At 62.9% G+C, this 56,000-nt stretch carries 54 protein-coding genes (1 of these 54 running past the window's edge); 25 read left to right on the top strand and 29 right to left on the bottom strand.

Annotated elements, in window-relative coordinates; translation table 11 throughout:
* The 4 genes from E2583_RS12630 to guaB form a co-directional block, all read right to left on the bottom strand.
* Window positions 1-496: gamma-glutamyl-gamma-aminobutyrate hydrolase family protein (locus E2583_RS12630; protein ID WP_291596221.1), on the bottom strand; the 496-nt coding region annotated here is incomplete at its 3' end.
* Between the two features lie 32 nt (window positions 497-528).
* Window positions 529-969 (bottom strand): type II toxin-antitoxin system VapC family toxin, encoded by a 441-nt coding sequence (locus E2583_RS12635; RefSeq protein ID WP_291596222.1) that lies wholly within the window; start codon window positions 967-969, stop codon window positions 529-531.
* On the bottom strand, window positions 966-1,238 hold the full coding sequence (locus tag E2583_RS12640; RefSeq protein ID WP_291596223.1) for a type II toxin-antitoxin system Phd/YefM family antitoxin: 273 nt from the start codon (window positions 1,236-1,238) through the stop codon (window positions 966-968). The genes E2583_RS12635 and E2583_RS12640 overlap by 4 nt, the downstream gene beginning before the upstream one ends.
* A gap of 95 nt (window positions 1,239-1,333) precedes the next feature.
* Entirely contained in the window at window positions 1,334-2,809 is a 1,476-nt protein-coding gene (guaB, locus tag E2583_RS12645; RefSeq protein WP_291596224.1) for an IMP dehydrogenase, read from the bottom strand.
* 97 nt (window positions 2,810-2,906) lie between these two features.
* Between guaB and E2583_RS12650 the strand changes: the two genes are divergently transcribed.
* Window positions 2,907-3,416, top strand: coding sequence for a DUF4124 domain-containing protein (locus E2583_RS12650; RefSeq protein ID WP_291596225.1), 510 nt, complete (start codon window positions 2,907-2,909; stop codon window positions 3,414-3,416).
* Window positions 3,417-3,486: 70 nt separating this feature from the next.
* Here the strand turns inward: E2583_RS12650 and E2583_RS12655 are convergent, their stop codons facing one another.
* Both E2583_RS12655 and E2583_RS12660 read right to left on the bottom strand, forming a co-directional pair.
* A complete protein-coding gene (locus E2583_RS12655; RefSeq protein WP_291596227.1) occupies window positions 3,487-3,849 on the bottom strand; it encodes an RnfH family protein in 363 nt (120 codons plus the stop codon).
* Window positions 3,842-4,294 (bottom strand): type II toxin-antitoxin system RatA family toxin, encoded by a 453-nt coding sequence (locus E2583_RS12660; RefSeq protein ID WP_291596229.1) that lies wholly within the window; start codon window positions 4,292-4,294, stop codon window positions 3,842-3,844. The genes E2583_RS12655 and E2583_RS12660 overlap by 8 nt, the downstream gene beginning before the upstream one ends.
* A gap of 159 nt (window positions 4,295-4,453) precedes the next feature.
* Between E2583_RS12660 and smpB the strand changes: the two genes are divergently transcribed.
* Together smpB and E2583_RS12670 are read left to right on the top strand one after the other, a co-directional pair.
* On the top strand, window positions 4,454-4,927 hold the full coding sequence (gene smpB / locus E2583_RS12665; protein WP_291596232.1) for an SsrA-binding protein SmpB: 474 nt from the start codon (window positions 4,454-4,456) through the stop codon (window positions 4,925-4,927).
* Window positions 4,928-5,037: 110 nt separating this feature from the next.
* Window positions 5,038-5,436 carry a DUF4259 domain-containing protein gene (locus tag E2583_RS12670; protein WP_291596234.1) on the top strand — a complete coding sequence of 133 codons (399 nt, stop codon included), beginning with the start codon at window positions 5,038-5,040 and terminating at the stop codon, window positions 5,434-5,436.
* A 37-nt stretch (window positions 5,437-5,473) separates the two neighbouring features.
* Here the strand turns inward: E2583_RS12670 and E2583_RS12675 are convergent, their stop codons facing one another.
* A complete protein-coding gene (locus E2583_RS12675; protein WP_291596236.1) occupies window positions 5,474-5,767 on the bottom strand; it encodes a hypothetical protein in 294 nt (97 codons plus the stop codon).
* 210 nt (window positions 5,768-5,977) lie between these two features.
* Between E2583_RS12675 and alaS the strand changes: the two genes are divergently transcribed.
* Window positions 5,978-8,602, top strand: coding sequence for an alanine--tRNA ligase (alaS, locus tag E2583_RS12680; protein WP_291596238.1), 2,625 nt, complete (start codon window positions 5,978-5,980; stop codon window positions 8,600-8,602).
* A 247-nt stretch (window positions 8,603-8,849) separates the two neighbouring features.
* On the opposite strand, the gene trmB is transcribed toward alaS, so the two are convergent.
* The 4 genes from trmB to E2583_RS12700 form a co-directional block, all read right to left on the bottom strand.
* Window positions 8,850-9,584, bottom strand: coding sequence for a tRNA (guanosine(46)-N7)-methyltransferase TrmB (gene trmB, locus E2583_RS12685; RefSeq protein ID WP_291596419.1), 735 nt, complete (start codon window positions 9,582-9,584; stop codon window positions 8,850-8,852).
* A 29-nt stretch (window positions 9,585-9,613) separates the two neighbouring features.
* Window positions 9,614-10,672 (bottom strand): tRNA glutamyl-Q(34) synthetase GluQRS, encoded by a 1,059-nt coding sequence (gene gluQRS / locus E2583_RS12690; RefSeq protein WP_291596239.1) that lies wholly within the window; start codon window positions 10,670-10,672, stop codon window positions 9,614-9,616.
* A 41-nt stretch (window positions 10,673-10,713) separates the two neighbouring features.
* The gene (locus E2583_RS12695) at window positions 10,714-11,829 is read right to left on the bottom strand and encodes an FAD-dependent oxidoreductase (RefSeq protein WP_291596241.1); all 1,116 of its coding nucleotides are present in this window, start codon (window positions 11,827-11,829) and stop codon (window positions 10,714-10,716) included.
* A gap of 133 nt (window positions 11,830-11,962) precedes the next feature.
* Window positions 11,963-12,901 (bottom strand): LysR family transcriptional regulator, encoded by a 939-nt coding sequence (locus tag E2583_RS12700; RefSeq protein ID WP_291596243.1) that lies wholly within the window; start codon window positions 12,899-12,901, stop codon window positions 11,963-11,965.
* Between the two features lie 121 nt (window positions 12,902-13,022).
* Here E2583_RS12700 and E2583_RS12705 point away from each other — a divergent pair, with 121 nt between their 5' ends.
* The 3 genes from E2583_RS12705 (at window position 13,023) to E2583_RS12715 (ending at window position 14,932) form a co-directional block, all read left to right on the top strand.
* Window positions 13,023-13,724: a pirin family protein gene (locus E2583_RS12705; protein ID WP_291596245.1), complete on the top strand. Its 702-nt coding sequence runs from the start codon at window positions 13,023-13,025 to the stop codon at window positions 13,722-13,724.
* Between the two features lie 74 nt (window positions 13,725-13,798).
* Window positions 13,799-14,206: a DoxX family protein gene (locus tag E2583_RS12710; protein ID WP_291596247.1), complete on the top strand. Its 408-nt coding sequence runs from the start codon at window positions 13,799-13,801 to the stop codon at window positions 14,204-14,206.
* Window positions 14,207-14,377: 171 nt separating this feature from the next.
* Window positions 14,378-14,932, top strand: coding sequence for a flavodoxin family protein (locus E2583_RS12715; RefSeq protein WP_291596249.1), 555 nt, complete (start codon window positions 14,378-14,380; stop codon window positions 14,930-14,932).
* Between the two features lie 135 nt (window positions 14,933-15,067).
* Here E2583_RS12715 and E2583_RS12720 read toward each other — a convergent pair whose 3' ends face one another.
* The 7 genes from E2583_RS12720 to E2583_RS12750 all read right to left on the bottom strand — a co-directional run bounded on the left by E2583_RS12720 (window position 15,068) and on the right by E2583_RS12750 (window position 24,439).
* On the bottom strand, window positions 15,068-15,841 hold the full coding sequence (locus E2583_RS12720) for a sulfurtransferase (protein ID WP_291596252.1): 774 nt from the start codon (window positions 15,839-15,841) through the stop codon (window positions 15,068-15,070).
* 52 nt (window positions 15,842-15,893) lie between these two features.
* Window positions 15,894-16,700: a MinD/ParA family protein gene (locus E2583_RS12725; RefSeq protein ID WP_034399414.1), complete on the bottom strand. Its 807-nt coding sequence runs from the start codon at window positions 16,698-16,700 to the stop codon at window positions 15,894-15,896.
* Between the two features lie 49 nt (window positions 16,701-16,749).
* Complete coding sequence (locus E2583_RS12730) at window positions 16,750-17,544, bottom strand: GGDEF domain-containing protein (RefSeq protein ID WP_291596256.1); 795 nt, start codon at window positions 17,542-17,544, stop codon at window positions 16,750-16,752.
* 40 nt (window positions 17,545-17,584) lie between these two features.
* Window positions 17,585-19,309, bottom strand: coding sequence for a SulP family inorganic anion transporter (locus E2583_RS12735; RefSeq protein ID WP_291596258.1), 1,725 nt, complete (start codon window positions 19,307-19,309; stop codon window positions 17,585-17,587).
* Window positions 19,310-19,778: 469 nt separating this feature from the next.
* Window positions 19,779-21,155, bottom strand: coding sequence for a DUF1329 domain-containing protein (locus E2583_RS12740; protein ID WP_291596259.1), 1,377 nt, complete (start codon window positions 21,153-21,155; stop codon window positions 19,779-19,781).
* Window positions 21,156-21,331: 176 nt separating this feature from the next.
* Entirely contained in the window at window positions 21,332-22,807 is a 1,476-nt protein-coding gene (locus E2583_RS12745; RefSeq protein WP_291596261.1) for an amino acid permease, read from the bottom strand.
* 741 nt (window positions 22,808-23,548) lie between these two features.
* Entirely contained in the window at window positions 23,549-24,439 is an 891-nt protein-coding gene (locus E2583_RS12750; protein WP_291596263.1) for a LysR family transcriptional regulator, read from the bottom strand.
* A gap of 198 nt (window positions 24,440-24,637) precedes the next feature.
* Between E2583_RS12750 and E2583_RS12755 the strand changes: the two genes are divergently transcribed.
* On the top strand, window positions 24,638-26,104 hold the full coding sequence (locus E2583_RS12755) for an MFS transporter (protein WP_291596265.1): 1,467 nt from the start codon (window positions 24,638-24,640) through the stop codon (window positions 26,102-26,104).
* A gap of 81 nt (window positions 26,105-26,185) precedes the next feature.
* Here the strand turns inward: E2583_RS12755 and E2583_RS12760 are convergent, their stop codons facing one another.
* The 4 genes from E2583_RS12760 to E2583_RS12775 all read right to left on the bottom strand — a co-directional run bounded on the left by E2583_RS12760 (window position 26,186) and on the right by E2583_RS12775 (window position 31,210).
* Window positions 26,186-26,980 (bottom strand): ABC transporter ATP-binding protein, encoded by a 795-nt coding sequence (locus E2583_RS12760; RefSeq protein WP_291596267.1) that lies wholly within the window; start codon window positions 26,978-26,980, stop codon window positions 26,186-26,188.
* Between the two features lie 23 nt (window positions 26,981-27,003).
* On the bottom strand, window positions 27,004-27,888 hold the full coding sequence (locus tag E2583_RS12765; RefSeq protein WP_291596269.1) for an ABC transporter permease: 885 nt from the start codon (window positions 27,886-27,888) through the stop codon (window positions 27,004-27,006).
* Between the two features lie 113 nt (window positions 27,889-28,001).
* Window positions 28,002-28,970 carry an ABC transporter substrate-binding protein gene (locus E2583_RS12770; protein WP_291596272.1) on the bottom strand — a complete coding sequence of 323 codons (969 nt, stop codon included), beginning with the start codon at window positions 28,968-28,970 and terminating at the stop codon, window positions 28,002-28,004.
* A gap of 536 nt (window positions 28,971-29,506) precedes the next feature.
* Entirely contained in the window at window positions 29,507-31,210 is a 1,704-nt protein-coding gene (locus E2583_RS12775) for an electron transfer flavoprotein-ubiquinone oxidoreductase (RefSeq protein WP_291596274.1), read from the bottom strand.
* A gap of 261 nt (window positions 31,211-31,471) precedes the next feature.
* Between E2583_RS12775 and E2583_RS12780 the strand changes: the two genes are divergently transcribed.
* The 8 genes from E2583_RS12780 (at window position 31,472) to E2583_RS12815 (ending at window position 40,488) form a co-directional block, all read left to right on the top strand.
* Complete coding sequence (locus E2583_RS12780) at window positions 31,472-31,894, top strand: thioesterase family protein (RefSeq protein ID WP_291596276.1); 423 nt, start codon at window positions 31,472-31,474, stop codon at window positions 31,892-31,894.
* A gap of 309 nt (window positions 31,895-32,203) precedes the next feature.
* A complete protein-coding gene (locus tag E2583_RS12785) occupies window positions 32,204-33,493 on the top strand; it encodes a dicarboxylate/amino acid:cation symporter (protein WP_291596277.1) in 1,290 nt (429 codons plus the stop codon).
* A complete protein-coding gene (locus E2583_RS12790; RefSeq protein ID WP_291596278.1) occupies window positions 33,445-35,424 on the top strand; it encodes an ATP-binding protein in 1,980 nt (659 codons plus the stop codon). The genes E2583_RS12785 and E2583_RS12790 overlap by 49 nt, the downstream gene beginning before the upstream one ends.
* A gap of 13 nt (window positions 35,425-35,437) precedes the next feature.
* Entirely contained in the window at window positions 35,438-36,760 is a 1,323-nt protein-coding gene (locus tag E2583_RS12795; RefSeq protein ID WP_291596279.1) for a sigma-54 dependent transcriptional regulator, read from the top strand.
* A 94-nt stretch (window positions 36,761-36,854) separates the two neighbouring features.
* Window positions 36,855-37,967 carry a saccharopine dehydrogenase NADP-binding domain-containing protein gene (locus E2583_RS12800; protein WP_291596281.1) on the top strand — a complete coding sequence of 371 codons (1,113 nt, stop codon included), beginning with the start codon at window positions 36,855-36,857 and terminating at the stop codon, window positions 37,965-37,967.
* Entirely contained in the window at window positions 37,964-38,509 is a 546-nt protein-coding gene (locus E2583_RS12805; protein ID WP_291596283.1) for a DUF4166 domain-containing protein, read from the top strand. Before E2583_RS12800 ends, E2583_RS12805 begins: the two co-directional genes overlap by 4 nt.
* The gene (locus E2583_RS12810) at window positions 38,506-38,895 is read left to right on the top strand and encodes a thiol-disulfide oxidoreductase DCC family protein (RefSeq protein WP_291596284.1); all 390 of its coding nucleotides are present in this window, start codon (window positions 38,506-38,508) and stop codon (window positions 38,893-38,895) included. The genes E2583_RS12805 and E2583_RS12810 overlap by 4 nt, the downstream gene beginning before the upstream one ends.
* Before the next feature lie 114 nt (window positions 38,896-39,009).
* Window positions 39,010-40,488 (top strand): RtcB family protein, encoded by a 1,479-nt coding sequence (locus E2583_RS12815; RefSeq protein WP_367158595.1) that lies wholly within the window; start codon window positions 39,010-39,012, stop codon window positions 40,486-40,488.
* 159 nt (window positions 40,489-40,647) lie between these two features.
* Here the strand turns inward: E2583_RS12815 and E2583_RS12820 are convergent, their stop codons facing one another.
* From E2583_RS12820 to E2583_RS12840, 5 genes are all read right to left on the bottom strand, one after another.
* Window positions 40,648-41,235, bottom strand: a complete 588-nt coding sequence (locus E2583_RS12820; protein ID WP_291596288.1) for an SRPBCC family protein — start codon at window positions 41,233-41,235, stop codon at window positions 40,648-40,650.
* On the bottom strand, window positions 41,232-41,969 hold the full coding sequence (locus E2583_RS12825) for a YceI family protein (RefSeq protein ID WP_291596290.1): 738 nt from the start codon (window positions 41,967-41,969) through the stop codon (window positions 41,232-41,234). The genes E2583_RS12820 and E2583_RS12825 overlap by 4 nt, the downstream gene beginning before the upstream one ends.
* Window positions 41,966-42,526 carry a YceI family protein gene (locus tag E2583_RS12830; RefSeq protein ID WP_291596293.1) on the bottom strand — a complete coding sequence of 187 codons (561 nt, stop codon included), beginning with the start codon at window positions 42,524-42,526 and terminating at the stop codon, window positions 41,966-41,968. Before E2583_RS12830 ends, E2583_RS12825 begins: the two co-directional genes overlap by 4 nt.
* Window positions 42,527-42,651: 125 nt before the next feature.
* Entirely contained in the window at window positions 42,652-43,233 is a 582-nt protein-coding gene (locus E2583_RS12835) for a peroxidase-related enzyme (RefSeq protein ID WP_291596294.1), read from the bottom strand.
* Between the two features lie 143 nt (window positions 43,234-43,376).
* Window positions 43,377-44,024 (bottom strand): LysE family transporter, encoded by a 648-nt coding sequence (locus E2583_RS12840; protein WP_291596296.1) that lies wholly within the window; start codon window positions 44,022-44,024, stop codon window positions 43,377-43,379.
* A 116-nt stretch (window positions 44,025-44,140) separates the two neighbouring features.
* On the opposite strand from E2583_RS12840, the gene E2583_RS12845 reads away from it, so the two are divergent.
* The 3 genes from E2583_RS12845 to E2583_RS12855 all read left to right on the top strand — a co-directional run bounded on the left by E2583_RS12845 (window position 44,141) and on the right by E2583_RS12855 (window position 45,926).
* Window positions 44,141-45,100, top strand: coding sequence for a LysR substrate-binding domain-containing protein (locus E2583_RS12845; protein ID WP_291596297.1), 960 nt, complete (start codon window positions 44,141-44,143; stop codon window positions 45,098-45,100).
* Between the two features lie 89 nt (window positions 45,101-45,189).
* On the top strand, window positions 45,190-45,681 hold the full coding sequence (locus E2583_RS12850; RefSeq protein WP_291596299.1) for a DUF6882 domain-containing protein: 492 nt from the start codon (window positions 45,190-45,192) through the stop codon (window positions 45,679-45,681).
* Between the two features lie 95 nt (window positions 45,682-45,776).
* Entirely contained in the window at window positions 45,777-45,926 is a 150-nt protein-coding gene (locus E2583_RS12855; protein WP_291596301.1) for a hypothetical protein, read from the top strand.
* A gap of 57 nt (window positions 45,927-45,983) precedes the next feature.
* Here E2583_RS12855 and E2583_RS12860 read toward each other — a convergent pair whose 3' ends face one another.
* On the bottom strand, window positions 45,984-46,580 hold the full coding sequence (locus E2583_RS12860; protein ID WP_291596302.1) for a YigZ family protein: 597 nt from the start codon (window positions 46,578-46,580) through the stop codon (window positions 45,984-45,986).
* Between the two features lie 189 nt (window positions 46,581-46,769).
* On the opposite strand from E2583_RS12860, the gene E2583_RS12865 reads away from it, so the two are divergent.
* The 6 genes from E2583_RS12865 to E2583_RS12890 all read left to right on the top strand — a co-directional run bounded on the left by E2583_RS12865 (window position 46,770) and on the right by E2583_RS12890 (window position 53,472).
* Window positions 46,770-46,937 carry a hypothetical protein gene (locus tag E2583_RS12865; protein WP_291596304.1) on the top strand — a complete coding sequence of 56 codons (168 nt, stop codon included), beginning with the start codon at window positions 46,770-46,772 and terminating at the stop codon, window positions 46,935-46,937.
* 102 nt (window positions 46,938-47,039) lie between these two features.
* Complete coding sequence (locus E2583_RS12870; RefSeq protein ID WP_291596306.1) at window positions 47,040-47,924, top strand: helix-turn-helix transcriptional regulator; 885 nt, start codon at window positions 47,040-47,042, stop codon at window positions 47,922-47,924.
* A 186-nt stretch (window positions 47,925-48,110) separates the two neighbouring features.
* Entirely contained in the window at window positions 48,111-49,808 is a 1,698-nt protein-coding gene (locus E2583_RS12875) for an FAD-dependent monooxygenase (protein ID WP_291596308.1), read from the top strand.
* Window positions 49,809-49,820: 12 nt separating this feature from the next.
* A complete protein-coding gene (locus E2583_RS12880) occupies window positions 49,821-50,009 on the top strand; it encodes a DUF2783 domain-containing protein (protein ID WP_291596310.1) in 189 nt (62 codons plus the stop codon).
* A gap of 211 nt (window positions 50,010-50,220) precedes the next feature.
* On the top strand, window positions 50,221-50,760 hold the full coding sequence (locus tag E2583_RS12885; RefSeq protein WP_291596312.1) for a PepSY domain-containing protein: 540 nt from the start codon (window positions 50,221-50,223) through the stop codon (window positions 50,758-50,760).
* A 237-nt stretch (window positions 50,761-50,997) separates the two neighbouring features.
* Complete coding sequence (locus tag E2583_RS12890; protein ID WP_291596314.1) at window positions 50,998-53,472, top strand: YgiQ family radical SAM protein; 2,475 nt, start codon at window positions 50,998-51,000, stop codon at window positions 53,470-53,472.
* 78 nt (window positions 53,473-53,550) lie between these two features.
* Here E2583_RS12890 and E2583_RS12895 read toward each other — a convergent pair whose 3' ends face one another.
* Window positions 53,551-56,000: the 3' portion of an EAL domain-containing protein gene (locus tag E2583_RS12895; RefSeq protein WP_291596315.1), read on the bottom strand. The gene runs 25 nt beyond the window's last position; 2,450 of the gene's 2,475 nt are visible here — the last part of the coding sequence; the start codon falls outside the window, past its right edge; the stop codon is at window positions 53,551-53,553.

Here is a 56,000-nt window from a genome sequence, read left to right on the forward strand (position 1 = left end):
CGGCGATGGGGCAGGAGGGCGTGGAGGCCATGACCTTGAAGCCGGGAGGCAGTTCGGTGACCTTGTCGCCGTGGCTCATCCAGACCTTGAGCATGCCATGGCCTTCGGCCGTGGCGAAGTCTTCGATGCCTTGCAGCAGCTTGGTGTGGCCATGGGCGCGCACTTCGGCGTAACCGAATTCACGGGTGCTGGAGCCTTCGACCTTGCCGCCCAGCTGGGTCGCCATGGTCTGCATGCCGTAGCAAATACCCAGCACGGGCAGGTTCAGCTCGAACACGGCGTCGGGAGCGCGGTCATCCACCTCGTAGACGGAGGCATGGCTGCCCGACAGGATGATGCCCTTGAGCTTGCCGTCAGCGGCAAATTCACGAACCCAGTCGCTGCTCACATCGCAGGGGTGGACTTCGCAGTAGACATTGGCTTCGCGCACGCGGCGGGCAATCAACTGCGTGACCTGGGAGCCGAAGTCCAGAATAAGAATCTTGTCGTGTTGCATGGTGATCAAGGGCAAGAGGGTGGCAAAAAGGATCAGAAATCTTCGGGAGCCCAGACGGTGACGCCGCTTTTGCGGGCGGCCGCCATCTGGGCTGCATCGAATGTGGCCAGCGGCAGGCGCAGCGATTGCGCCAGCCACAGGTAGGCGGCATCGTAGGTAGGCAGCCCCGTGTCCAGCGCCACATCCAGCACGGCCTTGTGCTGGGCAGGCGCCAGATCGTGCAGCTCCACACGATGGCGGATGGCTTCCAGCACGCCCCACAAGCCTTCGACCGAAGTCTGTGGGATTCGGCCGCTATTCACGCCTGATGCAATCAGGTTGCCGCATTCCCATTGCCAGAGGTTGGGAGCCTGCGGGTCGACCTCGTCGCGTCGGATGCGCGTGTACAGGCGCCGGGTGTGTTCGCTGGCATTGTCAGGCAGCAGCCAGGCGGAGGTGACGGAGGCGTCGAGCACAAAGGCGGTGGCGCTCATGCCTGGCTCCTTCCTGCGTGGCGCAGGGCAATGACGCTGTCTGCTGCGCCAGTGCCGGGGGTCTGTGCTTTCACGGTCTGCTGCAGCGCCAAAATCTGCTCCAGCTCGCGGGCAATCTGCTCGTCGGTGATCACGGGCTTGCGGCGCATGGGCAGCATGCGTACAACCTCTTTGCCGTGGCGTGTGATGCGCACCTCTTCTCCTTGCTCGACCATTTCGACCAGGGCAGAAAAGCGGCTTTTGGCTTCGTAGATACCGATAGATTGCATGGCGGAAAACAAAAATCTGGCGAGAACCAGTAGTTCAGGCCAGATTCTAACATTCTGACCATATTTTTCAATCTGGCCAGACTTCAGGGGCTTGCTCAGTCGGCGCGGTAGTTGGGCGCTTCCTTGGTGATCTGCACGTCGTGCACATGAGATTCACGGATGCCGGCTGCGGTGATTTCCACAAATTCGGCCTTCTCGTTCATCTCGGTGATGGTGGCGCAACCGCAGTAGCCCATGGAGGCGCGCACGCCGCCAGCCATCTGATAGACGATGGAGACCATGGAGCCCTTGTAGGGCACGCGGCCTTCGATGCCTTCGGGAACCAGCTTGTCGGCATTGGGGTTGCCGGTGGACGATTCCTGGAAGTAGCGGTCGGCCGAGCCTTGCTGCATGGCACCGATGGAGCCCATGCCGCGGTAGCTCTTGTACGAGCGGCCCTGGTACAGAATCACTTCGCCGGGCGCTTCTTCGGTGCCGGCAAACATGCCGCCCATCATGATGGTGGAGGCACCTGCGGCCAGGGCCTTGGAGATGTCGCCGGAGAAGCGGATGCCGCCGTCGCCGATCAGAGGCACGCCTGTGCCCTTCAGGGCGTCGGCCACATTGGAGATGGCCATGATCTGGGGAACGCCCACACCGGCCACGATGCGGGTGGTGCAGATGGAGCCGGGGCCGATGCCGACCTTGACCGCGTCCGCGCCGGCTTCCACCAGTGCGAGAGCGGCAGCGCCGGTGGCAATGTTGCCGCCGATCACGTCCACCTGGGGGTAGTTCTGCTTGACCCAGCGAACGCGATCAATCACGCCCTTGGAGTGACCGTGGGCCGTGTCCACCACGATGGCATCCACGCCGGCCTTGACCAGCAGTTCCACACGCTCTTCGGTGCCGGCACCCACGCCGACGGCAGCCGCCACGCGCAGGCGGCCCGATGCGTCACGTGCGGCATTGGGGAAGGTGGTTTGCTTGGTGATGTCCTTGACGGTGATCAGGCCCTTCAGTTCGAAGGCGTCGTTCACCACCAGAATACGTTCGAGCTTGTGCTTGTTCAGCAAAGCCTTGGCTTCGGCGGGGCTGGTGCCGTCTTTTTCGTTCACGGTGATCAGCTTCTCGCGGGGCGTCATGATCTGGCTGACCTTGACGTCGTAGCGGGTCTCGAAGCGCAGATCGCGGCTGGTCACGATGCCGACGACCTTGCCGCCGTCGCACACGGGGAAGCCCGAAATGCCGCGCTCTTCCGACAGCTGCAGCACTTGCAGCACGGTGTGTTCGGGGGTGATGACCACGGGGTCGTGTACCACACCGGATTCGTGGCGCTTGACCTTGGACACTTCAGCAGCCTGCTGCTCGGCTGTCATGTTCTTGTGGATCACGCCGATACCGCCTTCTTGTGCAATGGCGATGGCCAGACGCGCTTCGGTCACCGTGTCCATGGCGGCAGACACCAGGGGCAGGTTCAAGCGGATATTGCGGGTGAATTGGGTGGCGAGAGAAACGTCCTTGGGCAGGACTTCGGAGTAGGCGGGAACGAGCAGGACGTCGTCAAAGGTCAGTGCTTTTCCGAGAAGGCGCATGTGGTGGCTCCAAAAGAAAGATTGTACCTGCGAGTTGCCGCACAATGTGGGCTCGTGAGCCAGAATCCCCAACGCTTGTCCAAGACTTATTGACTCCATGCACGCCATCAAGTTCGCTTTGTTTGCAGCCATTGCCTGTTGCTCGGTACCCGCAATCGCCCAGTGGCAATGGACGGATGCTCAGGGGCGCAAGGTGTTCAGCGACCGGGCGCCGCCTGCGGATATCCCTGCCAAGGACATCTTGCGTCGCCCCGGTGGTGCGAAGTCGGCGGCACCCGCAGTGGCGCCGGAAGCCGGCGCGGCCGTTGCCAAGCCTTCCGCAGAAAAAGGGGTGGACAAGGGGCTGGAAGAGCAGAAGCGCAAGCAGCAGGAGCAGGAGAGCGCCAGGGCCCAGGCCGACAAGCTGCAAAAGGAAAAGCAGCGCCAGGACAACTGCAATCGCGCCAAGCAGGCCAAGGCAACCCTTGCCTCGGGCCGCATGCTGTCCCATGTGAATGCCAGCGGCGAGCGCGGCTTCATGGACGAGGCCACACGCGATGCCGAGATCAAGCGGGCCGATGCCGTGATCGCTTCCGATTGCGGACCCATGGCAGAGCCGGCGCAATAGTCGCCCCGCTGTTTGCCGGAGTCTCCATGGAAAAGCGCCTTCAGAAGGCGCTTTTTGGGGGGGCCGTCGGCTAGTATCCCGCCTTGGCTCCGTCTCTTCTGCGTTGGAAAAGTCCGGCGCTGCGCGCGCCCTGGCGGGCAAAGCGTTCGCGTCGGGCGACCTTGGGGTCCACGGTCAGCGGGCGGTAGAGCTCCAGGCGATCTCCATGCAGGAGCACCTGATCCGGTGTCGCTGCCTTGCCCCAGACGCCGTACATGCCGGGCGTGAGTTCGACCAGTTTCAGGTCTGCGAGGGCGGGTGACAGGGCGGCAGCGTTCAGGGCCTGCCGAACCGTGCTTCCGGCTGGCAGTCGCAGCGATGCTTCCTGCACGACGGCGCATCGGGGCGAGATGCAGATCGTGATGTCGATCTGCGCGGCGGCTGCATCAGCCATAGATCTGCTCGGCACGTTTGATGAAGGCATCGACCATGGAGCCAGCGATGCGGTCAAAGACGGGACCGATGATGGCGGCAACGGCACCGTTTTCGAAGCCGTAATCGAGCTGCAGCTCGACCTTGCAGGCGCGTTGCGTGCCGTCACCCACGGGGTGAAAGCGCCAGTGCCCCTCCAGGCGCGAAAAAGGTCCCTTGACCAGACGCATGCTGACCTGCTGGCCACCGTTGTCCATGGTAGTGTTCGTGTTGCGTGTCACGAAAGACTTGCGCAGTCCGCTGAACGCAATGCCCACCTCGGCGGTCATTCCGGTGTCGTCCTGCTCCAGTATCTTGGCATGATCGCACCAGGGCAGGAAGTCGGCATAGTGGGCCACGTCCGTCACGAGGGCAAACATTTCTTCGGGGCTGTACCAGATCAGGACGGACTTGTTGACGTTTTTCATGAACAAAGAGCAATCAGCAGGGCGCAAGAGCAGGGAATTGGTCAAGGCCAATCAACCCAGGGGCGCGATGCGAAACTAAAATCATCGCTCAGAGGCGAGACGGCAATCCAGTATTGTAGGGAGAGCTTTCATCTCCGGTCCGCCTGCAACTAATATTCCATGGCCAAGAAACCAGAAACATCGTCGCGCATTGCCGACAATAAAAAAGCAGCTTTCAACTATTTCTTCGAGGAGCGCCACGAAGCCGGCATGGTGCTGCACGGCTGGGAGGTCAAGGCCTTGCGCAGCGGCAAGGTGCAGCTTACCGACGGCTATGTGCTGATCAAGGACGGCGAGCTGTTCCTGCTGGGCTGCCAGATCAACCCGCTCAAGACGGCTTCCACGCACGTCAGCCCCGACTCGGCACGAATCAAGAAGCTGCTCTTGAAAAAGGACGAAATCAAGCGCCTGGTCGGCAAGGTCGAGCAAAAGGGCTATACCCTGGTGCCCATCAATCTGCACTGGAAAAACGGTTACGTGAAATGCGAGATCGCTCTGGCCAAGGGCAAGGCCGAGCATGACAAGCGTGACGTGATCAAGGACCGCGAAGGCAAGCGCGAGGTGGAGCGTGCCATGAAAAACCGCAATCGTTGACCTGGCGTGCCTGGCGCCTGCATCGATGGTCCGAACTGACACGGTATTGACATCAGGGCCCGCTATGTTGGGCCTTGCTTTACTGGCTTATCGCTGCAAGGAGTTGGGTCATGGGAACTTGGTCGCACGGCAATTTCGACAACGACACCGCATTGGACTGGCTGGCCGACATCACGGGACAGCTGCTCGATGAAATTGCCGAGGCGCTGGACTCGCCGGAGGCGTTGCTGGCGGGCGAGCCGGAGTCCGATCTGGTTCCCTGTCGCATCGAGCTGCTGTGCGCCATGGCCGAGGGCGGCATGCATCCGCTGTGGCCCGATGTGCAGACGCTGGAGCACTGGAAAGCCACTTATCTGCAGGCTTGGGAAGAGAGCATTGATGAGCTGGAGCCGGACGAAGGCTACAAGCAGGAGCGTCGCATCGTGATCGTCGAGACCTTCGATCGCATGATCGCGCTGGCCGCTGCAGACGAGGAAGAGGGCGCCGACGAAGACTGGGGCGAAGAGTAGGCCCTGCTGCTCGGCCGGCGTGCCTGGGGCCGGTGCGTCAGGGGTTTTCGCCGTAGCGGGTCTTGAAGTCGAATTCGAGGCGCTCGCAGTCTTCGGGGGACCTGAACTCCTGGGTCTTGCGCTCGGCCTCGGGCTTGGCCGTCTGCTTCCAGCAGATCTTGATGGTTTCAGCCTCCGTCCAGCGTTGCTTGCTGAGCGGATCGTCCATGAACTGGCCGACGAGCATGAGCGTGCCAAAGATGAGCACGGGCAGTGCGATGAGCCAGACCACCAGGCGGTTTTTGGCAGGGGCATCGGGTTTGAAAGTCTCGGTTTTTGGGGTATCGCTCATAGTGGCTGCCGATTATCCGCAAGCCGGTGATGAAGACATTAATGCAACGCATGAAAATTCGTGATCGCTGTTATCGGCACAAGGCCGCGCGGGTATGTAGTCGCAAACCTATAATGTTCGGCTGATTTGCCTGTCTGCGCAGCTCCTGAAAAAGCAGCGCCGGGCCGTACTGATCGCAGGCGTCATGCAGGCGTCTTCATACCAAACACCATGAGTACACCCACTTTTTCCGTTGCGGACATCCGCAAGACGTTCCTGGATTTCTACGCTTCCAAGGGCCATACCGTTGTTGCGTCCAGCTCGCTGGTTCCCGGCAACGACCCCACGCTGATGTTCACCAACTCCGGCATGGTGCAGTTCAAGGATGTGTTCCTGGGCACGGACAAGCGCCCCTACAACCGTGCAACATCGGTGCAGGCCTGCCTGCGCGCCGGAGGCAAGCACAACGATCTGGAAAACGTGGGCTATACCGCCCGCCACCACACTTTCTTCGAAATGCTGGGCAACTGGTCCTTCGGCGACTACTTCAAGAAGGAGTCCATCGAGTGGGGCTGGGAGCTGCTGACCCAGGTCTTCGGTCTGCCCGCCGAGAAGCTGCTGGCCACGGTCTATCACGAAGACGACGAGGCCTATGACATCTGGAAGAACGTCATCGGCCTGCCTGCAGAACGCATCATCCGCATCGGCGACAACAAGGGCGGCAAGTACAAGAGCGACAACTTCTGGATGATGGCCGACACCGGCCCTTGCGGCCCCTGCTCGGAAATCTTCTACGACCACGGCGAGCACATTGCCGGTGGCCCTCCCGGAAGCCCGGGCGAAGACGGCGACCGCTTCATCGAGATCTGGAACCATGTGTTCATGCAGTTCGACATGAAGGAAGACGGCTCCGTGGTGAAGCTGCCCGCGCCCTGCGTGGACACCGGCATGGGCCTGGAGCGCCTGGCGGCCATCCTGCAGCATGTGCACAGCAACTACGAGATCGACCTGTTCCAGGCGCTGATCAAGGCGGCCGGTCGCGAAACTCGCACGGAAGATCTGGGTAATCCTTCGCTGAAGGTGATTGCCGACCATATCCGCGCCACTTCCTTCCTGGTGTCCGACGGCGTGATTCCTTCCAACGAAGGCCGCGGCTATGTGCAGCGCCGCATCATTCGCCGCGCCATCCGCCACGGCTACAAGCTGGGCCAGAAGACTCCCTTCTTTCACAAGCTGGTGGCCGACCTGGTGGTGCAGATGGGCGATGCCTATCCCAAGCTCAAGGAGCAGGAAGCCCATATCACCAGCGTGCTCAAGGCCGAGGAAGAGCGCTTCTTCGAGACCCTGGCCCACGGCATGGAGATTCTGGACAGCGCGCTGGCCGGCGACGTCAAGGTCCTGCCCGGCGATGTGGCCTTCAAGCTGCACGACACTTATGGCTTCCCGCTGGACCTGTCCAACGACGTGGCGCGCGAGCGTGGCGTGACGGTGGACGAGGTCGGCTTCAATGCCGCAATGCGGCACCAGAAGGAAACGGCCCGCGCAGCCGGCAAGTTCAAGATGGATCGCGCGCTGGAATACACCGGCCAGGGCAACACCTTCGTGGGCTATGACAAGCTGGCGGAAGCTGCAAAGATCGTAGCGCTTTACGCTGACGGCGTATCTGTTTCCGAGCTGCAAGCTGGTCAAAACGGCGTGGTTGTGCTGGACACCACTCCTTTTTATGCTGAATCCGGCGGCCAGGTCGGCGACCAGGGCGTGATTGCCGCGGGCGGCAACCGCTTCGCCGTGGAAGACACGCTCAAGATCAAGGCTGATGTCTTCGGTCACCATGGCGTGCTGGAAGCGGGCAGCCTCAAGGTGGGCGATGCCGTGCAGGCGCAGGTGGATTCCGCCGTGCGCGCCGCGACCATGCGCAACCACTCGGTCACCCACATCATGCACAAGGCCCTGCGCGAGGTGCTGGGCACACATGTGCAGCAAAAGGGTTCGCTGGTCAACGCGGAACGCACCCGCTTCGACTTTGCGCATAACGCCCCGGTCACGGCCGAGCAGATCCGCGAGATCGAAGCCCGCGTCAATGCCGAGGTGCTGGCCAACACGGCCACCGATGCACGCGTGATGGACATCGAAAGCGCCCAGAAGACCGGTGCCATGATGCTGTTCGGCGAGAAGTACGGCGAAACCGTGCGCGTGCTGGACATCGGCTCCAGCCGTGAGCTTTGCGGCGGCACCCACGTCGGCCGCACCGGCGACATCGGCCTGTTCAAGGTGGTGGGTGAATCCGGCGTGGCCGCCGGCGTGCGCCGTATCGAAGGCATTACCGGCGAGAACGCGCTGGCCTATCTGCAGTCGCTGGAATCCACCGTCGAGCAGGCTGCAGCCGCCTTCAAGGCACCCACGGCCGAGCTGGGTCACCGCATCGGTGGTGCGCTGGAGCAGATCAAGGCGCTGGAAAAGGAAATTGCCGCCCTGAAGGGCAAGCTGGCTTCCAGCCAGGGCGACGAGCTGGCCACGCAGGCCGCCGACCTCAATGGCGTCAAGGTGCTGGCAGCCAGGCTCGAGGGGGCCGATGCCAAGACCTTGCGCGACACCATGGACAAGCTCAAGGACAAGCTGGGCGCAGCCGTGATCGTGCTGGCTGCCGTGGATGGCGACAAGGTGCAACTGGCCGCAGGCGTGACCAAGGCCGAAACCGCCAAGGTCAAGGCCGGCGAGCTGGTGAACTTTGTGGCCCAGCAGGTGGGCGGCAAGGGCGGCGGCAAGCCCGACATGGCCATGGCCGGGGGCACCGATGCCACGGCCGTGCCCGCAGCGCTGGCCAGCGTGCAGGCCTGGGTGGCCGAGCGCCTCTGAGCCGAGCGCCTTTAAGGCGAGCGTCAAAAAGGCAGCCAAGGCTGCCTTGACCCAAAACAAAACGCTCCTCAATGAGGAGCGTTTTTTTATTGGTGGAGCGAACCCTTGGAAACGGGCTAACCCAAGTCGGGGACACCGAGGAAGGGCCGCCCCGCACCGAGGGTGTCGTCCCCCTTTCCTTGGCGCGAAGCGCGTAGAGGAAAGGGGGCGCCCGGCTAGGGGGAAGGCGCAAAGCGCCTCAGGGGGGTTACTTCTTCTTGAACACCAGGTCCCAGACGCCGTGACCGAGGCGGATGCCGCGGTTTTCGAACTTGGTCAGCGGACGGTACTCAGGCTTTTCGGCGTAGTTCTCGGCCGTGTTCTGCAGCATGGGCTCTGCGTTCAGCACTTCCAGAATCTGCACCGCATACGGCTCCCAGTCGGTGGCACAGTGAATATAGCCACCAGGCCTGATGCGAGCGGCCAGCTTGGCGATCAGTGGACTCTGGATCAGTCGGCGCTTGTTGTGCTTTTTCTTGTGCCAGGGGTCGGGGAAGAAGATGTGCACGCCGTCGATCGAGGCTTCGGGCAGCATGTTGTCGATGACTTCCACGGCATCGTGTTGCAGGATGCGGATGTTTTCGATCTCCTGCTCGCCAATGCGCTTGAGCAGCGCTCCCACGCCGGGCTCGTGCACTTCGCAGCACAGGAAATTGTCGTCGGGGCGCACGCGGGCGATATGCGCCGTGGCTTCACCCATGCCGAAGCCGATCTCCAGAATCAGCTTGCCGTCGCGACCGTAGGCGGCTGCGGCGTCCAGCGGGGCCTTCTGGTAGGGCAGCAGGAAGCGCGGACCCAGCTCCTCGAAAGCCTTGGCCTGGCCCGTGGTGGTGCGGCCGGCGCGGCGCACATAGCTTTTGATGGTCTTGGGATAGGCCACGCCTTCGGGCGCCTGGCCTTGGGATGCTGCGGATACGTCAGCGGCTGGCACGTTGTCGGCCATATCGGTGGTAGGTGTTGGATTTGAAGAAGTCACGGGGCGATATTGTAGGTTTGGCGCCAGCACCGGACCCAGAAGTCCAGCGCCAAAGGCAAGGCGCATGCGGGGCTTTCGTTGCCGCCTGATGGGGATGCGGGCGCTTGTGGCAGGCCCAGCTGCAGCGCTGCCGCAGACAGCACGGCCAGCGGCTGGCTGACATCCACAGCGGGCGCACCATGCTGTTTGGAGAGCTTCTCTCCACTTTCCATGCGAACCAGCGGCGTGTGCAGATAGCGCGGCTGGGGCAGGCCCAGTGCGCGTTGCAGCAAGAGCTGTCGTGGTGTGTTGTCGCTCAGGTCTTCACCGCGCACCACATCGGTAATGCCTTGCTCGGCGTCGTCGACGACCACCGCCAGCTGATAGGCCCAGAGCCCGTCCGCGCGCCGCAGCACAAAGTCGCCCACGCCGGTGATCACGTTCTGCTGCTGCGCACCCAGACGCCGATCCTGCCAGTGAAGCACGGGGTGTCGGCTCTCCAGGCAATGTTCCCTGAATGCGATGCCCTGCGTGGCGGTTTGCGCAGGGGGGAGAGGGGTTGCTGGTGCTCTGTCCTGCAACTCGTGCACCTGCTGCTCCAGCGCGAAGCGCCAGGCCCTGGCGGGTTTTCCTTGCAGGCCATGGCGGCAGGTGCCGGGATAGGGGCGCTCTACATGCCGCTCGTGACCGCGCCCCTGAGCCTGCCAGACAGCGTCGATGTCCTTGCGCGTGCAGCCGCAGGCATAGGCCATTTTTTGGGTCTGCAGCTGTTGAAGCGCTTGCTCATAGAGTGTGTGGCGCTGGGACTGCCAGACCACGGGCCGGTCGGAATGCAGGCCGCAGGCGGCCAGCTGACGCAGGATCTCCCGGTCGGCGCCGCTCTGGCAGCGTGGCGGATCGATATCCTCGATGCGTACCAGCCAAAGCCCCCCATGGGCGCGTGCATCCAGCCAGCTGGCCAGCGCTGCCACCAGCGATCCGGCGTGCAGCGGTCCAGTGGGAGAGGGCGCAAAGCGCCCGATATAGGACTTCGCACAGGGGGAAGTGCGGGAGGGACGTGAGAGGGCCGAAGTCATGAGGGACGCCATCTTACGCCCTTGCCCGGCGCGAAGCAGACTCAGGCCAGAGCCAGGCCCATTTCAAGTCCCGAGACAAAAGCATCCTCCACGCGCAGGCCCAGGCACCAGTCGCCGCACAGGCCCAGACCGACGGAAGGATCATGGCTGAAGGGCCTGCCCAGAGGTGCCAGCGTCTGCGCATGCTGCCAGAGATACACGCTGGCATGGCGCGGTGCGACACGGATGCCAGTGATTTCGCCAAAGGCCTTTTGCAGTTTGGAGAGCACGCGCGTGGCATCGTCATGGCGGTGTTCGTTGGACCACAGCGGATTGGCGTGGATCGTCCAGCGCTCGGTCTGTGCGCGGCCGGGCTTGGAGGACTCGCGGGCCACCCATGCAACGCGCTCATGCGTGCTGCGCGCCGCGTTCCACTGCGGGCCCAGCGTGGTCAGGCCGGCCTGCGCCGCCATGGGATAGGACAGTGTCATGGCCCAGCAGGGAGCCATCTCCACGGGGGCCAGGGTCCTGGCCAGGGCTGCTCCCTGCGGTGCGGTCTGCAGCAGCTGCGCGGCCACGGGGGCCGGCACTGCCAGCACCACGGCGTCGAAGTCGGCTGCAATCTGCGGACCATGGTCCTCGGTGTCCAGCATCAAGGACCACTGATGGCGGCTGTGGCGGCTACCGCTGGCAATGTGGTGGCTCATGGCGCGCAGGGACTGTCCCAGGTGCAGGCGCCCGGCCTCCCACAACGGGGCTGCCCACGCCAGAGGCAGAGACTGCATGTCCGGCATGCCGACCCAGTGCGTCTCGCGCACTGGTGTGTGCTTGTCGACTCTGCGGCCCTGGGCGTTGCGGGTCTGCACGCTGTTCAGACTCCAGGCGCGCAGGCTGCCGGGTGTGGTGTCCAGTGCCTGCTTGAAACGGGGGTCGCGCACGGTGAAGAACTGGGCTCCGATGTCAAAGCTGCCATAGGGGCCGCTGACCGAGCGCATGCGCCCGCCGGCCTGGGTCAGCCGCTCATAGACATGGACGTCGTGCCCGGCCTGCATCAGTGTACGGGCGCAGGCCAGACCTGCCATCCCTGCGCCGATGACGGCGATGCGCCTGGCTGCGGGGGGCTGGGAGGGAGAAGAAGCGGAGGCAGTTGCGGACGCGCGAGTGCGGGAAGCATTCATGAAAAAGCCTTTTCAACACCGTTTGACTTCTAGCGTAGCAGCTATCCAAAAGATAGCAAGTGCTGCTTTTGCTGAATTGTTGCAGCGCAACTCACTCTACACCTGCCGGATGTCCGCTGTGATCGGCCGCAGCTTATTGGCGGTGATGGTTTTCCATGAGCGCCTTGCGCGTGGCGGGTCTCTCAAGCTGCGTCAGCCACCATTGCAGTGCCCGCCCGGGCGTCCTGTGTGCCGGGCCGGGCCAGGCATAGTGCAGGCGCAGGTTGCGGCTGGCGCGCCGTACCTGGCGTGTGACCAGCAGGCCGGCGTCCAGATAGGCCTGCACCATGCCTCGCGGCAGGAAGCCGGCACCAATGCCGCGTATCTGCGCTTCCAGCTTGGCCTGCATGCTGTCCACGGTCAGCACGTCCTGCCCGTTGACCAGACCGAAGCTGGTGTTGCTGCGCACGCCCGAATCGGCGACTGCCACCATGCGGTGCTGCAGCAGCTGCTCGTCGGACAGCGGCTCCTCGAACCTGGCCAGCGGATGGTGTGGCGCGACGGCGAAGACGAATTCCATCTCCCCGATCTCGCGGGTCTGCAGCTCCGAGACATTGCTGGTATTGACCGCCACGCCGATGGCCAGGTCAGCCTGGCCGCTGGTCAGCACTTCCAGCGTGCCGTTGAGAATGCCGTCGCGCAGCTTGAGCGTGGTCGGCGGCTTCAGTGCGTAGAAGGCTTCGACCAGCTCGAACACCGGCGTGCGGGCCACGGCGCCGTCGATCACGAGGGTCAGCTGCGGTTCCCAGCCGGTGGCCACACGCTTGACGCGGTGCGCCACGGCATCGATCTCCTGCAGCAGCCGGGCGCCCTCGTGCAGCAAGGCCTGGCCGGCTTCCGTGGCCTGGGCGTGGCGCGAGCTGCGGTCAAACAGCAGCACGTCGAGCGCATCTTCTATCTGGCGAACGCGGTAGGTCAGCGCACTGGGCACCAGACCGAGGGAGCGTGCCGCAGCGGCAAAGCTGCCGGTTTCGGCTATGGCCTGCAGCATGGCCAGGCTGTCGGGGGTGAGCACATCGCGGGAGCTGGGCATGGTGGGATCGAATATTCAAACAGTTTGAATGATGCCATCAACGCCGTTCAGCCACAGCCTGCCAGCCGACTTCTACAGTAGAGCCCATAGAGACAGTGACTTGAACGAAAGGAAGCACACCATGATGACTCTGCGCAAATCCCAGGAACGCGGCTACGCCGACCACGGCTGGCTCAAGTCCTATCACAGCTTTTCGTTTGCCGATTACTACGACCCGCGCCACATGGGGTTTGGCAATCTGCGCGTGATCAACGAAGACCGCATCGCGCCGGGCACAGGCTTTGGCGCCCACGGCCACCGCGATATGGAAATCATCAGCTATGTGCTCGAAGGCGCGCTCTCGCACAAGGACAGCATGGGCAATGAAACCCCCATCCTGCCCGGCGAAGTGCAGCGCATGAGCGCAGGCTCGGGTGTGGTGCACAGCGAGCAGAACTACGCCCAGGACCAGACCACGCATTTTCTGCAGATCTGGCTGCTGCCGGCGCGCACCGGCATCGAGCCCGGCTATGCACAAAAGACCTTCAGCGAAGCGCAAAAGCGCGGTCGCCTGTGCCTGGTGGCCTCGCCTGATGGAGCCGAGGGTTCGGTGAGCATGAACGCCGATGCGCGCTTGTTCGCCGGCCTCTTCGACGCAGGGGAGGTTGCGGAGGTGGCCCTGCCAGCCGGTCGCAAGACCTATGTGCACCTGGTGCGCGGCGAGCTGGACGTGAATGGACAAAAGCTGACAGGCGGCGACGCTGCACTTATTGAAAATGAGGAGCGCCTGTGCCTTGCAAATGGCCGGGCTGCGGAAGTTCTGGTGTTTGATCTGGAGCCTTGAGTCTGGCGATTTCAAGGGTTGTGATGACGGATATGAGCCAACGCGACCCTGGGTCGCAACGACTGGAGTTTTAAATGTTGAATCAATTCAGAAATCCTCTGGACCTGCTGGGGCGGGTGCTTATCGCCCTGCTGTTCCTGCCGGCGGGCCTCCAGAAAATCAGCGGCTTTGCCGGCACGGTGGGTTATGCCGCATCGGTGGGCATGCCCATGCCCCAGGTCGCCGTGGCGGTGGGCCTGGTGATCGAGCTCGTTGCAGGCCTGGCGATCTTGCTGGGCTGGCAGACGCGCTGGGCGGCCCTGATCCTGGGCTTTTTCACCCTTGTCGCCAGCTTTTTCTTCCACAACTTCTGGGGCGTTCCTGCGCAAGCGGCCATGATGCAGCAACTGCTGTTCTGGAAGAACATCGCCGTGGTCGGCGGACTTTTGGGCTATGCCGCCCATGGGGCGGGTGCCTGGAGCCTGGATGCCCGCAAGAGCTGATTCAGGCCGACGCCTCGCCTGAAGCAGCGCAGGCAATGCGGCTTTGATAAGCTCGCGTGCTCCCGCAAGACAAGGCCCGCAGGGAGACGATCTCCGGCGGGCCCTGATTTGGCAAAGATTCAGAATGGCGGCGCGGATGGTCGCGCCAACGCAAGCAAGAAAGAAGAAATCATGAGCAATATCGTTGTGGTCTACCACTCCGGCTACGGCCACACCCAGCGCATGGCGCAGTCCGTGGCCCAGGGCGCTGGCGCAAAGCTGCTGGCCATCGACGCAGACGGCAATCTTCCGGACGGTGGCTGGGAGCAACTGGCGGCGGCGGATGCCATCGTCTTTGGCGCGCCGACCTATATGGCCGCCCCTAGCTGGCAGTTCAAGAAATTCGCCGATGCGTCGTCCAAAGCCTGGTTTGCACAGGCCTGGAAGGACAAGCTGTTCGCGGGCTTCAGCAACAGCGCCAGCGTGCAGGGCGACAAGCAGGTCACGCTCGACTATTTCTACCATCTGGCCATGCAGCATGGCGGCGTGTGGGTGGGTCTGGGTCTGCTGCCTTCGAACACCAAGGCCGCGCAGCGCAACGATGTGAACTGGATGGGCAGTTTCAGCGGTGCCATGGCGCAGTCGCCCTCGGACGCATCGGCTGGTGAAATGTCCGCAGGTGATCTGGAGACCGCGCGCCAGTTCGGCGAGCGCGTGGCCAGCGCTGCAGCACGCTGGGCAAGATAAGCAGCATCGACCTGCTATTGAATAAGAAGCGGACAGCGCTTTTCCATCTTAGATTTCAGATTGATTTGTATCTGAAATCCTTTGATGACAAGCGCTAGCCGCTCTTTTTTTTGAGAGTCGCCCAGACAGGCCGGCTTATTCCATCAAGTGCTTTTTGATGGGGCGGGGGTGAACCAGCTCGGTACGCGACAGATCGGTGCCCAGCGAGTCGCGGCCGTCAAAGACAAAGCAGCCGCCATCAAAGAACCTGCCGTCGGTTTCCTCGAAGTACTTGAGGATGCCGCCTTCCAGCTGGTAGACGTTTTCGATGCCTTCGTCCTGCATCAGGATGGCGGCTTTTTCGCATCGGATGCCGCCCGTGCAGTAGCTGACCACGGTCTTGCCGACGAATGCATCCTTGTGCCGGCGCAGGGCAGGCGGGAACTCGGTGAACTTGCTCAGGCGCCATTCGATTGTGCCTGCGAACGCGCCTTCGTCCACTTCGTAGTCGTTGCGCGTGTCCAACGTCACCACCTCGCGGCCTTCGTCGTCATGGCCTTGCTCCAGCCAGCGGCGCAGCGTGGCCGGGCTGACCGAGGGCGCACGGCCCTGGGCGGGGCGAATGGCGGGATGGTCCATGCGGATGATCTCGTTTTTGACCTTGACCAGCATTTTTCGGAAGGGAACGCTCTCGGACCAGCTCTCCTTGGGAGAGAGATCGGCAAAACGCGGATCCTGCCTGAGCTGGTCCACAAAGCCGCGCACGGCCGCAGCAGTGCCCGCCAGGAAAAAGTTGATGCCTTCCTCGGCCAGTAGCACCGTACCCTTGAGGTTCAGGTCAAGCGCGCGCTCCAGCAGCGTCTGGCGCAACTGGTCGGCATCGGGCAGGGGCGTGAATTTGTAGCAGGAGATGTTGAGTATGTCGGCCACGTCGATATCCGGGGGGGCGGCCGCGCGGCTGCTGCATCGACGGTGATGCAGCTCAGACCGGGGCCGTCAGCTCTGCCTTGATTTTATTGGACAGCTGTGCCACTGCGAGGGATGCGGGTGCTCCGGGCATGGCCTGCAGCAGCAGCTGCCGGCGCATCACGGCCTCTCGGACGGCGGAGTCGACCGGAATATCGCCCCAGTGAGTCAGCTGCAGAGGCTGACCGGAATCCGTGGTCACGAAGCGGTTGAGCACCTGTTGCAGCTGTCCCGTGATGGCGCGGCCGTCACCAGGGCGCTGCGCCTGGTTGATGACCAGCCGGATCTGCTGGCGCTTTTGTTGCAGGGCCAGCACCTTGATGGCGGCATAGGCATCGGTCAGCGAGGTGGGTTCGGGTGTGGCCACGACCAGGACCTCGGTTGCCAGGGAAACGGAAAACAGCACCACGTCCGAAATGCCGGCGCCGGTATCGAGCAGGATGATGTCGTAGCGCGGGCGAAGCAGCTCCACCGTGCGCATGAACTGCGAGCGGATCTCGGGCGTCAGGCGTGAATACTCGATCATGCCCGAGCCGGCCAGCAGAACCGAGTAGCCCCCCGGCGTGGTCAGAATGGCATCTTCCAGTGTGGAGCGGCCCGTGAACACATCGTGCAGGGTGACCTTGGGGTAGAGGTTGAGCACCACATCCAGATTGGCCAGCCCCAGGTCGGCATCCAGTACCAGCACGTTGAAGCCATGGCGCGTCAGCGCCGCAGCCAGATTGGCCGAGACAAAAGTCTTGCCGACACCGCCCTTGCCGCTGGTGACGGCAATGATGTGGGCCTGCTTGGTGCGGCCAGGCGCCCGCAGGGCATCTTCCATGGATATGTGAGCGGGCAAAGTAGGGTGAGGGGCCAAGGTGTCCATCGTCTCAAGGCGTTATGACCTGGCTTGCGGCGTCGGTGTTTACGTCTGGTGCTGTGTTGTCGGAAACATTTTCCTCTAACGAGGAGGGGGTCAAAGGGCTGAAAAGCAGGCTTTTTTCCTCTGCACTCACCGTACTGTCGGGTGGTTCCTCGACACACACGCAATTGCGGCCTGCCGATTTGGCCAGATAGAGCTGGCGATCGGCACGCTCTGTCCATAGCTGCGCCGTGCTGCGAATCCATTGCTGGGCGTAGACTCCGCCGATACTGACGGTGACCTTCAGCGCCTGACCCGAAGACACGGCGATGGAGTTGTTTTCGATGGCCTGGCGCAGGCGCTCGGCAACCGCACGGCCCTGATGGGCAGGACAGACCGGCAGCACTATGGCGAATTCCTCGCCACCAAAGCGCGCCAGCGTGTCCATGGGACGAATGATTTCCGACAGGGTCTGTGCCACCGATTGCAGCACCATGTCGCCGGCGATATGGCCGTGCTCGTCGTTGATCTGCTTGAAGTGGTCGATGTCCAGCATCAGCAGCAGCGCGGTCTCCCCCGAGCGGGCCACGCGGTCGATCTCACGCTCGATCACGGAGCGGAAATGGCGACGGTTGGCCAGACCCGTGAGCGGGTCGCGCAACGACAGGGCGCACAAGCCATCAATCAGCGCTTGCAGGTAGTGGGTAGGGGTGTCGGTGGGCAGACGGATATCGCCACCACCCGCGCGAGTCACCAGATTGTGTGCGGTGGCAAGGCGCAGATCGCGCAGAAACACGGATTGATGGGGGGCGGATGAGGTCACGACGAGCTATCAATGGTGGCCGTCAGTGTAGCAGCGACCCTTATCTTTTTGTGGATGTAGGCTTTTCGTCAGCGTTGATGCGGGGCGGTTGTGTGGGTAAATTGCCAAGCGTCCGCAGAAAGTCGGCATCTGTGCGATAGAGCCTGATGGGGCTGCCCTGCCGGTGCAGCAGGCCGGCGCGCTCCAGCCGTTGCTCCGCAGGCAATTTCAGCCCCACCACATGCAGCAGGCCGCCACGCAATGCGACCAGGCGCTCCAGCCGGGCGAAGGTTTCGACGCCGGTGATGTCGATGCTGTTGATGGACTGCATCAGCAGCGCCAGGTCTTTGGCCTGGGGCGCCCGCTGCAGGGCATCGGCCGCGTAGCGCTCAAGAGCCGTGGCCGTGGCAAAGTCCAGGTCTGCGTCCATGCGCACGGCCACCACATTGGGTGCGAGCGCCGGCAGCTGCCAGAGCTGGCGGCTGCGCAGGCTGCCATCGGGATGCTCGCCGACCTCGATGATTCGGGGGTGCAGGTGGTGATAGAGGTAGTAGGCCTGGCTGAGCATGATGCCCGCGAACACTCCCCAGTACATGCGCGGGGCCGTAACGATGGTCAGCACCAGGGTGGCGACGCTGATGCAGGCTTCCACCTTGGAAACTCTGAACAGCTTGAGAATTGCGCTGGGCTTGACCAGATTGAGCACTGCCGTGATCACGATGGCTGCCAGCGCTGCCTGGGGCACATGGTAGAGCCAGGGAATGAACCAGAGCACGACGACCACCACCAGCAGGATGGAAAACACATTCGCATAGCCGGTTCTGGCCCCTGCGAGCAGATTGACCGCCGAGCGCGAGAAAGAGGCGCTGGTGGCAAAGCTGCCGAACAGGCCGGCGCTGATCTTGGACAGGCCCTGGGCAATCAGATCCTGGTTCTCGTTCCAGCGTGTGCCGGCCTGCTGATGCTCGACCTGGGCGCTGGAGGCCGTCTCCAGAAAGCTGACCAGGGAGATGACCAGCACCGGCATGATCAGGGCACCGAACTGATCCCAGTCCAGCATGCCTGGCCAATGGAAGCTGGGCAGCCCTGCCGGCAGATGGCCGATCACGGCACCGCCCCCATCGGCAAAGCCGGTGAACCAGCTGATGAAACCACTCAGGCCGATGATGAAGATGGCCGAGGGGAAGGCCGGCCGCCACTTCTTGGCCAGCATCAGCAAGGCCATGCTGGCCACGCCGTAGGCGATGGACGGGATGCTGAACAGGTAGATGGACGGCGAGTGCCAGACGGTGGACCAGTCAGCGCGCATTCCCAGCAGGGTGGGCAGTTGCGAGGCCAGAATCAGCAGGGCGGCCGCCTGGGTGAAGCCTGCCAGCACGGGTGAGGTGACCAGGTTGAGCAGCCAGCCCGCGCGCACCATGCCCAGGCTCCATTGCACCAGGCCGGAAAGAATGGCCATCCATGCCGCCAGCGCAACCCATTGGGCCGAGCCGGGCTCGGCCATGCCGGTCAGCGAGGCACCGATCAGCAAGGCGCTCAGCGCGGTCGGCCCCACTCCCAGCCGGGGGGAGGGACTGAAGAGAATGGCCACTGCCGCAGGAATGATGGAGGCATAGATGCCGGTGATCAGTGGCATGCCGGCCAGTGCGGCATAAGCCACCCCCTGGGGCAGCAGCATCAGGCCCACGGTCAGGCCGGCCCAGAATTCACCGCGCAGCAGGCCGAGTGTCGGTTGGGGCCAATCGAGAAAGGGCAGCCATCTGGCCAGGGATTGCTTGGTGGTCATGATTGCGGCGAACTAAATCTCGTCTGCAAGCTTAGTCGTGCTTGGTTGTGCAGGGATTAAAAGAGCATGAGGCGGTGCGACCTTGGCCGAAGAGGCGCTTTGTTTCAAGGGGGCACGGGTCGCGCTGTCCGGGCCGGGCCGGGCCACAGGGTATCGATGACGGCAAGGGGGGCGTCCGATGGCCGGTGAATCCGGGAGGGGCTCCCGCCGGAGCCGTGCCTTGCCATGCGACCGGCGGGGTCGTTGGCTGCTGGTGAATGATGCGCACGTGGAAATCGACTCGAAGACAGGCAAAACGGCACCAGTTCTTATGGTTTTCAATGCTGGCACGGTAGTTCATCCTAGCACGCTGCCCGGGCAGGAGTGGGGGGCGCTTCCCAGGTGCGTGGGACCGACCATAAAAAAGAGAGGCGCATGGCCTCTCTTTTCACCTGACGGTGCGCACGGCGGCGGAATCTCCCGGTGCCGATCAGTTGCCCAGGTTGCGGATCGCTTCGGGCGTGTACTGGCTGGCGCGCAGGTTGTCCCTGCCCAGAATCGGCGCCTTGGGGCGCTCCTGGACCAGATTCATGCTCACATAGGAGCCGGCATTCAGGTCGTAGTAGAACGATGTGCCCGCGTGCCATTTCCTGATGTCGTAGGCGTAGTAGTAATTGATTTCACCGTGCTGCCACAGCTGGCCGCGGGCGTCGTAGAAGTCGCCCGATACGGCATGTCCGGTGTCTTCGTCGATGAACATCACGCGCTTGGAGTACAGGTGCCGGAAGCCGGGCTTGAGCTTGCCCTCCAGCACCCAGACACGGCGCAGTTCATAGCGGGTGTACGCCGGGTTGGGGTGGCCGGGCTTGAGCAGATCGGCGTACTTCAGCGGCTGGTTGATGCGAAAGGTGTTGGCTGGAATGAACATTTCACGCTTGCCGTGCATGGTCCATTCATAGCGCTCCGATCCACCGTTGAACAGCCGCTCCGAGTCGATGGTCGCCTTGCCGCTGGTTCCCGGCGCGGGCTGGTCATAGCCGAACTCCGGCAGCTGGCGTACGCGGCGCGTGCCGGGGTCGTAGTTCCATGCCAGCCGCTTGTCCGTGCCGAAGTTCATGGGCTCGATCGACAGGATGACGCTGCCTTTTTCACGCTCGGGCAGGATGGAGAAGTTGGTCACATAGGCGTACTTGCCTTCGTTGGGCTTGCCCAGATTTTCTTTGGAGTCATAGCGGCTGAGCTGGATGTAGCTGGTGCGGCCCCAGGCGATATCGCCTCCTGCGCCCACCAGTGCCATGTCGCGCTCCACCTCTTCGGTGCTGGCGCGGCTGGGCATGAGGTTGTTCCAGAGCAGCTCAATGCCGCTCTTGGGAATGGGGAAGGGCAGTGCCCCCATATAGCCCTTGACGCCATTGCCGTCGTTGATGACTTCGGCCTCCAGTGCGTTGCGCTTTGCAACGGCACAGATCTCGTCGTCATACCGGAAGTCGCGGTGGCCCGGATAGACGGGAATGCGCATGGTGGCCGGAAATTTGCCAAGCAGCGCCTTTTGTCCGTCACTGAGCTTGTCGCTGTACTGTGCCATGTTGGCGGCCGTGATTTCGAACAGCGGCTTCTCGTGGGCATAGATGTCCGGCTGGAACTGTCCCACGGACTTGGTGAACTTCACGCCGGGTGGCACGCCCAGTATCTTTCCCGTGAAGGGCGGAATGCTGCCATCGGCATTGCCGGCCTTGATGGCGCCGGTGCAGGTCAGCTCCTTGCCCAGCCTGTCGGCCTCGGCGGCGGGTACCTTGGCGCAGGCGGCTCCAGCGCCCAGCAAACCCATGCACAGCAGCAGCGCCTTGTTCATCATCTTGTTTTGCATTGCTCTCCTCCCTTGTGAAAACCTTGCAGGTTCTGGCCTGTTGGCAGGCATTCTTCAGATATTTGTCATGACATGAATCGTCTGTTGAGACTAATCGATACCGACTGGTGGCCATGAAGCAAGAAGGGCAGCACCGTTGCCGGTGCCGCCCTTGGGAGAGTTCCAATGACTGGGTATTAACGCGAGCCGCTCAAATCCATTTCCGAATACTTGACGATCTTCGTGCCCTTGACCCATTTGTAGCCAAACCAGATGGCCAGGAAAAGAGGCAGGCCGATATAGGTTGCGATGGCGCCGACCCAGTCGATCTGATCCTTGATCAGGTTTTCGTAGTTCTGGCCCAGAGTGATGATCAGGCACAGCACAAAGGCGAAGATGGGGCCGAATGGGAAGGCAGCGGCCTTGTAGGGCAGCTGGCTCATATCGTAGTTCTGCACTTCGCAGCCCTTGCGGAAGCGGTAGTGGCTGATGGCAATGCCCAGCCAGGCCACGAAGCCGCACATGCCGGACAGATTCAGCAGCCAGATGTAGACCACTTCGGGGCTGAAAATATTGGTCAGAAAGCACAGGGCGGCGATCACGGTGGTGGCGATCAATGCCAGAACCGGCACGCCACGCGTGTTGACCTGGGCGAACACCTTGGGGGCCATGCCTTGCTTGGCCAGCGCATACAGCATGCGGGTGGAGGCGTACATGCCCGAGTTGCCGGCCGACAGCACCGAGGTCAGCACCACGGCATTCATGACGGCCGCAGCGCCCAGCAGGCCGGCCCGTTCGAACACCAGCGTGAAGGGGCTAACGGCGATATCGCCCAGATCGTTGCGCAGCAGCTTGGGGTCGGTGTAGGGAATCAGCAGGCCGATGATGAGGATGGCGAAGACGTAGAACAGCAAGATGCGCCAGAACACCTTGCGCACGGCCTTGGGCACGTTCCTGGCCGGATCCTCCGACTCGCCGGCGGCGATGCCGATCAGTTCCGTGCCCTGGAAGGAGAACCCCACCACCATGGCCACTCCGATCAAGGCTGCAAAGCCTCCCGCAAACGGCGCGTCGCCTGTGCTCAGGTTGGCAATATTGCCCCAGATTCCCTCCGGTGCGCCGCCTTGCAAGATGCCGAAGATCATCAGCACGCCGACGGCAATGAAGACCAGCACGGTGGTCACCTTGATGGCGGCGAACCAGAATTCGGATTCGCCGAAGCCCTTGGCCGACAGTGCGTTGAGGCCGAACATCAGGGCCAGAAACAGCGCACTCCAAAGCACTCCGTTGGTGCCCGGGAACCAATAGGCCATCACCAGCTGGGCGGCCACCAGGTCCACGGCAATCGTCACAGCCCAGTTGTACCAGTAGTTCCAGCCCAGCGCGAAGCCGAAACCTTCGTCCACGTACTTGGCGCCATAGGTGGCGAAAGAGCCGGAGACGGGCATGTGGGCCGCCATCTCGCCCAGACTGGTCATCAGAAAGTAGACCATCAGGCCTACGATCATGTAGGCCAGCAATGCGCCGCCGGGGCCTGCCTGGGAGATGGTGGCGCCGGAGGCGACGAAAAGGCCGGTGCCGATGGAGCCGCCGATGGCGATCATCGACATATGGCGGGCCTTGAGGGAACGGTGCAACTGGCCGGTTGCTGCGGTGGATTCGCTGTCGCTCATGAATACGAGATTTTCTGGCAGGACATGACAGGGGAGGCAGGCTGGCTAAGGCCTTTGTCATGGCTTGCATTATTGTGGTTCTGCACGGCCGGCCCTTGGGTAACAACGCGGCGTGCGCGATCGGCGATGACACGCATTGCCGTTCAGTGGGTGCAGATTGTGAGCGATTTATGGAGGGTGCGCGCGCTTCGGGTTGTCATGAAGTAAGGCGAATCCGGCAGTTTTTTTGCCAAGTATTTGTTTTGTATGGATTTATGGGCCGCTGTGGATGCTGCCATCTGCGGGCTGCATGGGTTCTGCCCCGACCTGCGATTCGCGGATGGTGGCGAGGATGCAACGGATTGATGGAAAGCGAGGAGCAGGAATGCTTTCATTATTGAATTCACTTCAACAGAATTCGTGAATAACTGGCATGCATCGCAAAGATGAAGTGGGCGGACTGCGGGCCATTGATACCCCGAAGTGCTGCTGCGGTCATGGGCGCCATGGCGCCGGGGGGCAGTGTCGTGGTTGCGTTCTGTACCCGTGCGGTTCCCGAGCTGGACGATGTCACCCAAGCCCGTTGAGGCTTTGTAGCCGCTGTTCATGAGCAGGCACCAGGGGGCCTTCGAAACCCTGCCGCCGGTGCAGAGGCGGATCATGCAGGCGCCGGGTCAGGCTTCACCGGTCAACATGGGGCATTCAGCCTGGGCAATGCGGTGGGTGCTGCGCAGTCTGCCAGCGCAGGGTGCGGCCCGAAGCCTACCAGCGTGCCTGTTCCAGCAGCATCTGGGCCAGCGCCTTCACTTTGGGCGAGGCGTGGCGGGTGCGAGGGTAGACCAGAGACAGCTCGCGGCTGCGGCCTTCGAGCTGCGTCAGCACGGGTATGAGCCGTGCACTGGCAATGTGCTCGCGCACGGCAAACTCCATGACCTGGGCCACGCCCAGACCAGCCAGCGACCCCTCGATCAAAGGATCGCCGCTGTCGAAGCTGATGGACTGCGGCGGCATCCAGTCCAGCGGCTCTTCGCCTTCGGCCTTGAACTGCCAGGGCACCTGAAATCCCAGATAGTGGTTGTAGACCGACAGGCAGCGGTGCCTTGCCAGCTCCTGCAGTGTGCGCGGTGCGCCATGGGCTTGCAGATAGCCGGGAGAGACCACGGTCACCCAGCGCAGCGGCGGCAGGCTGCGCGCAATCATGCGGCTGTCGGCCAGAGGGCCTATTCGCACGGCTGCGTCAAAACCTTCTTCCACCATGTCCACCACCCGGTCGGTAAAGCTGGCGTCGATCTGCAGGCTCGGATAGCGATCCATCAGCGGCCCCAGCAACGGCGTGAGCACCACCCGTCCCAGCACCGAGGGCGCGGTCATGCGCAGCACGCCACTGGGTTCGCAGCGCCGGTCCAGCATCAGCTGGCGCGCTTCATCAAGCCCGGCTATCAGCGCGGCGCTGCGGTCCACCAGGGTGCAGCCATCGGGCGTGAGCGAGACATTGCGCGTATTGCGATGCAGCAGCCGGGTGCCCAGATCGGCTTCCAGCTGGGCAATCGCCCGCGAGATGCGCGACTGCGTGGTTCCCAGGCTGTGCGCGGCCTGCGTGAAGCTTTTGCACTCGGCCACCTTGACCAGCATGTGTACGGCGTTCAGATCCATGGCACTCGAGCTTGATTGATGCGTATACGCATAAGTTAAACATGATTTTCATGTTTATCTGCGTCCTTGAATTAAATACGATGCCTGCCTGACCGGTCATCCACGCTGCACCTGCAATGCAGCACGCTTTGGAGCACTCATGCCCGCCGCAGCGACGAGGCGAGCAGCCGCTCCTTTTCGAGAACGAGGACCGATGTGATGGATCAAGAGAAAAACAAGTTGCCAGCCCTGCCCAGCCTGCGCTATCCGCGTGCAGCGCTGGCCCTGTTGTCCCTGGCGCAGCTGATGATTGCGCTGGATGCGACGATCGTGTTCGTGGCACTGGACGCCATGGGCATGCATCTGCAGTTGCCTGCGCACCATCTGCAATGGGTGATCAGCGGCTACAGTGTGGCATTCGGCGGCTGTCTGCTGCTGGGCGGGCGCTGCGCCGATCTGCTGGGCCAGCGCCGCATGTATGTAGCCGCCATGGGCTTGTTTGGCCTGGCGTCGCTGGCCGGAGGCTTTGCCGTCGAGGCCTGGCTGCTGATCGCCGCGCGTGCGGCCCAGGGCGTGGGGGCGGCGCTGCTGTTCCCGGCCACGCTGGCCATGATCAACACCCTGTACCGCCCCGGTGCCGAGCGCAATCGGGCGCTGGCCGTGTGGAGCATGGCCAGCGCCGCAGGGCTGGCGGCAGGGGCCTTGCTGGGTGGCGTGCTGACCCAGTGGCTGGGCTGGCACTGGGTGTTGTGGGTGCTGGTGCCGATGGCCTGGCCTTGTGCGGTGGCGGCACTGCGCTATCTGCCCCCGATGCCCAGCGTGCCGCGCCATCAGCGCCGCTTCGATGTGGCCGGTTGCATCAGTGTGACGCTGGGCAGCAGCCTGTTGGTCACGGCTCTGGTGCAGGGTCCGCAATGGGGCTGGCTGGACGGGCGTACGCTGGCCGTGGCGCTGGCAGGCGTGCTGGCGCTGGCGGTATTCTTGGCCATTGAAAAGCAGGTGGCCGCGCCCCTGATGCCGCTGCCCCTGCTGAGGGTGCGCGGCCTGCAGCATGCCATGCTGCTGACGCTGCTGTTCATGAGTTGCTACGGCGTTCAGTACTACTTTCTGGGCCTTTACTTCCAGCAGGTGCTGGGGTGGAGCCCGCTGCAGGCCGGGCTGGCCTTTGTGCTGCCTACCATCGTCTGTACGGTAGGCATTCGATGGGCCGAACGCGGTCTGGCGCGCCACAGCGCCCGTATTGTGCTGATGGCTGGCTGGGCTGCAGGCCTGGCAGGCCTGGTCTGGACCGCTGCCGTGCTGCCGATGGCCGGCAATTACTGGTGGCTGGTGCCGGGCTTCGTCGTGATGAGCATCGGCCAGGGGGCCAGCTGGACCGGCATGTGGGTATTGGTGGGCGAGGGCATTGCGCCACAGCAACAGGGAGTGGCTTCCGGCGTGGCCGCCACGGCCCAGCAGGTGGGGGCGGCACTGGGGCTGGCCGTGCTGGTGATGGTGGCGGCCTTGCCGGTGGCGCAAGTGCAGGCCACGGGTTCGGTAAATGCCCAGGCACTGCAGCAGGCCAATGCCCTGGGCCTGCAGAATGCGGAATGGGGCACCGCGCTGATTGCCCTGGTGGCCTTGCTGGTCTGTGCGGTCATGGGGCACAGGCCGATGGCTCAGGAGCTGGAGCCTCAGCTTGGCTGAGTTGATCTGAGTTGATATAAAAATAGCTGCCAACGCTTATGGATAAAGCGTTGGCAGCTATTGTCTTGATGGCGTTCGGGCCTAGCTCAGCAGCAAGGCATCGTCGGCCAGCTTTTCGCCGCGCACCTTCTCGAACATTTGCAGCAGGTCGGGCACATCCATCCTGGAGCGCTCTTCGCCGCTGACGTCGAGCACCACATTGCCCTGGTGCAGCATGACGGTACGTGTGCCCACATCCAGCGCCTGGCGCATGCTGTGCGTGACCATCATGGTGGTCAGATTGGCTTCCTGCACGATGCGCGCTGTCAGCTGCAGCACGAAGTCGGCGGTGCGCGGGTCCAGAGCGGCAGTGTGCTCGTCCAGCAGCAGAATGCGCGACGGCTGCAGCGCAGCCATCAGCAGACTCACGGCCTGGCGCTGTCCGCCAGAAAGCAGGCCGATGCGGTCGGTCAGGCGGTTTTCCAGGCCCAGACCCAGGGTCGCCAGGCGATCGCGGTAGAGCTCGCGATTGCTGGCCTTCACGGCCTTGGACAAACCCCGGAGGTTGCCGCGCTCATGTGCCAGTGCCATGTTCTCTTCGATGGACAGGTCCTCGCAGGTGCCGGCCATCGGGTCCTGGAACACGCGGGCCACCTGCTTGGAGCGGGACCAGACCGGCATGCGGGTCATGTCGATGCCGGCAATTTCGATCTTGCCCTTGTCCACGCTCTGGTCGCCGGAGACGCAGTTCAGAAACGTGGACTTGCCTGCGCCGTTGGAGCCGATGACGGTCACAAACTGACCGTCGGGAATCGACAGCGACAGGCCGCGCAGCGCGCGGGTTTCGATCGGCGTGCCGGGGTTGAAGGTGAGTTCGAGGTTTTGTGCGTTCAGCATGATGTTCTCCGCCGTCCTTCTTCTTAGGTGCGCTTGCTCAGCTTCTTCTTGATCTGCGGAATCACCAGTGCGATCGTCACCAGCACTGCTGTCACCAGGTTCAAGTCCTGGGCCTTCAGGCCGATGGCATCGATGTTGAGGGCCGCTGCGATGAAGAAGCGGTAGACCACGGCACCCAGTACCACGGCCAGCGTGGCCCAGATGATCTTGCGCGAAGGCAGGATGGTCTCGCCCACGATCACGGCCGCCAGACCGATGACGATGGTGCCGATGCCCATGGAGATGTCGGAGCCGCCCTGCGTCTGCACGAAAAGTGCGCCCGCCAGACCGACCAGGCCATTGGAAATCGCCATGCCCAGCAGGATCATGGCGCCGGTGTTCACGCCCTGGGCGCGTGCCATGCGGGCGTTGGAGCCCGTGGAGCGGATGGCCAGGCCGCGCTCGGTGGCAAAGAACCAGTCCAGCGCCAGCTTGGCCACGATGACGAAGCCGAGCATGATGAGCGGTCGCATCACATAGTCGTCGATGTTCGCCGGCTGCAGCATGGTGAACAGCGTGGGCTCGTTGATCAGCGGCACGTTGGGGCCGCCCATGATGCGCAGATTCACCGAGTACAGGCCGATCATCATCAGGATGGAGGCCAGCAGATCCATGATCTTGAGCTTGACGTTGAGCCAGCCCGTGATGAAGCCGGCCACGGCACCTGCAGCCGTGCCGGCCAGCGTGGCCAGCCAGGGGTTGGTACCGGTGGAAATCAGGATGGCGCAGACCGCACCACCGAGGGGAAAGCTGCCGTCGACCGTCAGGTCGGGGAAACGCAGCAAGCGAAAGGAGATGAAGACGCCCAGCGCCACCAGGCTGAAGATCAGGCCAATTTCAATGGCACCGAGGATGGAAAATAGAGACATAGAGAGAGCGACAGGCGCGGCAAACGTCTAAAAAAATCGGCAGGGCCATGTCGCCACGGCACCTGCCGCTGCGCTGGCACGACCGGATGGCGGTGCCGGCGACAGGGGGTGGATTACTTCACCACGTTAGCGGCGGACTTGATCAGCGCATCGGACAGCTTCACGCCTTGCTTCTCTGCGGCGCCGGGATTCACGAACAGCTCCATCTTGGTGGAGACCTCGGGCTTGATGTCGCCGGGCTTTTCGCCCTTGAGGATGCGCGCCACCATGCGGCCGGTCTGCTCGCCCAGATCGCGGTAGTTGATGCCGTAGGCGGCCACGGCGCCGCGCTTGACGGAGTCGGTGTCAGAGGCGACCAGAGGAATCTTGGCGTCCTGGCCCACCTTGACCAGCGATTCGTAGGCGGACACCACGTTGTTGTCGGTGTTGGTGTAGATCACATCGACCTTGCCCACCAGCGAGCGTGCGGCGCTGGACACATCCACAGAACGGGGGGCCGCAGCGGTCACCAGGGTCCAGCCCATCTTGGGCAGCAGCGCCTGCAATTCCTTGACGACCACGGCGGAGTTCGCTTCACCGGGGTTGTAGACCATGCCGATGCGCTTGGCATTGGGCACGACCTGCTTGACCAGATCCATCTGCTTGTCCAGTGCCAGCAGATCGGACACGCCGGTCACATTGTTCTTGGATGGTTCCCAGCTGGAGACCAGCTTGGCGGCCACAGGGTCGGTGACGGCAGAGAACACCACGGGCACGGTCTTGGTCGATGCGATCACGGCCTGGGCGGAAGGCGTGGCAATGGCAACGATGGCATCGGGCTTGTCACCCACAAACTTGCGGGCGATCTGCGCGGCTGTGCCGGTGTTGCCCTGAGCGCTCTGGTACTGCCACTTCAGGGTCTTGCCCTCTTCGTAGCCGGCAGCCTTCAGAGCGTCCTTGACGCCGTCGCGCACCGCATCCAGTGCGGGGTGTTCAACAATGGCGGTCACGGCCACGGACTTGGTGTCGGCGGCATAGGCACCCGACATGGCGGAAATCGCCAGGGCCAGTGCGCCCATGCGGGCCAAGGACAGCTGCTTCATGTGTATCTCCAGCGTTTGTTGTGTGTTGCAGGTGAATTAAGACGGCAGTGCTCGATGCGCTTCGCCTCGCGGCAAAGTCTACTGCACCGATCTGGCTGTCTTCGCAAATGAGATAACCTTGTTTATCCCTATACGATGATTGCGAAAAAATGGCATGAAAGCTGCGCAAAGCACCATCAAGCGGGCGTTAGGATGTGCAGATGCTGCTGTATGGCGCGCAATATTGCGTTGAGCAGGCCGGGATTTTTGCTTTTCCCCGCATTTTTCCTGCGTTTGATTTGCCCGGGTCAAGGATATTGAGGCGCCTGCCTGTTTTTTGATCGCTGCGCTTTCCTGGACGCAGAACAATCTCCAGCGGGCGATTCGCGGCCATGGCCCGGGTCCGAGAATTGTCAGGATGCTGCAAATTTGTGGGCATTTGGCGCGCAGCGTTGCTAAAAACATTCAGCCCATGAAAAAAGCCTGCGCAGCCGGGGCTGGCGCAGGCCTTGAGGTGCCGCGTCCGGCGGCGGCAGCCGCCACCGTATCGCGCAGGCTTACATGCCTGAATAGTTGGGGCCGCCTCCGCCTTCCGGCGTGACCCAGACGATGTTCTGCGTCGGGTCCTTGATGTCGCAGGTCTTGCAGTGCACGCAGTTCTGCGCATTGATCTGCAGACGCTGTTTGCCGGCATCGGCCTCGTCCTCCACGAATTCGTAGACGCCTGCAGGACAGTAGCGCTGTTCAGGACCGGCGAACTTGGTCAGGTTCACGGCGACAGGAACGCTGGCGTCCTTGAGCGTCAGGTGAGCTGGCTGGTTCTCCGCGTGATTGGTGTTGCTGATGAAGACACTGGACAGCCGGTCGAAGGTCAGCTTGCCGTCGGGCTTGGGGTACTCGATGGGGGTGCACTCGGCAGCGGGCTTCAGATAGGCGTGGTCGGGCTTGTTGCGATGCAGCGTCCAGGGAATGTTGCCACGCAGCACAAACTGCTCAAGCCCGTTCATCACGGTGGCGGTGGTCAAACCCTTCTTGAACCAGGCCTTGAAGTTGCGCGCCTTCCACAGCTCTTCGTAGAGCCAGCTGTTTTCGAATGCATAGGTGTAGGCCGTCAGCTCGTCGCCCTGGCGACCCGCCACGATGGCGGCATAGGCGGCCTCCGCAGCCAGCATGCCGGTCTTGATCGCGGCATGGCTGCCCTTGATGCGGCTGACATTGAGGAAGCCGGCCTCGCATCCCACCAGCGCGCCGCCGGGAAAGACAAAGCGGGGCAGGCTGGAGATGCCGCCGGCCGTGATGGCCCGGGCACCATAGCTGATGCGCTTGCCGGGCTTGATGCCCTTGGCTTCGTCGCCTTCCAGGTAGTAGCGGATGTTGGGATGGGTCTTCCAGCGCTGCATCTCCTCGAAAGGCGACAGATACGGATTGGAGTAGTCCAGGCCGGTGATGAAACCCAGGGTGACCAGATTGTCCTCGAGGTGATAGAGGAAGGCACCCCCGTAGGTGTCGCTCTTCATGGGCCAGCCGGCGGTGTGCAGCACCATGCCGGGTTTGTGACGCTGGGGGTCGATCTCCCAGAGTTCCTTGACGCCGATGCCGTAGGTCTGAGGATCGCGGTTGGCATCCAGCGAGTACCTGGCGATGACCTGCTTGCCCAGGTGGCCGCGAGCGCCTTCTGCAAAGATGGTGTACTTGCCGTGCAGTTCCATGCCCAGCTGGAAGTCGCCCGTAGGCTCGCCTTCCTTGCTGATGCCCATGTTGCCGGTGGCCACGCCCTTGACGGAGCCGTCTTCGTTGTAGAGCACTTCGGCGGCCGTGAAGCCGGGGAAGATTTCCACGCCCAGGGATTCGGCCTGCTCCGCCAGCCACTTGGTGACAAAGCCCAGGCGAACGATGTAGTTGCCTTCGTTGTGGAAGCACTTGGGCAGCAGCCAGTTGGGCGTGCGCAGCGAGCTTTTCTCGCCGAGAAAGACCATGGCGTCTTCGGTCACCGGCTGGTTCAGCGGTGCGCCTTTTTCCTTCCAGTCGGGGATCAGCTCGGTCAGCGCGCGGGGATCCATGATGGCACCGGAGAGGGTGTGCGCGCCGGGCTCAGAGCCTTTCTCCAGAACGACGACGGAAACATCCTGACCTTTTTCGGCCGCCAGCTGCTTGAGGCGAATGGCAGTGGCCAGACCACCGGGGCCTCCACCCACCACGACCACGTCATATTCCATGGCCTCTCGCGGGCCGTACTGGGCCAGGATCTCTTCGTTTGTCATCGGGAAAGTCTCGCTTGATATTGGATTGGAAAAACCGGCATGCGCGGCCTTGGCAGGTGCGTCTGCAAAAAACCACGATGCGGGCGATTCTATGCTGACAGTCCGGCACGACCGTGCAGATTTGGCGACAGCGTAGCAGACGGTGTTGCGGCAAAGTCCATAGGCTAGTGCTCGCCCCAGGGCACGCCATCCCTCAAAGAAACTAGAACAAGGGGATGAGGAGGCCATTGCCCACCGCTTTCAATCAGGAGACACCACGGCATGAGAATCGAGTTGCCAGAGCAAAAGAAGCAGGTCCACGAAATGCGTTTTTCCGTGCGCTGGGGTGATATGGACGCCATGGGCCATGTCAACAATGCACAGTATTTCCGATACCTGGAAACTGCCCGCATCGACTGGATGCGCGGCATGGGGCTGAATCCGGATCCCGCCGGACAGGGTCCGGTCATCGTCAACGCGTTCTGCAATTTCTATCAGCAGCTTGCCTATCCTGATGAAGTACTGCTCAGGATGTTTGTCAGCGACCCTGCTCGAACCACCTTCGAGACCTGGGCCACCATGGAGCGTGTGGCGCAGCCAGGAGTGATTTGCGCCGCCGGTGGAGGCACGGTGATCTGGGTGGATTTCCCGCGGCAGAAAGCTGCAGCGCTGCCGGACTGGGTTCGTGCCGCAGTGACGGCCTGAGTTTTGTTCGGAATTCCGTATACCTTCTCCAGAGATGTTCGGAAATCCGATGCAGGTTATGCAGAAAAGTATCCGGAATATCCAAAAATCAAAGACTTGGCATGGATGGACTGGCTGGCACGGTATGTGCTTAAAGGACGACACGCTGCTTCACCGCAGCTGACCAAGTGAGACTGGGGCTGGACCTGGCCGACGAAACCTCGTTTTCGTCGACAGGCCGTCTCGGTTTGTTGTCACTGCCAGAACCTGTGGCCAGCACGGCCCGGATTCCGGCAGCGGCTCAAACAACGCATACCAAGATTCCAAAAAATGAAATCCAATCGCCTGACCATCATGGTTCTGCTGGCCATGGTTCTGGGTGTGGTCGTGGGCTACCTCGTCCACGCCAACGCCGCGACACCGGAGACTGCCAAAGACATTGCCGGCTATTTCGGCATCCTCACCGACATATTCCTGCGCATGATCAAGATGATCATTGCGCCCCTGGTGTTTGCCACGCTGGTGGCAGGCCTGGCCAACATGGGCGATGCAGGCTCCGTGGGGCGCGTGGGGGGCCGTGCGCTGGGCTGGTTTGTCGCGGCGTCGTTCTGCTCGCTGTTTCTGGGCCTGGTTTTTGCCAATGTGCTGCAGCCGGGTCACGGCCTGACCGTGGAGTTGCCCACGAATGCCGAGAGCCTGGGTCTGAAGACCGGCGCGTTGAATTTCAAGGATTTCATCACCCATGTCTTCCCCAAGAACATCTTCGAGGCCATGGCCACCAATGAGGTGCTGCAGATCCTGGTGTTTGCGCTGTTCTTCGGCATTGCACTGGGCTACCTGAACCATCAGAAAAAGCACATGCTGGTCGATCTGATGGAAGAGACCTCGCATGTCATGCTGCGCGTGACCGAATACGTGATGCGCTTCGCGCCCGTGGGCGTGTTCGGCTCCGTGGCCGGCACCATCGCCACCCACGGACTGGGCATGCTGATGGTGTTCGGCAAATTCCTGCTGGGCTTCTATATTGCGCTTGCCGCGCTGTGGGTGCTGCTCATCGGCGCCGGCTATCTGGTGCTGGGCAAGGACATCTTCCGTCTGCTGTCGCTGATTCGCGGTCCGGTGCTGGTGGGATTTTTCACGGCCAGCAGCGAATCGACGCTGCCCAAGCTCATGGAGCAGCTTGAAAAATTCGGCATCAAGCCGCGCATCACCGGTTTCGTGCTGCCTCTGGGTTACTCGTTCAACCTCGATGGCTCCATGATCTACACCACCTTCCTGGCGATCTTCATCTCTCAGGCCTATGGCATCGAGATGTCGCTGACGGCTCAGCTGACCATGCTGATGGTGCTGATGATCTCCAGCAAGGGCATTGCCGGCGTGCCTCGCGCCTCGCTGGTGGTGGTGGCCGCCGTGCTGCCCATGTTCGGTTTGCCGGAAGCCGGCATCCTGCTGATCCTGGGCATCGACCACTTCCTCGACATGGGGCGCACTCTGACCAATGTACTGGGCAACGCCATTGCCACGGCCGTGGTGGCCAAATGGGAAGGCGATGAGGCGCCGGAGTCCTCTGCATGCCCGGCAGCCCAGCCCTTGATGATGGCCGAGGCTGCTCGCGCCTGAACCTGATCGCTCCCTTGCCCGGCCTCCTGCCTCCAGCGGTGCTGGGCGCTGCTAACATGGTCCGCACCATGCTAGCTGTCCTGCCCCCTCGCCTGCGCGCCGCTTTGCTGATCCTGCTGTGGCTGGCCGCAAGCAGCCTGGGCGGCTGGCTGGGCTATCAGGGTTTTGTCCGGATAGGTCTCGAAACCGTGGCGGCTGCCGGCAACAACCGCCTCGATCTCTATGCCGCCAGCCTTCGGCGCGAGATCGACAAATTCGCCTTTCTGCCCGATGTGGTGGCGCTGCAGCCCGAGATATTGTCCCTGCTGAAATCGCCCGGCGACGAAGCGCTGCAGGTTCGCGCCAATCGCTATCTCGAGGAGCTGAGCCGGCGCGCAGGCACGCTCAGCGTCTACATGCTGGATCACGAAGGCCATGTGCTGGCCGCCAGCAACTGGCGCCGCCCCGACAGTTTTGTGGGTGAGAATCTCGGCTTCAGGCCCTACGTCCAGCAGGCGCTCAAAGAAGGGCGTGGGCGATACTTCGGTGTAGGTACTACGCGCGGCGAGCCTGGCTATTACCTGACCACGACCTTGGGGCAGGGCGAGCTGCATGGCGTGGTGGTGGTCAAGGTCGGGCTGGCGCAGCTCGAGCAGTCCTGGGCCAGCGCAGAGTCGCCGGTCGTGGTCAGCGACGAGAACACCGTGGTCATCCTCAGCAACGTCCCCGCCTGGCGCTTTGCCACCTTGCAGCCGCTGGATGAGGCAAGACGCGCCGAGCTGGAAGCTTCACAGAAGTACAACCGGCTGACCCTGAGGTCGCTGAGCTGGAGGGGTGCGAGCGGGGTCACAGGGATCCGGCAGGTCAGCATTCCAGATCCCAAGGACGCTGCGGCAGGCCCGAGTGCCGGCCGCTTTCTGGCGCAGTCGAGGCCGATGGCAGGCACGCCCTGGCAGATCACCGTGCTTTCTCCGCTTACTGTGGCCTTGCAGCTGGCGGCAAGCCGCGCCTGGGTTACGGGGGTGTTGATCGCGCTGATGCTCTTGTTCGCGGCGTTGCTCTATCAGCGACGCAGACATGTGCGCGAGCAATTGGCGGCCCAGCAGGCTCTGAAGCAGGCCAACGAAGCGCTGGAGCACAAGGTGCAGCAACGCACGGCCGATCTTCAGAATGCCAATCGTGCGCTTCAGCAGGAGGTGGTGGAACGCATGCAGGCCGAGACCACACTGCGCGCGGCGCAGGATGAGCTGGTGCAGGCAGGCAAGCTGGCCGTCATCGGTCAGCTCTCCACGGAGGTGGCCCACGAGCTGAATCAGCCCCTGGCGGCCCTGCGGGCGCTGGCCGGCAACAGCCTGCGCTTTCTGGAGCGCGGTCAGGGGGAGATGGTGCAAAGCAATCTGCAGCGCATGGTCGAGCTGACCGAGCGCATGGGCGGAATTACCGGACAGTTGCGCAACTTTGCACGCAAGTCTGCGGGCCAGCCGGCATCGGTCGAACTGGCCAGGGTGATCGATGGCGCACTGACCCTGCTGGAGCCGCGCATTGCCCAGAGTGGCGTCATGATCGTGCGACAACCCTCGGATCTCGCACTCAGCGCCTGGTGCGATGCCAATCGTGTGCAACAGATCCTGGTCAATCTGCTGAGCAATGCGCTGGACGCCGTGCAGGGCGGCAGCACGCGGTGCGTGGAAATCGCCTGCAACCGGTCCGGTGCCTGGGCGCAGATCACGGTACGCGATCATGGCCCAGGCCTCAGCGAGCAGGTTCAGGCGCGGCTGTTCGAGCCCTTTTTCACCACCAAGCCCGAGGGGCAGGGACTGGGTCTGGGCCTGCCGCTGTCGGCGGAGATTGCCCATGCCGCAGGTGGCAGCCTGAGTGGTGGCAACCATCCGGAAGGCGGGGCCATCTTCACGCTGAGCCTGCCCTTGGTGGATACTCGGCCGCTGTCCTGATTGCACGCCGCCCATGAACCCTTTCCTCCAAGTCCTGATCGTTGAAGACGATGCCGATGTCGCCATGGCCTGCGAGCAGACCATGCGCCTCGAAGGCCTGGACTGTGTCTGTGTGAGCAGTGCCGAGCAGGCACAGAAGCGCCTTTCGACGGATTTCGCCGGCGTGGTGGTCAGCGATATCCGCTTGCCGCAGATGAGCGGGCTGGAGCTGCTGGCGGCCATTCGCGCTCTGGACCCTGAACTGCCTGTGATTCTCATCACCGGTCATGGCGATATCTCCATGGCCGTGCAGGCCATGAAGGATGGCGCGGACGATTTTCTGGAGAAGCCGTTTGCCCCCGAACGTCTGGTGGAGAGCGTGGGACGTGCGCTGGAGCGTCGGCGCCTAGTGCTGGAGGTGCGCAGCCTGCGCCAGCAACTGCAGAGCCGGGATGTGTTGCAGCACCAGCTGCTGGGGCGCTCGCTGCCCATGCAGCTGCTGCGCAGCACCTTGCAGAGCCTTGCGGCCAGTGAGGCCGATGTGCTGATCTGGGGGGAAACCGGCACCGGCAAGGAAAGAGTCGCGCGCAGCCTGCACGAGTCCAGCCGGCGCAAAAGCGGCAATTTCGTCGCCATCAACTGCGGCGGCTTGCCGGAGACCCTGTTTGACAGCGAAATGTTCGGCAGCGAGGCCGGAGCCTTCACCGGTGCAGGCAAGAAGCGCATCGGCAAGATCGAGCATGCCAGCGGCGGCACGCTGTTTCTCGACGAGATCGAAAGCATGCCACTGGCCATGCAGGCCAAACTGCTGCGCGTGTTGCAGGAGCGGGTGCTGGAGCGCCTGGGATCGAACACGCTCATTCCCGTGGACTGCCGTGTGATTGCTGCCACCAAGGTGGATTTGCTGGAACTCAGTCGCCAGGGCCTGTTTCGTTCCGATCTCTACTACCGTCTCAATGTGGCGACCGTGAACCTGCCCCCGCTGCGCGAGCGCCGTGAGGACGTTGCACTGCTGTTCGAGCATTTTGCGCTGCAGGCGGCGGCCCGCCACCAGCGCCCCGTGGCCGAGCTGACACCGCAGCGTCTTCAGACCTTGCTGGCCCACGACTGGCCCGGCAATGTGCGCGAGCTGCGCAACGCGGCCGAGCGGATCACGCTGGGGCTGGATGCCGGCATATCCCCACCCGGCGCCGCGCCCGGGGCTGCTGCTTCGCTGGCATCGACCATGGAGTCCATAGAGCGCTCCCTGATTTCCGAAGCCCTGCGCAACAACGAAGGCAATCTGACGCGTACGGCGCAGGCGCTGCATACGCCGAAGACCACACTGCACGACAAGATTCGCAAGTACGGGCTTTGACTGCGCTGTGACCGAGCCATGAACGCGGCTGAGCAGGCTCGCCACTGCAGGGCTTGCGCTCCAGAGCGAAACCCGCGTCCCGCTACACTGAGGTATGCGTGAATTCAAGGTCATGGTCGTCGGTGCTTACGGCTTCTTCGGCAGCCGGCTGGTTGCCAGGCTGGCCAGGCAAAGCGGTTTGCACATCGTGGTGGCAGGGCGCTCGGCCTCTGCGGCGCAGGCGCTGGTTGAAAGTCTGGCTCCGGGCGCTTGCTCAAGCCTGAGCCACGCGGTGCTGGACGTGATGGTGCCCGGTCTGGAGGACAGGCTCAAGACGCTGGAGGTGGATGCGCTCATTCACACCTCGGGCCCGTTTCAGGGGCAGGACTACCGCGTGGCCCGAGCCTGTGCCCACGCCGGCGTCCACTATGTGGATCTGGCCGATGGGCGTGACTTTGTCGGCGGCATCGATGTGCTCGATCCGCAGGCCAAAGCTGCGGGCGTGCTGTTGCTCAGCGGTGCCAGCTCGGTGCCTGCGCTGTCCTCGGCGGTCGTGGACGCGCTGGCTTCGGCCATGGCCCGCGTCGACCATATTGACATCGGCATCAGCCCGGGCAATCGAACGGACAGAGGCCTGTCCACCGTCGCTGCCATCCTCAGCTATTGCGGCCAGCCACTGCCCGGTGCGGGTCAGCAGGCCGTGATCGGCTGGCTGCGCAGCTATGCATATGACTACCCGGCGCCCGTGGGGCGGCGATTGCTGTCGGCCTGCGATGTGCCCGATCTTGCATTGCTGCCGCTTCTTTATCAGAACTGTTCTGTCAGATTTGGCGCAGGACTTGAGTTGCCGCTTCTGCACCGAGGCATGAACGCCATGGCCTGGCTGGCGCACAAAGGGCTGGTACAGGATTGGTCCACCCATGCGCGCATGCTCAAGCGCATGGCAGACTGGTTCAAGAACCGGGGTAGCGATGTGGGCGCCATGCATGTCACCGTCAGCGGCCTGGATGCCCAGGGGCAAGCCAGCCAGCGCAGCTGGGTGCTGACGGCGGGCTCCGGCGACGGGCCTTATGTTCCCACGCTGGCCGCCAGTGCACTGGTGCGCAAGCTGGCCGCAGGTGCAGCGCTGGCGCCTGGTGCCCGGCCCTGCATGGGGCTGCTGACGCTGCAGGACTTCATGGCCGAGGCTCGGGGGCTGGACATCCGGATGCAGAAGCTGGCCCCATGACGCAGAGCGCTTCCTTGTTTCAGCAGGCCATGGGTGAAGAGTTTGGCAGGCTCGATGCCGCGCTACAGCGCTTTCACCGTCTGCAGGGCGAGCATGAGTTGGAGGGCAGGGTACAGACCGGCGCGCCCCGGACGCTGCTGGCCAGGTTGCTGGCCCTGGCCCTGGGTACGCCGCGCACGGCCGCTGAGGGGGCGATTCATTTCGAGCTGCAGGCCAGTCCCGAGGCCGAGACCTGGACTCGCATCTTCCCCGAGCAGCTCATGCGCTCCAGCATGCATTTGCGCGAGGGCGGCCTGGTCGAGCGTCTCGGGCCGGCGCGACTGTGCTTTGCCTTGCAGGCGGTGGATGGACGGCTTCTCATGCGACTGCGGCGTCTGTATTTTCTGGGCTTCCCATGCCCGGGCTGGCTGGCACCGCGCATCGTGGCCGAAGAAACCGGAGCCGGCGAGCATATGCAATTTCATGTCGAAGCGGCCGTACCCCTCATTGGTGTAGTGGCCAGTTATCGTGGCTATCTGTTGCTGCCCGAGGAAAAAGCATGATTGTGGTCTTTGATGCGCAATGTCTGTTGTGCAATGGCTGGGTGCAGTTCTTGCTCAAGCACGACCAGCAGGGCATTTTTCAGTTCGCCGCCATACAGGGCGAGGTCGGCGGCAAGCTGTTGGCCGATGCAGGCTTGCGCATAGAAGGTCTGCAGACCCTGCTGCTGGTGGACGGCTCACGCTCCTGGCAGCACACGGATGCCATCCTGCGCGTGCTGCACGCACTGGGCTGGCCCTGGCGCCTGACGGCGCTGTTCCGACTGGTACCCGCTGCATTGCGCGACGCGCTCTATCGCCAGATTGCCAGAAACCGTTACCGCTGGTTTGGCAAAAGCGAGCAATGCCTGATGCCGGACCCCGCCGTGGCAGCGCGCTTTCTGGATTGAAGTCCTGATGATAGGTTCCTTGGCCTATCAAGTGCACCGCAGCCTGTCGGCAACACCGGTGCTTGGCGGCCGGGCCGCTAAGCATTAGAATCTGCTGCTTACCCATCCTTCCTGATGCTGCTGCTCGAAGGTGCGTTGCATCTCCCAGATTCGGAGATGCGCTGTTGCGTACCTGTTTTTCTCAGCATCATGCCCCATCTTTCCGGGAAGTTTTCCCGACTGCAAAAAGCCCTGTCACGTCAGGGCATCCAGGTCTCCTATCGGGACCATGTCTATCAAATCCATAACGAGCAGGCGGCCGCCACGGTTTTGCTGCCTGACAGTCTGCCGCTGGAGCACAAGGCCGTCAGCCAGCTGCTGGACTTTGCCTCGGTCGCCGACCCGCAAGGCCATGGCGCAGTCTGCAAAGCCTGTGCCACTCCGGACTTTCACCCCGGCAGCATTGCGCCAGTGGGGGCCGTGGTGGCGACATCGCCGGATTTCGTGATTCCTGCGGCCATCGGCACGGATATCAACTGCGGCATACGCCTGCTGAGCACGGGCCTGACCCAGGCGCAGGCCGAGCTGCACAAAAGCACCATCGTGCAGCGGCTGACCCGCGTCATCTTGCAGAACGGGCGCGATGTCCCCGTACGCAGCGCAGGCTTCAAGGCCTTGTTCGACGAGGGCCCCCAGGCCTTTATTGAGCAGTTGCCTGACGTGGGTCTATGGCAAGGCGTGAATCGCGACCGCCTGCAAGCCGAACTGGCCGAGTGCGTGGGCCTGCAAGGCTTTGCGGGCCGCAGTCGTTACGCGCCCGAAGCCCTGATGCAGCCGCGTGAGTTGTTGCGCCCGCCGTCTGCCGCCGACCTGGGCAGCGGCAATCATTTTCTGGAGTTCTGCGTGGTCGACGAGATTTTCGATCGCCACGCCGCCTATGCGGCAGGGCTCAAGAAGGGTGATGTCACGGTAATGATCCATACCGGCTCGCGCGATGTCGGCTTTTATGTCGGCCTCCGCTGGATGGATCTGGCCAGGCAGCAATGGCCGCAGGGCATCAAACACCCGCGGCACGGCCTGTATGGTCTGAGCGGTGCGCTGGCGCAGGATTACCTGCAGGCCATGGGCGTGGCCGCGCGCTATGCATGGTTCAACCGCATGGCGCTGGCCGAACTGGTGCGCAAAGAACTGGAGGACATTGCCGCGCCCGATGCATCGCGCCTGATTGTGGATGTGCCGCACAACGTCGTGATGACCGAAGGCGAGTTCAATGTGCACCGCAAGGGCTCGACCCCAGCGCACGACGGCCAGTGGGCGCTTATTCCGGGCTCCATGGGTGACTACTCCTTCCTTGTCAAGGGCCTGGGCCATGAAGACTGGCTGCAATCGTGCAGCCATGGCGCAGGTCGGCAGGTGCGGAGACAGGACACACGCCGCATGAAGCAGCCGCTGATCGAGTCCATGTGGCAGTGCATCACCCTGCGCGAGGAGCGCTTGATCGAGGAAGCCCCCAGTGCCTACAAACCTGTGGGGCCGGTTCTGCAGGCGCAGGAGGAGGCGGGATTGATCACGGCGAGCCTGCGGTTGAAGCCCTGGCTGACTTTCAAGGCCTGAAAACCCCAGGGCGGCCGGCGCTTGATGAACGAGTGCCGGCAGTCGTGGCTTGCCGGCGATCCGGCAAATCGCTCTGTGCAGGCTTGGATATGCCCTGGATCGCTTTGTCGGATCGTCACGGAAAATCCGGCAGTACTGCCTGCAATGAGTGGCTTTGCGCTAATTGTTGGATGGTGGGTTGCCGCTTCCGAGGCTCAGTGCCTCGCGACGCAGGATTTCATCCACCAGTGCCTTGAACTGGCGTGTGAGCAACTGGCGCACCACCGGCTTCCCGAGCATCGCAGGGATGGTGAATGCAGGAACCAGCCGGCCGCTGTAGCTCAGGCGCACGCGGCCATCATCCAGGGTTTCAAGGGTATAGCTGCCATCCATCTGCTGGAGGTTGCCGCCAACCGCTCGGGCGACGATGCGCTGCTGCGGCCATTCGATCACGGCCAGCCGGATCTCGATCGCCTGTTGAAAGAACAGAAATCCAAGGCTGCCTTTCTGCTCCACCAGCACCTGATTGCCATTGCGCCGCAGGACGCGGGAGCTGTGCATTCCCGGCACGAATTCGGCCAGGTGGTCGTAATCGGAAATCACGTTCCAGGCGGTGGCCGGCCTGACCTGCATTGTGGCCGTGGCATTCACCAGCACGGCTTCATCGTGTTCGGTGGTCTCGATCTGCAGCTGTTGCGCCGACATCGGCGCACTGCTGCAGACCAGGCTCAGTGCTGCACCGAGGGCACGCCAGCGGACTGCTCTCATGGCCCGGCTTCCTGCCTCAGCGGGCCGGCGAGCACGTCGAATCCCATATCGAGCCGGTCCCGGACCTGGATGGCACCGCCCAGGATGGAAAACGGCGTGATGCCGAAGCTTGACTGGTCGAGGCTCAGCGCGCCGCGGATGTGGACTGTTCCTGGTTTCTTGTCGATCCGCGCCGGCACGCTGAGGCTGCGCGTGACGCCGTGAATGGTGAGTTCCACGGCCAGCGATACCTCACCCTCCGCATCCGGGTCGCTGCGCACCTGAACGCGGGCAAACGGATGGAGCGAGGTCTGCAGCACCCTGGTCCGCATATTGCTGCGGGTTCCCTCGATATCGCTGGCGCTGGGCTGGGTGTCCAGGCCTGCCATGGCGCGCAGAGCGGGCTCGTCGACCGAGAGACTGTCCAGCGCCACATACAGATCGGCCCGGCCCAGCCGCGGCGACACATAGCCTTGCAGTTGCCGGCTGGCCACCACATGATCGTGCCCCAGGCTGGCCAGGGTGCCGGCACGACGCACGGTGATGAAGACCAGCGAGCGCGTGGGCTCGACCTGCAGTACTTCCTGACCGCTGGCAGCGGCCTGTTTGTAGAAGGCCGCAGGAAAGTCCGCAGGCCTGGCCTGCCCGCGCGTGGCCTGCGCCGTTTCCAGTGCTGGTTGCGAGCATCCGGCGATCAGGGTCACGAGGGCCGTCAGGGCCGTCATGAGCGCAAGCAGCAGTTTGAAGGCCTTCATGGCAGCTCGCGCAGCCGGGCGCGAAATTTCACTTTCACCTCGTCGCCGACGGCATCGTTGCCCTGCCACTGTCCCGTGCCTATTCCGAAGAGGGCGCGGCGGGTCAGGAATTCCCCTTCGAGCAGGCGTTCCTCGGGCTTCCAGCTGAACGGCAGCGTCAGCGGCTGTCGAACGCCCTTCAGCAGCAGCGTGCCGCGTGCCAGATGACGGTCGGTGCCTGCAGTGCCGATAATTTCGCGGGTATCGAAGACCGCCTCGGGGAAGCGGGCAAAGTCAAACCAGTCCTGGCCGGCGATGGCCTGGTTGATATCCTTGCTGTTCATATCAGCGCTGCTGACGCGAATGCGGACATTCAGGTGGCTGTCGGAAGCTTGTCGCGGATCGACATCGAAGCGGATGCCGAAATCCTTGAACACGCCCGTCACAGGCACTTTCTCGAAAGTGACCGTGAATTCCAGCCGGTTGTCGGGCCCCGGCTCGAGTTGCCATGTGGCAGCATGCGCCGCTGTGGCGCAGAACGTCGCGAGTGCGGCGAGGCAGCAAACGGGTTTTCGCATCTCGATAGCCCTCCGGCACAGCAGCGCTGTGCCGGATCGGCCGCTGCTCTGCAAGGGATGATGCGCCATCGGGGAGCCTGTTGCACCGCTTGCAGCCAACGAGTTACAGCCTGTTGCCTCTGGCTTCAGGCCTTTTTCTCGCGCGGCACGCGACCCATGAGGTAGAACTCGGGATTGGGCACCATGCCCGCAAAGCTGGCCATGCGGTTGGACAGGCCGAAGAAGGCGGTGATGGCCGCGATGTCCCAGATATCCTCGTCGTCAAAGCCGTGGGGATAGAGCGCCTCGTGATCGGCATCGTCGATGTCCTGACTGCGCAGGCAGACCTTCATGGCAAAGTCCAGCATCGCGCGCTCGCGCGGGCTGATGTCGGCCTTGCGGTAGTTGACGGCTATCTGATCGGCAATCAGCGGCTTTTTCTCGTGAATGCGCAAGATGGCGCCGTGGGCCACCACGCAGAACAGACACTGGTTGGCGGCACTGGTGGCCGTGACGATCATCTCGCGCTCGCCCTTGCTCAGGCTGCCTTCCTCCTTGAGCATCAGCGCGTCGTGGTAGGCAAAGAAGGCCCTCCACTCGGCGGGGCGGCGCGCAAAGGCCAGAAACACATTGGGGATGAAGCCGGTTTTCTCCTGAACTTCGGCAATGCGCTGCTGGATGTCTTTCGGCAGGCTGTTCAGATCGGGAAAGGGGTAGCGATTCTTCATGGTGCTGGTCTCCTCTGGCTTTTTCACGGATGCCGACCAAGCATGGCATGGGTGAGCGCTCCAAAGCTGTCGTTTACGTTGCAGATACTGCTATTGAACACCTTGTTAGCCTGAGACCCTTTCATATCAATTGCAAGTAGCTATCAAAATTGAATTTGCCGTGCGGTGCTGGCACCGATCAGCAACCCACCCAGGCCCATGAGCACAATGCCCAGACTGCGGTCTACCCAGGGGCGCACAGCCTGCATCCTGAGTTGCAGTATCGGGGTCGAAAAAAAGCAGGCGACCAGCGCAAACCACAGCACATGGGCCAAGGCGATGAAGAGTCCGTAGGCCAGCTGGCTGGTCATGGGCACGGCAAGGCCGGCGACCTGCATGAACAGACTGATGATGAAGAGCGCGGTCTTGGGATTGAGCACGTTGGTCAGAAAACCCAGTGCAAAAAGCGAGAGGCCGGCAGCATGCCCGGTTGCAGCGCCGCAGGCAGGCTTTGACGAACCTTCGCTGGCACGGCTGGCGCCGCGCCATAGAGAAATTCCCAGCCAGACCAGATAGGCTGCACCCGAATATCTGAGCAGGTCGAACAGCCAGGGCAGGCGCTGCAGAACCAGGCCCAGCCCCAGCAGGGTGTAGCCGACATGGACCAGCACGCCGCAGCCTATGCCCAGCGCGACCCACAGACCTGCACGGCGCGATTCCATCAGGCTGGTGCGGGTGACCAGGGCGAAGTCGGCGCCGGGGCTGATGACGGCAAGAGAGGTGACGAGAATCACGGTTGACCAGGCGTTCATGCGATGTGTATGGTTGAGTTCAAATTGCTGTTTGTTCGATAGCTGCTCTGCAGGAGAATGGCAGGTAGCAACCGATGGGCCTGAAATTTAGGGCGGTTGCAGCTTTTTGAATAACGATGATTTCTCAAGAAAATAGTGAATCCAGCTCACAGAAGGTCATGGTCGGTCCTCAGCGCATGCCGTCGCTGGTGGCCTTGCGGTGCTTTGAAGCCGCAGCGCGGCTGGAAAGCTTCAGTCGCGCCGCCGATGAGCTGCATCTGACCCATGGCGCCATCAGCCGTGCGGTGCGCGCAGTGGAGCAGGAACTGGGGGGGCCGCTGTTCGAGCGCCGCAATCGCCGTGTGTTTCTCAACGACGCAGGCCGTCTGTTGTTCGATGGCGTCCATGCCGGGCTGGCACAGATGGCGCGTGCTGCACAGGCGGTGCGCCAGCAGGTCGCCGGCAGGCCGCTGCTGCTGTCCTGCGAGCCCACCTTGCTCATGCGCTGGCTGATTCCGCGCTGGGGCGACTTTCAGGCGCGCTACCCGCAGCACACCGTACACCTGGTCGCCGGCGGCGGCGCTGTCGAATGGGGGCGCGGTATCGACCTGGCCATACGCCGCAACGATTTCGACTGGGGTCGCAATGTCCGTGTACAGCCCTTGTGCGCTGAGCGCATGGGGCCGGTCTGCCAGCCGGATCGGTTGGCGCAGTTCTTTGTCTCGGGGGCCCATGGCAGTCTGGAGTTGCGTGGCGGTGCCCCGCTGTTGCACAGCAGGACGCGCCCCGGCGCCTGGGCGGACTGGAGGCGAACTGCACCCGACCAGCCCCCGGTGCCGGTGCAGCAAGTGCCAGGGACCGGGGATCTGGTGCTCGAGCATTTCTACCTGAGCCTGCAGGCCGCTGCAGCGGGCCTGGGCGTGGCCATGGGACCGAAGCTGCTGGTGCAGGACGATATTGCAGCCGGAAGGCTGGTGGCGCCGCTGGGTTTTGTGCCGGACGGCTCGCAGTACTGCCTGCTGTCCCTGCAGGATGAGGTCGCCGGGTCGTTGAAGCAGCTTCTCGCCGAGTGGATCAGGCAGCAGATGGAGCGCTGAGTGCAAGCCGCAGGGCATAGGGGGGCGGTCCCCGTGCCAGTCCACTTCTTGGCAGACAATGCGCTCTGTTGAAAAGCAATGGATACGCGATGAGCAACGACGCACAAACCCCCGATTGGGCCGCCTGGAGCCGTGAGGCCGTTGAAATGATGCAGGCTCGCAACGCCGAATGGCCCCGGCAGTTCGGCCTTCAGGATCGTCCGAAATACCGCTGGGATCTGGACCGCGCGCTGCTGGCCTTGGAAGCGCCGTTGCACGAGGTGGTCGCCACGGTTTGCCTGGTGGGCACCAGCAGCGAGCAGGATGGCAGCTTTGTCTGGAGCTGGGCCAACGAAGCCATTCCCAGGCAGCATGGCGAAGCGCTGGAGGTCGTGCATGAATTCGGTCGCCAGAACCAGCTGGCACTGCTGACCACGGCCCGCATTCCCGGTGGCCGCCCCGAGGCCATGGAGTGCCTGTGCATTGCAGCCCGCCTGCAGCACGCCGTGGGCACCTTCATCGACCAACAGGGCGATGTGACCCTCTATTTCACGTTGCTGCACCTGCAGGTGGCCGTCGAGCCGCAGCCGCATGCCAATTGAAAGCCGCGCAGGCAGGCCGCTGAAAAGATTGTTCACAGAATGCAGTCCGGATCGCTTATAGACTGGCCTTCCGGAAGATCAGAAAAGGCTCACCCATGAAAACGATGCTGGCTGTGGCTGCGACCCTGTGGGTGCTCAGCGGCTGCGCGGTTTATGACGACCGCGGCGGATACTACGATGATGGCTACAAGAAGCCCCATCCGCATGGCTGTCCTCCGGGCCAGGCCAAAAAGGGCAATTGCTGAAATGGCTGCCGAAGAACCCGCCCTGGCGGGTTTTTTGCATCCTGTAGCTCTACAGTTCTACAGCTCGTCGGTCTTGAGCCAGCCAATGCGGCCCTGGCCGCTTTCATTGAGGGCGCTGACAAACCGGGCAGCATCAGCCTCGGGCAACTGCAGCGTGAAGCGCACCAGACTGCCGTGATCGACTTCCAGCAATGCTGCGCCCGAAGCGTCTGCCATGCGCCTCACCAGACCTTCCAGCGGGTAGGGGGCCGTGCACTGCAAGGTCTGCATGCGCTGAATGGCGACTTTTTCGGCCTGCAGCAAGGCCTGTGCCACGGCATCGGTATAAGCGCGCACCAGTCCGCCGGCGCCGAGCTTGACGCCGCCAAAATAGCGCACCACGGTGGCCAGCACCCCTTCCAGATCCTGATGGCGAAGCACATCCAGCATGGGACGGCCAGCCGTGCCGCTGGGTTCGCCGTCATCCACGGCGGCCGATTGCCCGCCCGCCAGCAGGGCCCAGCAGACGTGGGCCGCGCCAGGATGCTCCTGCCAGAGGGCATCCACCACGGCCTGCGCGCTGGCCCGGTCCGTCATGGGCTGTACGCAGCCGATAAAGCGGCTTTTCTTGATGATGAGTTCGCTGGTGACGGGGGCACGAAGGGTCTGAGGCATAGCGGCGGCAGCATAACCGCAAAGTCCGTGCCGAGCAGCGTTGCAGCAAGTGGGGGCCGGTGATGGCCTTTGTGACGGAGCCATGACATGACGACGCGGTCTGTGGGGATGGTTCGACAGTGTCCTTAAGCCAATTCCTACAGGAGGCGACTCGCTTCGGGCCTTAAGCTGTGGCCAAAGGAGGCCCCCATGAACCATCCGCATCCAGAGTCCCTGAAAGAACATACTTTTGGCCGCGAGCACTTCACGCCGCCTCCGCTGGCCCAGGAACTGGCAGAGCCGCTATCCCTGCAGGCCGCAGTACCCGATGACGAATGGGAGCTGCTGCAACGCATACGCAACGTGGGTGAGTGGTAGGCCCGGCCGCATTTTCTGTCGCAAGCATGGCCGGCCGCTCCTGAAAGGGGGAGCCGGTTCTTCCTTTTCGCAGCCACGAAACAGCGGCGAGAATCGCAGCCCATGACTGCTAGCCCTGCGCCGTTTCCCGATTCCTCGCACTGGATGCTGCTGCCGGCTGCCGCGCAGGCGGCGCAGCTGCCTGTGGCCCTGGCCGATGTGACGGCCATGATGGAGAGAGTGGGGCGCAGCAGCAGCGATGCCGTGGCCGAGCAGATCCTGCAGCTGCTGGGGCGCCACGTGCCGCTGGCCCAATGCACGATCTTCTCCTTCCAGGGCATGGCCAGGCCGCGTGTGGTTGGCATGGGTGACAGGGCGCGCACGGGGGCGCTGCCCATGATCTCCCAGGATTACAGCGAGCGTTTCTATCCGCTCGATGGTTCGCAGCGCGTGATGCAGGCCGAGCTGGCGCGCCTTGCCAGGGACCCGCATGCCAGGCCGCGCGTCTGGCTTCATCGCCAGGGCCCGCACGACGTGCAGCACCCCGAGTACCGCCAAGTCTGCTATGAGCTGCCGCGCATTGCCGAGCGGCTGTCGCTGCTGATGCTGCAGGAAAACGCACGCTGGCTTTCCGTGAACCTGTATCGAGGCGAGGAGCACGGCTGCTTCGACGCGGCAGCCATTCGCTGCATCGAGGCTTTCGCTCCCTTGGTCATGCAGGCCATGCGTCTGCATTATGCGGGTCAGGCGTTGCAGGACGACCTGGTCGGTCTGGTGCTGGCGCGTCTGGCGCGGCGCTTCGAGCAACTGACGCCGCGCGACCTCGACGTGGTGAGGGCACTGGCCCAGGGCCTGGATGCCGACGCGCTGGCGCAGCGTCTGGGCATTACCGTCAGCAGTGCGCGCACCTATGTCAAACGTGTCTGCACCAAGCTGGGCGTGCAGGGGCAGCGCGAGCTGTTTGCGCTGCTGATGGAGCCTGCTGAAGCTGTCGATGGTCAACTTTGATAGCTTCCATCGATTGATGGGAAAGGGGTAGGGGCTGATTTCATTGAAATTTGACTTGGGATAGATGTTGTCTCCATCTGGTGACATCGGCGGTGGGCTGCTTTTCTACACTGCATTGCAAGCCAGACCGCAAGGGGATGAAAGCGCACCGGTTTGACCACGAAAGCGCCCCCAGGAGACAAGAACATGCACCAGCCATTTGCCGAGCCACGCCGCTCCATCTACTACCAGTACCAGGTTCATCAGCCCTGGCTTGCCTCCCGGCATCCGGGCGAGCAAGTTCACCCCATCGTCATCGTCGGCACCGGCCCCGTGGGTCTGACCACGGCGCTGGAGATTGCTCGCCACGGCCAGCGCTGTGTCGTGCTGGAGTCCGAGCTTCAGGTGTCCGAAGGCAGCCGTGCCATTGTGTTCACGCGCCGCTCCATGGAAATCCTGCAGCAGGTGGGCGTGGCCCGGCGTGTGACGGAGACCGGACTGCCCTGGTGCTACGGCAACAGCATCTACCGCGGCCAGCGCGTGTTCCGCATGGAGAACGCGCGGGCCGACGACGACCGCTTCTTTCCCATGATCAATCTGCAGCAGCAGTACCTGGAGGAATACCTGGTTGATGCAGTGCAGGCCGACCCGCTGATCGAGCTGCGCTGGGGCAACCGCGTGAACAAGGTCGCGCAAAAAGGCGAGCAGGTTTGGGTGGAGGTGGATACCCCAGAAGGCAGCTACGAGCTGCGGGCCGACTGGCTGGTGGCCTGCGATGGCGCGCGCTCCGGGATTCGCACGGCCATGAATCTGCTGATGGAAGGCGCTTCCTACGAAGGCCGCTTCGTGATCGCCGACATCCGCATCGACCTGCCTCTGCCCACCGAGCGTCTCGCGTTCTTCGATCCGGCATGGAATCCGGGCAACACCATCCTCATGCACCGCGAGCCACATGGCATCTGGCGTGTGGACTACCAGTTGCCTGCCGGCGAGGACCCCGAGGATGCGCTCAGGCCCGAGTCGCTGAAGGCGCGCATCGATGCACAGCTGGAGATGATCGGCTTTGGCGGCACGCCCTGGGAGATGGACTGGAGCTCCGTCTACTCGGCCCGTGCGCTGACCCTGCCCGATTATGTACATGGCCGCGTGATCTTTGCGGGCGACGCCGCCCATATGCTGCCCATCTTCGGCGTGCGCGGTGCCAACACGGGTTTTCAGGATGCCCAGGGTCTGGGCTGGCGTCTGGCCCTGGTTGCCAAGGGGGCGGCCAGCGCCACGCTGCTGCAAAGCTACAGCAGCGAGCGCGTGGGAGCGGCCCGCGAGATTGTCGAGGAGGCCGGCAAGAGCACGCGTTTCATGGCACCGCCCAGCCGAGGCTTCAGGTTGCTGCGCGATGCCGTGCTGTCCCTGTCGCTGAGTCAGCCCTTTGTCGGCCCGCTCTACCACTGGCGCACCTCGCGTCCGCATGAGTACGGCAGCTCGCCGCTCAACAGCATGGGCGACGACAATCTGCTGTTCAAGGCCGGCCCCGCCCACGGTGCGCCGCCTCTGAACGTACGCTTTGCGCCGGACAGCTATCTGCTCGACCACCTGGGGGGCGGCTTCGATCTGCTGTATTTCACGAACGGCAAGGCGATTCCCGCCGAGCTGCAAGCGGTCGCGGCCGGGGTCAGGGCTCGCGGCATCGGCGTGCGCCTGATTGCCGTCAGCAGCCAGGCCGCGAGCGCGATCCAGGGGGCCGATCTGGTGCTCGACGACAGCGAAGGCCGCTGTCGCGCCCGCTATGGCGTGATGGCCGATGGCGCGGCCTATCTGTTGCGCCCCGATCAACATGTCTGTGCGCGCTGGATGGCGCTGGACGCCCATCGCCTGCAGGCCGCATTCAAGGCGGCCTTGCCAGCCTGAGGAAAGATGCAAATGAACCCAAACACTCTTGATATCGCCGGTCTGGAGACCGTCTACGACGAACTGGCCGCCGCCATCGATGCCGTGGGCGCGGACAAGTCCGAGCTGCTGCTGGTCAAGTTGGCGCTGCTGGCCGCCAATCGGCTGGGCGACGCCGGCCAGTTTGGCGAGCTGATTGCCGCAGCCCGGCGCGATCTGTAAGTCAGCGGCCTGTTTCAGATCCGATTGCAGCCCGCAAGGCCCGGCCCTGGCGGGCTGCTTGCACGATCCTCTTGAACTTCATGGAGGGCAGCCTTTTCTGGCAAAGGCTTTGCATGGATTTTCTCAAAGTCGATACGGCTTGATATCTGACAGGCTCGAACCCCGGATTCGGGGCAGACTGCAGAGGTTGCCCTTGTCGGAGGATGGGTTCATGAGATTGCGTTCCGGAACCTTGCTGCTAGCTGCCACCCTGAGCCTGTACGGAGGGAGTGCGGCTCCGTCCCTGGCCAGATCAGCTGCCGAATGGCTGTCCCTGGCCGGCGCCGTGCAGATCGGCCTCTCCCAGGCCGTCGAAAAAGCCCAGGCGGTCGTTTCGGGAGAGGCGATAGACGCCGAGCTGGAAGAGGGAAGGAAAGGCGCTGCCCCCTATTATGCGGTCACCCTGGTGTCGCCAGCGAATGAGGAGGTCAGGCTGCGCGTGAATGCACGCACAGGCGATGCCGCCGTGGAAAAGAACAAGGGCCCGGCCGAGGCCAGGCATGTCAAGCGCCTGGCCGATACCCGCATCACCCTGGCGCAGGCCGTGGATGCCGCCGTTGCCGCCATGCCCGGCAAGCCGCTGGAGGCCCAGCTGGATTCGGACTGGGGCAGGACCCGCTACAAAGTCAAGCTGCTGCGTGCCGACCTGTCGATCATGAAGCTCAGGCTGGACCCGGCGACCGGTGCCGTCACGAGCCAGGAAATGGACTGACGCGGCGACTTCACCCGATCTTTTTGCTATCAACAAAAGAGCGGTTGGCGTTTTTCTGTCAAGGATTCAAGATGCATTGAGTGTTGGATCTCAATGACCGCAAGCGACAGTTGCTATGAAGTTCAGAGTTCAAGCCCTGCTTCTGCAAGACCTTGCTCGTGCAAGGCCGAGGGCGGAAAAGTACACTGACAGGTTGTTTTTCCGAATAGGCCATGAGGCCGTACAAAGCCCATCCCCATGAACGCCCCGGTTGACGTTTCCTTTTTCCACCGCGATGCCAAGCCGCTGACCAGCTACAAGCCGTACTGGGCCAAGCGCTTCGGCCCGGCGCCGTTCCTGCCCATGAGTCGTGCGGAGATGGATCAGCTCGGCTGGGACAGCTGCGACATCATCCTGGTCACCGGCGACGCCTATGTGGACCACCCCAGCTTCGGCATGTCCGTCATCGGACGCGTGCTGGAGGCGCAGGGCTTTCGCGTGGGCATCATTGCCCAGCCCGACTGGACCAGCGCCGAGGCCTTCAAGGCGCTGGGCAGGCCCAATCTTTTCTGGGGCGTGACCGCCGGCAACATGGACTCGATGATCAACCGTTACACGGCTGATCGCAAGATTCGCAGTGACGATGCCTATACCCCCGGCGATGTGGCAGGCAAGCGCCCCGATCGTGCGGCCATCGTCTATTGCCAGCGCTGCCGAGAAGCCTACAGGGATGTGCCGATCGTGCTGGGGGGCATCGAGGGTTCGCTGCGGCGCATTGCCCACTACGACTACTGGAGCGACAAGGTGCGTCGCTCCATCGTGGTGGACAGCAAGTGCGACATTCTGCTCTACGGCAATGCCGAACGTGCCCTGGTCGAGGTGGCGCACCGCATCGCGGCGCGCGAGCCGGTGGAGCAGATCACCGATGTGCGCGGTACGGCCTTCTTCCGCCGAGCTTCGGAGGAGGGCTGGTTCGAGGTCGACTCCACCACGGTGGACGAGCCCGGCGAAGTCGAGCCCCATATCAATCCCTACATGACGACCAGCGAGCAGGCCGAGGCCCAGGGCCAGAGCTGTTCCAAGGAGGACGCAGCGAAATCGAAGGTGGAGGGCCTCAATGACGGCGCGTCGGTAGCCCAGGTCCAGCCCATCCAGTTCGTGCCCAATCTTTCGCTGCGCAGCAAGTCCAAGCTGCCCCCGCGCGAGCGCACCGTACTGCGCCTGCCCAGCTACGAAGAGGTCAAGAGCGATCCCATTCTCTACGCCCACGCCAACCGCGTTCTGCATCTGGAGACCAACCCCGGCAATGCCCGTGCGCTGGTCCAGGCCCATGGCGAGGGCACCACGGCGCGCGATGTGTGGATGAATCCGCCGCCCATTCCTCTGACCACGGCCGAAATGGACTGGGTTTTCGGTCTTCCCTACGCGCGTAGCCCGCATCCCGTCTATGCCGACGAAAACGGCAGCCACGAGGGCGCCACCAAGATTCCGGCCTGGGAGATGATTCGGACCTCGGTGAACATCATGCGCGGCTGTTTCGGCGGCTGCACCTTCTGCTCCATCACCGAGCACGAGGGCCGCATCATCCAGAGTCGCTCCGAAGACTCCATCATCCAGGAGCTCGAGGAGATCCGCGACAAGGTCAAGGGCTTTACCGGCACCATCTCCGACCTGGGCGGGCCTACGGCCAATATGTACCGACTGGGCTGCAAGAGCCCGCAGATCGAGGCCGCCTGCCGCAAGCCCAGCTGCGTCTTCCCCGGCATCTGCCAGAACCTGCATACCGACCACGGGCCGCTGATCAAGATCTACCGCCGCGCGCGCAAGCTGCCCGGCATCAAGAAGATCCTGATCGGCTCGGGTCTGCGCTACGACCTGGCCGTGAAGTCGCCCGAGTACGTCAAGGAACTGGTCCAGCACCATGTGGGCGGCTATCTGAAGATCGCCCCCGAGCACACCGAGCAAGGCCCGCTGACCAAGATGATGAAGCCGGGCATCGGCAGCTATGACAAGTTCAAGCAGCTGTTCGAGAAGTTCAGCGAAGAGGCCGGCAAGAAGCAGTTCCTGATTCCCTATTTCATCGCCGCCCACCCGGGCACCAGCGATGAAGACATGATGAATCTGGCCATCTGGCTCAAGAAGAACGGCTTCCGCGCCGACCAGGTGCAGACCTTCTATCCCAGCCCCATGGCCACGGCTACGGCCATGTACCACAGCGGTCGCAATACGCTGACCAAGGTGCGCCGGCAGATGCGCGACGAGGACGAGGAGCGCGTGGACATCGTGCGCGGTGAAAAGCGCCGCCGTCTGCACAAGGCTTTTCTGCGCTATCACGACCCCAACAACTGGCCGCTGCTGCGCGAGGCGCTCAAGACCATGGGTCGTGCTGATCTGATCGGCAACGGCAAGCAGCATCTGATTCCGACCTTCCAGCCTCTGGTCGACGGCAGCTATCAGAGTGCTCGCAAGAAGAACAGCACCTCGTCCAAGAGCGGTGGCGGCATCGGCTACACCACCAACAAGGATGGCAAGGCCGTGGCCGTGCGTCGTCGCCAGGATGATGCAGGCCTTGAGCCCAAGGGGGATGTGCGCTTTCGCAGCAGCCAGCCCCAACCCGGCAAGATGCTGACCCAGCACACAGGCCTGCCTCCGCGTGCCGGTGTGACGGGCAAGGCCCGGCCTGGAGCCAGGCCGGCGAAGTCTGCGGGTCAGGCTTCGCGCAAGCCTCGCTGATGGCAGCAGCCTGAGTGCCGCCTAAAAAGGAAAACGACGCCTCAGGCGTCGTTTTTTTATTGCTGGCGTGCGCTGCTTTCAGCTCATGGCCAGTGCCCCGCACCACTGGGGCAGCTGGTTTTCCTGCGTGGGAGCAAAGTATTCGCTGGTCATGGGCTTGGGGCGGGCGATGGCGTAGCCCTGGACATAGTCCACGCCCATGCTCATGAGTTCCATGGCGATTTCGCGGCTTTCGACGAACTCGGCAACCGTTTTTTTGCCCAGGGTCTGGCCGATGCGATTGATCATCTCCACCATGGCGTGATCGCCCTTGTCCTTGAGCATGTCACGCACGAAGCCGCCGTCGATCTTCAGATAGTCGACCGGCAATTGCTTCAGATAGGTCAGTGACGACATGCCAACGCCGAAATCATCCAGGGCAAAGCGGCAGCCCAGGGCGCGAAGCGCCTGGATCAGCCGGGTGGCGTTGCTGAGGTTGCCGATGGCGCTGGTTTCGGTGATTTCAAAGCACAATTTCTGTGCCGCAATTCCGTGCAGCTGCAGCTGTTCCTTCACAAATTCCAGCAGTCCTTCGTCATCCAGACTGGGACCGGAGAGGTTGATGGCACAGGTTTCCACCAGCTTGGCATGTCCGGGCTGCTGGGCCAGCGTCTGCAGCGCTTTGGAGATCACCCAGCGGTCTATCGAGGGCATCAGGCCGTAGCGCTCTGCGGCGGGTATGAAATGGCCCGGAGCCAGAATCTGTCCGTTCTCGTCGCGCAGGCGCAACAGGACCTCGAAGTGCATGCCGCCATGCTTGCCGCTCTTGATGTGCTGCAGCGGAGCAATGCTCTGGGCATACAGGCAAAAGCGCTCTTCGTCCAATGCGGTGCGAATGCGAGTGGCCCATTCCATTTCGCTGACGTAGCGGCTGTAGATGCCGTCCTCGGCCTTGTAGAAAAAGACCTTGTTGCGTCCACGCTCCTTGGCCTGATAGCAGGCCATATCGACCATTCGCAGCAGATCGGAGGCATTGACCGCATCGCCGGGAACATGCACGGCACCGATGGAAAAGCCGGTGCGCAATATCTTCTCTCCCCAGGTCGTCTGCAGTTGCTGGGCCGCCAGGCGCAGCTTCTCGGCAATGCTGGCCACATTGGACGGCGGGCAGTTCTCCAGCAGCACGGCAAACTCGTCGCCGCCCATGCGTGCCAGGCAATCGGTTTCGCGCAGATTGGCCTGCAGCATGCGCGAGACTTCGCACAGGACCTCATCGCCCGCGGCATGGCCGCTGGTTTCGTTGATCAGTTTGAACTGGTCCAGGTCGATATACAGCAGGGCATAGGGCTTGACCTGATGCAGGCCCTGGGTCAGCATCTTTTGCAGCCGCCGCTCGAATTCGCCGCGGTTTTCCAGACCTGTCAACATGTCGTGGCGCGCGTTCCAGGAGATCTGATCCATGTATTGCTGCTCGCGCGATACATCGCGCAGCACAAAGACTGCACCTGTTGTCAGCCCGTCGCGCTGCATGGCGGAGCCCAGCACCTTGACCGGTACGATGCTGTGGTCGGTACGTCGCACCCAGTGGGTTTGCTCGTCACGCACGACGGTGCTTTCCTTGGTCTCGCTGACCAGCTGAGCGAGCAGGCCCTCGCTGGTGATGGATGCGTCCATGGTGTAGAACTGCAGCACCTGCTTGATGGGCTTGTCCAGATAGTTTTGGCTTTGCAGGCCCAGCAGGCCGATGGCCGCCGGATTGACGTAGTTGACCATGCCCTTGGCATTGGTGGTGATGACCGCATCGCTGAGCGCCGCGAGCGTGGTTTCCGCACGCTCCTTTTCGCTGTTCAGTCCCTCCTGAACCTGCTCCCGCAGCTGAATCAGCCTCCAGGTGTTCCAGACCCACAGGCCCACCAGTCCGATGGCCAGGGTACCGTTGAGCGCGAGCAGCAGCCAGACGATGTTGCGCGAGCTTTCTCCCAGAGAGTCGCTGAAGGCTCGGGTCAGGGCAGTCACGCCCTGGTTGATCAGGTCGATCTCGCGTTTCCAGGTGGCAATGTTTTCGCGGCTGATATTGCCAACTTCGTAGCCGCGGCGGATTTCCTGGGCCAGGGTGTCCAGCTGGTTCAGATACTCGTCTCCGAGCTTCCAGTAAGCCACGGGCTCCTGCACCCAGCCGAAGTAGCGGAAGGTGCGCAGCAGCCAGATGAGGGAGCTGACGTCGTCGGGGTGGTTTTGTCCTTGTTCTATGCCTTTGCGCGCCAGGTCCAGGCGCAAAGGCTTGTCGTAGAGGGCGACGCGTGCATCGGCATCGCCCCGGGGTACCTGCAAGGCCCGCTGGTAATGGGCAAAGTCCACCGGGTTGCCTTCGTCGGCGTAGCGGGACAGCGAGTAGATCGCATCCTTCTGGGCCTTGGACCAGAGGCTTTCTCCGTTGACGAAGGCGCGTACGGCGGAGAGCAGGTAAAGGCTGCAACTGGCACTGAGCATCAATATCAGTGCCAGGAGTGCAAAAGCCCAGACGCGCTGCAGCAATTGTTGAGACTTCA

This window comes from Comamonas sp. (assembly GCF_009360615.1).
Classification (GTDB): domain Bacteria; phylum Pseudomonadota; class Gammaproteobacteria; order Burkholderiales; family Burkholderiaceae_C; genus Comamonas.

Bases quoted from the DNA above. Each gene is read 5' to 3' on its own strand.
- E2583_RS12635 (WP_291596222.1), bottom strand. From the start codon at position 969: ATGAGCGCCACCGCCTTTGTGCTCGACGCCTCCGTCACCTCCGCCTGG.
- E2583_RS12640 (WP_291596223.1), bottom strand. From the start codon at position 1,238: ATGCAATCTATCGGTATCTACGAAGCCAAAAGCCGCTTTTCTGCCCTG.
- guaB (WP_291596224.1), bottom strand. From the start codon at position 2,809: ATGCGCCTTCTCGGAAAAGCACTGACCTTTGACGACGTCCTGCTCGTT.
- E2583_RS12650 (WP_291596225.1), top strand. From the start codon at position 2,907: ATGCACGCCATCAAGTTCGCTTTGTTTGCAGCCATTGCCTGTTGCTCG.
- E2583_RS12655 (WP_291596227.1), bottom strand. From the start codon at position 3,849: ATGGCTGATGCAGCCGCCGCGCAGATCGACATCACGATCTGCATCTCG.
- E2583_RS12660 (WP_291596229.1), bottom strand. From the start codon at position 4,294: ATGAAAAACGTCAACAAGTCCGTCCTGATCTGGTACAGCCCCGAAGAA.
- smpB (WP_291596232.1), top strand. From the start codon at position 4,454: ATGGCCAAGAAACCAGAAACATCGTCGCGCATTGCCGACAATAAAAAA.
- E2583_RS12670 (WP_291596234.1), top strand. From the start codon at position 5,038: ATGGGAACTTGGTCGCACGGCAATTTCGACAACGACACCGCATTGGAC.
- E2583_RS12675 (WP_291596236.1), bottom strand. From the start codon at position 5,767: ATGAGCGATACCCCAAAAACCGAGACTTTCAAACCCGATGCCCCTGCC.
- alaS (WP_291596238.1), top strand. From the start codon at position 5,978: ATGAGTACACCCACTTTTTCCGTTGCGGACATCCGCAAGACGTTCCTG.
- trmB (WP_291596419.1), bottom strand. From the start codon at position 9,584: ATGGCCGACAACGTGCCAGCCGCTGACGTATCCGCAGCATCCCAAGGC.
- gluQRS (WP_291596239.1), bottom strand. From the start codon at position 10,672: ATGACTTCGGCCCTCTCACGTCCCTCCCGCACTTCCCCCTGTGCGAAG.
- E2583_RS12695 (WP_291596241.1), bottom strand. From the start codon at position 11,829: ATGAATGCTTCCCGCACTCGCGCGTCCGCAACTGCCTCCGCTTCTTCT.
- E2583_RS12700 (WP_291596243.1), bottom strand. From the start codon at position 12,901: ATGCCCAGCTCCCGCGATGTGCTCACCCCCGACAGCCTGGCCATGCTG.
- E2583_RS12705 (WP_291596245.1), top strand. From the start codon at position 13,023: ATGATGACTCTGCGCAAATCCCAGGAACGCGGCTACGCCGACCACGGC.
- E2583_RS12710 (WP_291596247.1), top strand. From the start codon at position 13,799: ATGTTGAATCAATTCAGAAATCCTCTGGACCTGCTGGGGCGGGTGCTT.
- E2583_RS12715 (WP_291596249.1), top strand. From the start codon at position 14,378: ATGAGCAATATCGTTGTGGTCTACCACTCCGGCTACGGCCACACCCAG.
- E2583_RS12725 (WP_034399414.1), bottom strand. From the start codon at position 16,700: ATGGAAGATGCCCTGCGGGCGCCTGGCCGCACCAAGCAGGCCCACATC.
- E2583_RS12735 (WP_291596258.1), bottom strand. From the start codon at position 19,309: ATGACCACCAAGCAATCCCTGGCCAGATGGCTGCCCTTTCTCGATTGG.
- E2583_RS12740 (WP_291596259.1), bottom strand. From the start codon at position 21,155: ATGCAAAACAAGATGATGAACAAGGCGCTGCTGCTGTGCATGGGTTTG.
- E2583_RS12745 (WP_291596261.1), bottom strand. From the start codon at position 22,807: ATGAGCGACAGCGAATCCACCGCAGCAACCGGCCAGTTGCACCGTTCC.
- E2583_RS12750 (WP_291596263.1), bottom strand. From the start codon at position 24,439: ATGGATCTGAACGCCGTACACATGCTGGTCAAGGTGGCCGAGTGCAAA.
- E2583_RS12755 (WP_291596265.1), top strand. From the start codon at position 24,638: ATGGATCAAGAGAAAAACAAGTTGCCAGCCCTGCCCAGCCTGCGCTAT.
- E2583_RS12760 (WP_291596267.1), bottom strand. From the start codon at position 26,980: ATGCTGAACGCACAAAACCTCGAACTCACCTTCAACCCCGGCACGCCG.
- E2583_RS12765 (WP_291596269.1), bottom strand. From the start codon at position 27,888: ATGTCTCTATTTTCCATCCTCGGTGCCATTGAAATTGGCCTGATCTTC.
- E2583_RS12770 (WP_291596272.1), bottom strand. From the start codon at position 28,970: ATGAAGCAGCTGTCCTTGGCCCGCATGGGCGCACTGGCCCTGGCGATT.
- E2583_RS12775 (WP_291596274.1), bottom strand. From the start codon at position 31,210: ATGACAAACGAAGAGATCCTGGCCCAGTACGGCCCGCGAGAGGCCATG.
- E2583_RS12780 (WP_291596276.1), top strand. From the start codon at position 31,472: ATGAGAATCGAGTTGCCAGAGCAAAAGAAGCAGGTCCACGAAATGCGT.
- E2583_RS12785 (WP_291596277.1), top strand. From the start codon at position 32,204: ATGAAATCCAATCGCCTGACCATCATGGTTCTGCTGGCCATGGTTCTG.
- E2583_RS12790 (WP_291596278.1), top strand. From the start codon at position 33,445: ATGCCCGGCAGCCCAGCCCTTGATGATGGCCGAGGCTGCTCGCGCCTG.
- E2583_RS12795 (WP_291596279.1), top strand. From the start codon at position 35,438: ATGAACCCTTTCCTCCAAGTCCTGATCGTTGAAGACGATGCCGATGTC.
- E2583_RS12800 (WP_291596281.1), top strand. From the start codon at position 36,855: ATGCGTGAATTCAAGGTCATGGTCGTCGGTGCTTACGGCTTCTTCGGC.
- E2583_RS12805 (WP_291596283.1), top strand. From the start codon at position 37,964: ATGACGCAGAGCGCTTCCTTGTTTCAGCAGGCCATGGGTGAAGAGTTT.
- E2583_RS12810 (WP_291596284.1), top strand. From the start codon at position 38,506: ATGATTGTGGTCTTTGATGCGCAATGTCTGTTGTGCAATGGCTGGGTG.
- E2583_RS12815 (WP_367158595.1), top strand. From the start codon at position 39,010: ATGCTGCTGCTCGAAGGTGCGTTGCATCTCCCAGATTCGGAGATGCGC.
- E2583_RS12820 (WP_291596288.1), bottom strand. From the start codon at position 41,235: ATGAGAGCAGTCCGCTGGCGTGCCCTCGGTGCAGCACTGAGCCTGGTC.
- E2583_RS12825 (WP_291596290.1), bottom strand. From the start codon at position 41,969: ATGAAGGCCTTCAAACTGCTGCTTGCGCTCATGACGGCCCTGACGGCC.
- E2583_RS12830 (WP_291596293.1), bottom strand. From the start codon at position 42,526: ATGCGAAAACCCGTTTGCTGCCTCGCCGCACTCGCGACGTTCTGCGCC.
- E2583_RS12835 (WP_291596294.1), bottom strand. From the start codon at position 43,233: ATGAAGAATCGCTACCCCTTTCCCGATCTGAACAGCCTGCCGAAAGAC.
- E2583_RS12840 (WP_291596296.1), bottom strand. From the start codon at position 44,024: ATGAACGCCTGGTCAACCGTGATTCTCGTCACCTCTCTTGCCGTCATC.
- E2583_RS12845 (WP_291596297.1), top strand. From the start codon at position 44,141: ATGATTTCTCAAGAAAATAGTGAATCCAGCTCACAGAAGGTCATGGTC.
- E2583_RS12850 (WP_291596299.1), top strand. From the start codon at position 45,190: ATGAGCAACGACGCACAAACCCCCGATTGGGCCGCCTGGAGCCGTGAG.
- E2583_RS12855 (WP_291596301.1), top strand. From the start codon at position 45,777: ATGAAAACGATGCTGGCTGTGGCTGCGACCCTGTGGGTGCTCAGCGGC.
- E2583_RS12860 (WP_291596302.1), bottom strand. From the start codon at position 46,580: ATGCCTCAGACCCTTCGTGCCCCCGTCACCAGCGAACTCATCATCAAG.
- E2583_RS12865 (WP_291596304.1), top strand. From the start codon at position 46,770: ATGAACCATCCGCATCCAGAGTCCCTGAAAGAACATACTTTTGGCCGC.
- E2583_RS12870 (WP_291596306.1), top strand. From the start codon at position 47,040: ATGACTGCTAGCCCTGCGCCGTTTCCCGATTCCTCGCACTGGATGCTG.
- E2583_RS12875 (WP_291596308.1), top strand. From the start codon at position 48,111: ATGCACCAGCCATTTGCCGAGCCACGCCGCTCCATCTACTACCAGTAC.
- E2583_RS12880 (WP_291596310.1), top strand. From the start codon at position 49,821: ATGAACCCAAACACTCTTGATATCGCCGGTCTGGAGACCGTCTACGAC.
- E2583_RS12885 (WP_291596312.1), top strand. From the start codon at position 50,221: ATGAGATTGCGTTCCGGAACCTTGCTGCTAGCTGCCACCCTGAGCCTG.
- E2583_RS12890 (WP_291596314.1), top strand. From the start codon at position 50,998: ATGAACGCCCCGGTTGACGTTTCCTTTTTCCACCGCGATGCCAAGCCG.